This window comes from Snuella lapsa (assembly GCF_039539345.1).
GTDB lineage: Bacteria > Bacteroidota > Bacteroidia > Flavobacteriales > Flavobacteriaceae > Snuella > Snuella lapsa.
In genome coordinates, this window is the sequence record NZ_BAABCY010000034.1 from 43,863 (window position 1) to 101,533 (window position 57,671).

The window sequence follows — 57,671 nt, forward strand, 5'->3', positions numbered from 1 at the left end:
TATTCACATTTATATATAACATGACTAAGTTTCTTATATTTGCTCATAGTACAAATATAGGCATAGCCTTCAGAACATGACCACCAGCAAAGCAGGTGGTTTTATAAGATGAAATAAATGAGATTCGTATAATACTAACTTCTCTTCTTCTTAGACCTAAACTTAGCCTTGTTTTTTCGTTGATTGAAAGGAATGGCATCATCAAAGGTGTGTTTGGGTGTACCTGGTTTGTTCTTTCGCCAAGAATCGTTTTCTTGCAATAACACGCTTAACAAATCCTGTCGCCCCAACTTATCTAAAGTTTTCTTTATCCAAGCTTTATTTTCGTCCTTGTACCAAAAGAAGAAACGGTGCTGCTCATCCTTCTCTTTTCTGGTTTTAGGTGTTCGTACCTTTTTAAGGGTATAGGGATGGTAACCACTATAATAAATCACCGTAGCCACGGTCATAGGTGTTGGCGTAAAGCCCTGGACTTGTTCCAATTGAAAACCCATATCTTTGGTTTCGGCCGCAAGGTTGGCCATATCCTCAGCCTCACAAGCTGGGTGGTTTGAAATAAAGTAAGGAATAAGCTGAAGTTTTAACTTATGCTTTACATTGATCTTATCGAATCGCTCCTTAAACTTATGAAAATAGGAGAAGGATGGTTTGCGCATCAATTTCAATACTGGATCACTGGTATGCTCTGGGGCTACCTTAAGGCGTCCAGACACATGCTTCGTCATCACTTCTTCGGTGTAGTCGTCCAACTCCTTCGGATCGGCATTTTTATTAAACTCAGGCACCAACATATCATGACGAATACCACTACCTATAAAAGACTTTTTAACTTTAGGGTGATTATCTACAGCTTGATACAATTGGGTTAATGGTTTATGGGAAGTATCTAAATTACTGCAAATTACTGGCGAAATACATGAAGGAGCCACACACTTATCACAAATAGATTGTATTTTACCCTTCATTTTGTACATATTCGCACTAGGCCCTCCAATATCAGATAAGTAGCCTTTAAAATCAGGCATATTGGCTACCGTATCAACTTCTTTTAAAATAGATTCCTGACTACGGGAAGCGATAAACTTTCCTTGATGTGCCGAAATGGTACAAAAACTACAACCTCCAAAACATCCGCGATGGATATTAATGGAAAACTTGATCATTTCGAACGCAGGTATTGGTCCACGCTTATTGTATTTAGGATGTGGCAACCGCGTATAAGGCAAATCGAAAGAGGCATCGATTTCCTCTTCGGTCATGGTTGGAAACGGCGGGTTAATCATCAAGGTCTTATCGCCTACTTTTTGAAAAATACGTCGCGCGGCTAATTTATTAGATTCTTGTTCTATTATCTTAAAGTTGGAAGCAAAAGCTTTCTTGTCCTTTAAGCAAGTTTCATGCGACACAATTTCGACATCTTCCCAATTTTTATTTTTAGGAATACTTTCATCCTTACTTAATAGTACTGCCGTTTGCTTTATTGTATTAATGCTATTAAACGGTACGCCCTTTTGTAACAGGCGCACTACTTCCCGTAAAGGCTGTTCTCCCATACCGTATACCAACATATCGGCCTTAGAGCTTTCCAAAATGGTTGGCATCAATTTATCACTCCAATAGTCGTAGTGTGTTACTCTTCGTAAGGAAGCCTCAATTCCACCTATTAAGACGGGAACGTCGGGCCATTTTTCTTTTAATATATTCGAATAAACCGTAGTTGCATAATCTGGACGAAAACCAATATCGCCATTTGGTGTATAAGCATCTTTATCACGTCGCTTTTTATTGGCGTTGTAATTGCTAATCATAGGATCCATACAACCACCTGTAACACCAAAAAATAATTTTGGTCGCCCTAACTTAACAAAATCCTGTAGATTATCATTTACATTAGGCTGTGGCACAATAGCCACCCGCAAACCATAACTTTCTAAAATACGCCCAATAACAGCTGCTCCAAACGATGGATGGTCTACGTAAGCATCGCCACTAAACAAAATAACGTCCAGTTCTTCCCAGCCGCGTATTTTAACCTCTTTGTTTGTGGTAGGCAACCAATCTGAAAGTTTTAATTCTTGCATAGCGGTGCAAAAATAGTCAAAAAATAAGTTCTTATAATCTTAATTTACAAAAGGTTTACGATTCCCCATAGAAATTAAACTACTAATTATCAGATAATTTACACAAAAAAAGAAAGCCTTTTACAGAAGACAGCCTTAAATTTATGAAACTGATAGAATCGAATACCAAACCATTTATTTCTTTAAATCTATCTCCTTTAAATTTTCTATACGGTTCCTTTCCAGAAAGTCATCAATGGTTTCGAAGTGCTCAATAACACGTTGATCTTTAAACTCAAAAACCTTTTTGGAAAGTCCTCGTAAAAAGTCACGATCATGTGATACTAAAATAAGTGTACCATCAAAATCCAACAGCGCTTCTTTTAAAACATCCTTCGATTTTAAATCCAAATGATTGGTAGGCTCATCCAGAACTAAAACATTTACTGGTTCTAATAATAATTTAACCATAGCCAACCTGGTTTTTTCGCCTCCGGAAAGCACACCTACCTTTTTATCTATATCATCTCCCTTAAACATAAAGCGTCCAAGGATATTTTTTATTTGTGTACGTATATCGCCTTTGGCAACTTCATCTACCGTTTGAAAAACAGTTAAATTCTCATCTAATAAAGCTGCTTGATTTTGCGCAAAATAGCCTATTTGGGCATTGTGCCCCAAACTACATTGTCCTTCTACATCAATCTCACCCAAGATAGCTTTAATCATAGTCGATTTTCCTTCGCCATTTCTCCCTACAAAGCATACTTTCTCACCTCTTGCGATAGACATACTGGCATTTTTAAACACTACGTGATCGCCATAAGACTTGGAAACATCCTTAACTGTAACCGGATAATCTCCTGAACGCATAGCTGGAGGAAAACGCAGTTTTAAAGCCGAATAATCGATTTCGTCAACCTCAATAATTTCTAATTTTTCCAGCATACGCTCTCGCGAAGCCACTTGGTTGGTTTTAGAATAGGTGCCTTTAAAGCGCTCAATAAATGCCATGTTATCAGCAATAAACTTTTGCTGTTCCTGATACGCTTTTAGTTGATGTGCACGTCGCTCTTCTCGTAATTGTAAATAATGTGAGTAATTGGCTTTGTAGTCATAAATGCGTCCCATAGTAACTTCGATGGTCCTATTGGTTATGTTATCGATAAATGCCTTATCGTGTGATATTACCATAACAGCATTGGCTTTATTGACTAAAAAATCCTCTAACCAAATAACCGATTCAATGTCAATATGGTTGGTAGGCTCATCTAACAAAATCAAGTCGGGCTTTTGGAGTAATATCTTTGCCAACTCAATTCGCATACGCCAACCACCACTAAACTCCTTGGTTTGTCTGGTGAAATCGGATTGTTTAAAACCAAGTCCCTTTAAGGCTTTTTCAACTTCGGCATCGTAATTTACGTCTTCCAAAGCATAATACTTCTCTCCTAAATCGGACACCTTTTCTATGATACGCATATACTCATCCGATTCATAATCGGTTCTTGTCTCCAATGCTTTATTAAGACGTTCCATTTCATCTCGCATTTCGAACACATGACTAAAAGCCTTGGAGGCTTCATCAAATACTGTGGTATTATCTTCAGTTAATAAGTGCTGTGGCAAATAGGCTATTACAGCATCTTTAGGGCTTCTTACATTACCTCTGGTAGCCTTTTGCACGCCTGCTATAATTTTCATCATGGTCGATTTACCTGCACCATTCTTACCCATTAGGGCAATTTTATCGTTTGCATTAATTGTAAAGGATACGTCACTAAACAAGATCTGTCCACTAAACTCAACTGCCAAGGCATCAACTGAAATCATACGAAACTTTTTTTGAGCCGCAAAACTAATAAAAGAGCAGCTTAGCACATCATTATTACTAAAAATAAATCACATAAATGGTATCACACCAATTCTACTGTAACGTGGCCCCTAAAGGAATTGGATTATTTTTTTCGGATTATTTTAAGGCTAGCTATTAAAACTACTAGGATAAACCCTGCTAAACTATACCAGATAACTTTATTAGAATTGGGTATAGACGGTTCTTCTTTTGCTATTGGGTTTTCTTTAATCCGTTCCAAAGAATTTAAATAAGGTGTTTGCGAAATATCGTCAATAAGCCTTAAATCTATTGACATAATTTGACTCATTTCTGATTTCACAATGGGGTTTTCAACATCAAATCCTAATGCATTTGCTACATTTTGCCTGTTTTCGGCAGACCATCTTAAAGGCAATATGGTGCCAAGCAACCATTTTCTATCCAGTCCGCATTCGCAATCGGCCCCTACGATAGACAACTGTTTAAAGACACTTTTACGTGTAACTACACTATCGATTAATGGTTGCCCCATCATTCTCCCCCTTCCAAAAACAGAAATAACTTTGGCTGAACGGTCATTTTTGGGAATCCCCATACTCCACAACAAGAGCTGTTCTTTTAAGCGATCTTTCGAGGACAGTTCGTATATTTTAATAGGCAAATCTACCTTTTTGGCCATGGCTGGCATGACTTGTTTTATATCAGAAACAGCTTTATTTACTTCACCGCGAACCCTGCTATTTTCATTAGCATTATCTCCTTGAAGTAACAGTACTACAGCGTAACTATCAACAAGATCTTTAGAAAGTTTTCTTTGCAAATCAGAATTGATAACGCCTTCAAGAGTTTCCCAAACAGCCTCCTTACTAAAGTCATCTTCCAAAGTAATGAGTTTTGTTTTTTCAAGTGGTGAAACCAGCATTAACATTGGACGGTCACTTAACAACTTATGGTCTTTTAGATAACGTACCCGCTTATCTTCTGGATTTGCTGAAACATCAACGACATGAAATGCAATGTTGGTATCAAGAAAAGTAGCATAGCCCAACTGCTTAAAGGTTTTAACAACCTCGCCATCAAATCCTTTAGGGACAAACATGTAAAGCTGAAACTGATACTCGCCTAAATCGGAATACCCTATTTCGCGAACGGTATAGCGACAGGCTTCTATTTGCTGTACCGAAAACAAGCTTAGAACAATAAAAGTAAGTTGCAGTATTTGCTTTTTTATCTTTAAAACGGGCTTCATATCAATTTCTTTTTAGAGGGGCAAATACGTTACCGACATTTGTAAAGGATAGTTACAAGAACAGCCAGAGCTTGCTTCGGGAATCATAACCAAACCTCCAGCTGGTATAATATTAATCCAACATCCCGTTCTTGTGGTAGAATTTATTCTGCTGGCCTGATCGGTACTACTAACATCGACCAACGAGGGGTTAGACCCCCTAAAAAACAACTGACCGGACGATCCAGAAATATTACCACAACTATGACCTTTTCGGTTAAGTTTCCAATCTTTCACTTGCTCGCCTGTAAACAAATTATAAGCAAAAGGCTCTACATATATTTTGTCTTCCATTATTAATGCTCTATGCAGTTGTTCACCATGCGACCCATTAACCCAATCGGCATGTTTTTGTTCTTGCTTCCATACCAAATCGCCAGATTCGGCCTTAAACACATAGGTGCCATACCACAAACCGCCATCTTTATTTCCAGACCCCGAAAGCACCAACAAACCTTTATCATAGCTTCCGTACAGCACATGATCCAACAAATTGAAATCAAAAGCTTTTTCCCATAGTTTTTTTCCTGTTTTAGTATCAAGAGCGACTATAAACGGTTTTTCTTTTTTAAACGTATTAAAATCTATAAGTCCATCTTCATCCTGCATTGCAACCAAACTTCTACTTTCAACGAAAAACATTTTCTCCTCGCCTATAGTAATGGTAGGATTTAATACCATACCATCTTTGTAAGTCCAATGCAACTTACCATTCTCACTATTCATACTAAAAAGATAATCACTGCAAACCAGATTACTATACTCTCCCCAGTCAAACCTACTATACTCGTTATAGGTGGCCTTCGTTTTTCTGGCACTGCCAAACAATTGATCGTCCACGACGGCCAAATACCCCCAATCCCTATCAACGTTAAATAACTGGGGCACTTTAAAAGGCGCCATTTCTTCCCCTGTTAATGGTTCAAAAACATTGCAGGTATTGTCCGCAACCGCATAAAAATAAGAGTTGCCAACTGCCAGACTTCCTGCATCCCGTGAAATTTTAATTCGTCTAAAATTCGCTATATCTTTATTCCAAAGCAAAGTGCCGTTATAGGCATCGGACGCAATAACGCCGTTATCTTTGGGAATAAACAAAATACCATTTTTATATAGCGGCGAAACAGCTCTATGATGGCGGTCTGTCATTTCTCTTGGCCCGGGTTGTCCAAACCATTGTGGTGTAATCTTTTCATTCACCTTTTTATCTCCCGATGAAACCGTATTAGCCGGGTTACCGTACAGATGTGTCCATTCTCCTGAATTCGGTAGCCTTGGCCTTGTCACTACAAGTGATTCGTCATCATATGTCCACTTACAATCTATAAAACGCTCCTTGTTTATCAGATCGTGATATTCGGCTTCTTTAAAATGATTATTGGTAAGTATGACTTTACCTCCATTAGGTTGCAAAACTTCAAAGAGCGTAGCTTCATTTACTACAATCGTCCCTTTTTCCACTAACCTATCGTCTGTTACGAGGTTTGCAAAGTACTTCGTAAACTCTAAATCTTCTAGGTCGCCTTCAAAGAGTGTAATCCTTTTACCATAAAGCCCACAGGCATCTAAAGCCTTTCTCGCTTTTTTCACCTTGTCTGGATCGGACTCTACTCCAATTATTTGAAAATTAGACTTTAAAGCCAACTCATAAGCTAATCTTCCTTCATTAAAATTCGTTATTAAGCAGAAACCAGCCCTTCGGTTTGTTCGTTCCAAGATAACATCGGCGGCTCGCTCAAACATTTCCCTTTTAGAATTCTCTGCATAATATGATGTGTTAACCTCTTGCCTTATTTTCTTCTTTTTCGATATTTTATCCGAAGAAAAGCAATAAATAGTTCCTTTATCGGTACTCACAAACAGGCTTTCGTTGGCAATAGACATGCCATATGGGTGACCATCAATTTGTTCGGTCCAGATTAAAGCACCATTAATAACATTATAAGCTGAAACCTTACCAACTTCTCCTATTATAATCGCATTCTGGGATTTCACCATCGAGATTGGTTTATTAATAGGTGTTTGCCAGTTAAATTCTTTATTGATTAAGGAGTCAAGTTGCGATTTGGCATTTGTTAAGTTTGTCAGTTCGGTCGACACCTCTTTTTTAGCCAATTTCTTTTCCCTTATCAACGCCGTCAACTCATTTATTTTTAAAGACAAAGCCTTTCTCTTTTTTGTAATGTCATTATAAACACTATCTACAATAGAGGTTAATTGAAAATCGGCTGCTACAAAATACTGTTCCTTATCTATTATAACTTTATGACCTTTAAATGCGGCACTTAAAAAATCATCTGATTTAATCTCACTATTATGGTCAACACCATGCACAATTTTATCTTTTGCCAACGAAAGATAATCCCCTCCTTTTCCTTTAAGCTTTTTTACCAATTCACCGTTGTCTTGTTTCAAAACAAACGGTTGTGTTCTACTATTTGGAATAAAGATTTCGTCATCAGACATCACCGGATATCCTTGTGGTGCAAGCCCTTCTTGTTTACGCTCCCAAATAATATGCCCCGTAGAGGCGTTAATAGCCGATACATAAACATCTTGTTCTGGCAAAAGTCCTTCAGTTGCATATAAGGTATCTCCCTTTATCAAAACACCAGTTCTACACGGAGATGCGCCTACTACCTTACCATTTCCTATAACTTTTAAATGGCTCTTTCCTGGCTTGTATTTCCAAATCAATGTCCCTGAATAGGCATCCAAACAATAAACAAACCCATCATCCGAACTAAAAAACAATCGACCTTTATTAATGGTGGGTGCTGTTCGATTTGGCCCATTTGTAAAAAAGGACCATTTTCTCTCACCTGTATTAATATCATGACAATAGACCTGATGTGTAGCTGAACTTGAAAAGTAAATCAGCCCATTTGCGGCTGTTGTATGGTATGCCCTATCGTAGGTGACCAAAGCCTCCAATTTTCTTACCTTATTATAGTAGTCCTGTTTAGCCGGTGCAGGCCAAGCGGCTTGTGGCGCCTCATTTACAATCTGCCAATTCATAGTTAAAGGAAAATGCAGAGCTACAGGACTAATACCACTGTTCTGATTGTCATGTTGGTAACTCACCCAATCATATTCCGTTTCGTCGTAACTATAGGTATTGCCACATGCTACTAAAAGCAAAAACATGAAACAACAAGTTAATCGTAACATTATTTGATATTTATATGTTCTTTGCTAAATTAAAAACAAAAAATAAATTGACCAATCATTCAATTTATTTTTTACGTAAAAATTTAAATAAAGAATTTCTTGAAACTAACTATCCTTGAGACTAGACCAAGAGGAATTCTTCTCGAATAAAACTAGTTAATCTTAATTACTAAAAAAATAATTAGGCATGAGATACTCATGCCAACTTTAGTATCAATCTGTTCTACTTATAAAAAGAGCTTTATCTAGCAAAGCATAGGGCGCATTGAAGAAAATCATTTTAAGTTAGAAATGGTATAGATCTGGATGATCCATTTACCCCTAATGAACCCGCTGATATTTAGATGCATAAAACAGATTTAAAATAACTTAACCCACTATTTGGTAATCAAATATTTAATCGTAAATTTGCAAACTCTTTTTGAGAGAGGAATGTTTAATAAATAAAAAATTATTAGTGTGGACACATTAAGCTACAAAACGATTTCAGCAAACAAAGCCACTGTAAATAAAGAGTGGGTTTTGGTTGATGCTGAAGGTCAGACTTTGGGTCGTTTAGCTTCTAAAGTTGCAAAACTATTAAGAGGTAAACACAAGCCTAGCTTCACCCCACATGTTGATTGCGGAGACAATGTTATTGTTATCAATGCAGAGAAAATCAACTTAACTGGAAACAAGTGGAACGATAAAACATACATTCGTCACACAGGCTATCCAGGTGGTCAAAGAAGTTTAACTGCTACTGAATTGTTTGGAAAAGATCCAGCAAGAATAGTAGAGAAATCAGTAAAAGGAATGCTTCCTAAAAACAAATTAGGAGCGAATTTATTCCGCAATTTAACAGTTGTTGTTGGTTCAGAACATGCACATGCTGCACAAAAACCAAAAACAATTAACTTAAACGAATTCAAATAATGGAAGTAATTCACAAAATTGGCCGTAGAAAGACGGCTGTTGCTCGTGTATATGTTGCCCCAGGAAAGGGAGACATTACGGTTAACAAAAAAGACGTAGCTGATTATTTTACCACTGCTACTTTACAGTACAAGGTAAAACAACCTTTGGCTATGACTAACAATGATAGCAACTTTGATATTACCGTTAATGTATATGGAGGTGGTATCACTGGACAAGCAGAAGCTGTTCGCTTAGCAATTTCTCGTGCTTTATGCGAGGTTGATGCAGAAAACAGATCCATCTTAAAACCAGAAGGTTTATTAACGAGAGATCCAAGAATGGTTGAGCGTAAGAAATTCGGTCAGAAGAAAGCTCGTAAGAAATTCCAGTTCTCTAAACGTTAATATCCCGAACAGGATTAAGCTTCTTTTATTAGATATCTTAATCAAGTTCAAAAAAAGAAAATTAAACAACGCTGAAACAGATTCAGCATTACAAAACGAGTTATTGTTGTCCCTGTTATAAAAACAGGATTTAGTTTAGCATCTAAATGACCAAGGCGATTAAAAAAGACCACTTGATCATTGCTAATTCAACAGAACGTAAACTATTAAAAAATGGCAGTAGAAGTAAAAGAATTACTCGAAGCAGGTGTACATTTCGGTCACCTTACACGTAAATGGGATCCAAACATGGCTCCTTACGTTTATATGGAGCGTAACGGCATCCATATTATCAACTTATACAAAACTGCGGCTAAAATTGAAGAAGCAAGTGCTGCTTTAAGCAAAATTGCTAACTCTGGTCGTAAAATATTATTCGTTGCAACAAAAAAGCAAGCTAAAGATATCGTTGCTGAAAAAGCTAGCGCTATTAACATGCCTTACATCACAGAAAGATGGCCAGGTGGTATGTTAACCAACTTTGTTACTATCAGAAAAGCTGTTAAAAAAATGGCTTCTATAGATAGAATGAAGAAAGATGGTACTTTTAACACATTATCTAAAAAAGAGCGTTTACAAGTTGATCGTTTAAGAGCTAAGTTAGAGAAAAACTTAGGCTCTATTAGCGATATGACACGTTTACCAGGTGCTTTATTTGTTGTAGATATTAAGCGTGAGCACATCGCGATTAAAGAAGCTCAAAAATTAAACATTCCTATTTTTGCTATGGTAGATACCAACTCGGACCCACGTCAAGTTGACTATGTAATTCCAGCAAATGATGACGCTTCTAAATCGATAGATAAAATCTTATCTCACGTAACAGATGCTATTGCAAATGGTTTAGCTGAACGCAAAGCTGAAAAAGATGCTGAAGCTGCTCCAAAAGAAAGCGCAAAGGCTAAAAAAGCAGCTCCTGCTAAAAAAGTTGCAGCTGAAGAGGAAGAATAATTAATAATTACACAATACAAATAAGTCGTTTAATTATTTTTTTTGTTAAAATATTTGAACGGCTTTTTTAAATTTTAAAATAGTATGGAATCTACGGTAAAAATTACAGCAGCAGAAGTAAACAAATTAAGACAAGCTACTGGTGCAGGAATGATGGATTGTAAAAAAGCTTTAGTTGAAGCTGGTGGTGATTTTGATAAAGCTATTGAAGTTTTACGTAAAAAAGGACAAAAAGTAGCAGAAAAAAGAGCTGACAGAGAGTCTAGCGAAGGTGCTGCTGTTGCTAAAGTTAATGCAGACCAAACTAAAGGTGTTGCTATTGTTTTAGGGTGTGAGACTGACTTTGTTGGTAAAAATGAAAATTTCTTGAAACTAGCAAACCAATTAGGTGAGTTAGCATTAAACTTCGATTCTAAAGACGCATTCTTGGCATCTGATTTTGACGGCATGACCGTGGCTGATAAATTAGTTGAGCAAACTGGTGTTATTGGAGAGAAATTAGACATCAACGCTTTTGAAGTTATAGAAGCTCCTTACGTTGGTTCTTACGTTCATATTAATAAAATTGCTGCTTTAGTTGGACTATCTGCTAAAGTAGACAACGCAGAAACTTTAGTTAAAGATGCAGCTATGCAAGTTGCTTCTATGGGTGCTACAACATTATCTTATAAGGATTTTGATCCAGCATACATAGCATCTGAAACTGAAGCTAGAATCGCTGTTATCGAAAAAGACAACGAAGAATTGGCTCGTTTAGGAAAAACACTTAAAAATGTACCTAAATACATTTCAATGGCTCAATTAACTCCTGAAGTTTTAGCGCAAGCTGAAGAAGATGCTAAGTCCGAATTAAAAGCTGAAGGTAAACCTGAGCAAATTTGGGACAGAATTCTTCCTGGAAAAATGGAGCGATTTATTTCTGACAATACAACTTTAGATCAAGAACAGTGTTTATTGGATCAAAAGTTCATTAAAGATGAAAAGAAAACAGTTGCTGAATATGTAAAAACCTATGGTGATGTTGAAATCTCAGGTTTTAAACGTGCTTCAGTAGGATAATATATCCAGAACAGTTTAGAGAATATTAAAAAAGGCCACTACGCTTCATAGATGTAGTGGCTTTTTGTTATGAAACTATTCTGTTTAGTGCCTTAGCCTACTATTAATTTTAATCATCCATAATTTTGCTAAACTCCACTTCTCTAATCCACAAAAAAATTATGTAGTTTTGCACAACTTTTATTCCGATCCAAATCGGACATCATTATTTATAATAAATTCAATGAAATACAAACGCATACTTCTTAAACTATCTGGTGAAGCCTTAATGGGAGATCGCCAATACGGTATTGATCCCGAACGCTTATCGGAATACGCAGCAGACATAAAGACAATTACAGATAAAGGTGTTGAAGTAGCCATCGTAATTGGTGGCGGCAATATTTTTAGAGGTGTTGCTGGAGCTAGTGAAGGTATGGATCGTGTTCAAGGCGACCATATGGGGATGTTGGCCACCGTTATTAATGGCCTAGCTTTACAAAGTGCACTGGAGAATACAGGTATTCCTACCCGATTGCAATCCGCTATTAAAATAAACGAAGTTGCCGAACCCTTTATTCGTCGAAGAGCAATGCGCCACTTGGAAAAAGGACGTGTTGTGATTTTTGGAGGCGGAACCGGGAATCCGTATTTTACAACCGATTCTGCGGCAGTTTTAAGAGCCATAGAAATTGAAGCCGATGTTATTTTAAAGGGAACTCGTGTAGACGGTATTTACAATGCCGACCCCGAAAAAGATGCCAAAGCAACAAAGTTTAACACTATTTCTTTCGACGATGTGCTTCGCAAAGGATTAAAGGTAATGGATACAACAGCTTTTACTTTAAGTCAGGAAAACGAATTACCAATTATTGTCTTCGACATGAACAAAAAAGGCAACTTATTTAAGGTTGTATCGGGAGAAAACATTGGAACGGAAGTAAACATATAACTTGGCTCGATTTTTGAAATAAAGGCTAAATAATTATAAAAAATAATTTCTTCGTGTTTTGTTTTTTATAATAAATTTGTGAGATCAACAATTAATTAACTAGCTAATAACAAAGTTAATACCCATGAACGACGACATAGATTTTATCTTAGATACGACAAAAGAGGCAATGGACAAAGCCATTAAACATTTGGAAAAGCAATTAACAAACATAAGAGCTGGAAAAGCCAGCCCTGCTATGCTTGGAAGTGTAATGGTAGATTATTACGGTTCACAAACACCATTAAATCAAGTTGCCAATGTTAATACCCCGGACGGTAGAACCATAACCGTTCAGCCTTGGGAGAAAAGTATGCTTCAAGAAATTGAACGTGGTATTATGTATGCCAATCTAGGGTTTAACCCTATGAACAATGGGGAATCCATTATAATTAATGTACCACCATTAACTGAAGAACGTCGCCGCGAATTGGCAAAACAAGCTAAAGCTGAAGCTGAAGAAGCAAAGATTGGAATTAGAAATGCCAGAAAGGAAGCCAATAACGACATCAAGAAGTTAGAAGATGTTTCTGAAGACCTAAAAAGCAATGCTGAAATTGACGTACAACAAATGACCGACAAATACGTTAAAAAAGTTGACGACATTTTCACCACCAAGGAAAACGAAATTATGACTGTATAACTTGGGAAGCGACTTAAATGTCGCTTTTTTTGTAACCTAACCTGTTGCTTTAGCGCGAATGTTTAAACCTATTTATCTTCTTTTTTTTTGTTTATTTTCTGTATTAGCGCACACGCAAACAGCTTCTAACACGGCTTTTGAAACGCAACAGGACTCCATAAAAAAAAGCCTTTTTATAAAGCAATTGGGGAATGGGTTTTTACCAACTAAATACTTTAATTTTGATTTAAGGTACCTTGTAAAATTCAATCAGCATGAAGGGTTTAGAACAGGGTTAGGAGGTGTAACAAACAATGCTTTTTCTAAAAAATACCGTTTAAATGGTTATTTGGTTTACGGTTTTGCCGACCAACGCTTTAAATACAGTATAGGAGGAGGTTTTAGGATTGCCCATAAAACAAATACTTGGCTGAATCTATCTTATACTGATGACTTACAAGAGACCGGTAGTACAAAATTTCTAACAGATAAGCGTTTTTTCCAATTTTTTGAACCACGTTTATTAAATATCGATCTGTTTCATAAACATATTACTCAAGCTATTTCCTTAGAACACAGGCTATTCTCCAAATTATTAACAGAAACGCAATTCGCGGTAAGCGCTATTGAGCCGACTTACAACTATAGTTTCTATATAAATGACAAAATCCATAACGTATATGACCTAAGTGCTTTAAAAATAGCTTTTCAATGGAGTCCATTTAGTAATTTTGAATACTCCGAAAAAGGGTTGAAAGAAACCAAAAAAGGATTCCCAAAATTCACTTTACAGTACACTAAAAATTTTAAAGATGTATTTAAAAGTGATTTTGCCTTTTCTAAAGTAGATTTCAGGACCATTTATCAAACCGGGACAAAAGACAATATTGCGTCTGAGGTTATTTTGGTTTCTGGCATTGCCAATGGCAACACTCCCTTAACACACCTGTACCATGCTTATCCCAACAACATAAACAAACAACAAATACTCCAACGCTTTTCGGTTGCTGGATTAAATAGTTTTGAGACCATGTTCTTTAACGAATTCTTTTCAGATAAGTTTACTACTATTCAATTTAAACAATACCTAAAGCCTTTTGAAATTACAGAACGCTATAAACCTCAACTTGTTTTAATAACACGCTATGCCATTGGAACTATGAAAAACATTGACAGGCACTTAAACATGAGTTTTGACACATTAGATCATGGCTATACCGAATCTGGTTTTGAAATCAACAAGCTATTGTTTGGTTTCGGTTTAAGTTTCACCTATCGCTACGGAGCCTATCACTTAGCTCAAGTAGAAGATAATGTGGCTCTTAAATTCACATTTAACGTAACTTTATAAAGTATTTCAGGCGAGTAATACATTGGATTTTTCTACCTTTGCCAATCTTTTATCAAAAGTATGTTCAAACTTTTTACAAAAAATTTTTGGGATGTTACCGCTAGGTTAATTCTGCGCAATAAAATAACGATCCTTATTGGCATTATATTACTTACCGTATTTTTTAGTCGCCAATGGGACAACATGCGTTTTACGTATACCGAGGCCAATTTACTCCCTGATGACCATGAGGTAAATATAACCTATAACAACTTTTTAAAAACTTTTGGAGAAGAAGGCAATCTTATTGTTTTAGGTGTAAAAGACAGTACTTTATTTACAGTTGCCAAATTAAACGCCTGGAACAAACTATCGGAAGACTTTAAGCAGTATAAGAATGAAGTAGAATCGGTAGTATCTATAAAAGATCTTCAAAAGCTTATTAAGGACAATGTTAACGAGAAATTTAAACTGGAACCTTTTATAAAGGATACTATAGCTTCTATTGAACAAATAGATGTGCTTCAAGACGAATTATTCAAGAAATATCCGTTTTATGATAATTTTCTGTTCAATAAAGACACAAAAACCATTCGAACAGCCATTTATTTAAAAAAAGACATTGTAAACACGCCTACTAGAAAAGATTTTATTGTTAATGTTTTACTTCCAAGAATTAACAAGTTCCAAGAGGAAAATAATCTCGACGTAAGGGTTTCGGGAATGCCTTACATTCGTACTTTAAATTCACAAAATATAATTGATGAAATTAGTGAATTTGTGGTAGCTGCCCTATTAGTTACCTCACTCATTTTCTTTTTCTTTTTCAGATCGTTTAGAGCAACCTTTATCTCATTAATTGTTGTTTGTATTGGAGTTATGTGGACTCTAGGAATATTAGGGCTTTTAAATTACGAAATTACTGTTTTAACAGCGCTTATTCCTCCCCTAATTATTGTAATAGGCATTCCAAATTGTATCTTTTTAATTAACAAGTACCAACACGAGGTTAAACTGCATGGCAACAAAGTAAAATCCCTACAGCGTGTCATTACAAAAATTGGTAATGCGACCCTAATGACCAATGTTACGACTGCATCGGGCTTTGCTACTTTTATACTTACAGAAAGCAAACTTTTAAAGGAATTTGGCGTCGTTGCTTCGCTAAGTATTTTGGCAATCTTCATTTTATGCCTACTCATCATTCCTATTATCTATACCTTTTTACCCTACCCTAAAGACCGCCATTTAGAGCATTTAAACAAACGGTGGATTGGTGGTTTTGTAAACTGGATGGAGCATATGGTAAGGAAAAAACGTATAACCATTTATGCGTCTTCGGTTATTTTACTTATAGTAAGCATGATTGGCATTTACCAGATAAAAATTTCGGGAAGCCTTATAGAAGACATGCCGAAAAAAACAGAATTCTTTAAAGACATTCGCTTTTTTGAAGAAGAGTTTAACGGTATCATGCCTTTGGAAATTATGATTGACACCAAACGTAAAAAAGGTGTTATGAAATTATCCACATTAAGGAGCATGGACGCTTTAGAAGATCTTATCATTGAAACACCCGAATTATCGAAACCTATTTCAGTAGTTAGTTTGGTTAAATATTCTAAGCAGGCTTACTACAATGGCAACCCTAAATTCTATCAACTACCAACATCGCAAGAAAACAGCTTTATTCTATCGTATGCTAAAAACTCAACCTCCAATGTGGGGTTGTTGAATAATTTTGTAGACAGCACCGGGCAATATGCTAGAATTACTACGTTTATGAAAGATATTGGCACCGATAAAATGGAACGTATCGAAGAGAATCTACAAAATAAAATCAACAAGGTTTTTCCAAAGGAGCGATACGATGTAACCATGACGGGTAAAGCTTTGGTCTTCCAAAAAGGCACTAATTACTTAGTTAAGAATTTAGCTATTTCCTTATCGCTTGCTATTTTTTTAATCTCCATTTTTATGGCATACATGTTTAGATCTGGAAGGATGATTATTGTATCCCTTATACCTAACCTTTTACCGCTTTTGGTAACAGCTGGCCTTATGGGCTATTTAGGGGTACCCATTAAGCCTTCAACCATTTTGGTTTTTAGTATTGCCTTTGGTATTTCCGTGGATGATACCATCCATTTTTTAGCAAAATACAGACAAGAACTGCAAGCAAATCATTGGAAAATAAAAACATCAGTCTATGGAGCCTTACGAGAAACAGGGGTAAGTATGTTCTACACGTCAATTGTACTGTTCTTTGGTTTTTCAGTATTTACCATTTCCAATTTTGGAGGTACAGTCGCATTGGGTGCGCTAGTATCTATCACCCTCTTGTTTGCCATGCTTTCCAACTTACTGGTACTGCCTTCATTGCTTTTATCTTTAGAACGCAGTATTGCCAACAAGCAAGTTTTAAAAGAGCCTTCCATTAATATTATACCAGAAGGCGATGACGAAAACACAAACTCATAACAATAAAAAATTATCTTTGTTATAAATATTTAGTATATGAAAACAAGCACTGTTTCGGAACTTTTATCACAAGAAAATGTTTTAACAGAAGTAGATATTAAAGGTTGGGTAAGAACGTTTAGAGCGAATCGTTTTATAGCTTTAAACGACGGCTCTACGATAAACAATATCCAATGTGTTATTGATTTTGAAAAGTTTGACGATACAATTTTGAAACGCATAGCAACAGGTGCAGCTATACATGTTACAGGAGAATTGGTCGAAAGCCAAGGTAAAGGGCAATCTGTAGAAATACAAGTCGAGTCTTTAGAGGTTTTAGGGGATTCAGATCCTGAAACCTATCCTATTCAACCTAAAAAACATTCCTTTGAGTTTTTAAGGGAAAATGCACACTTACGTACCAGAACAAATACATTTAGTGCCGTTATGCGTTTGCGTTCTGCTTTATCGTTCGCCATACACAAATATTTTAACGATAATGGGTTTTACTATATGCACACACCCATTATTACCGGTAGTGATGCTGAAGGGGCTGGTGAAATGTTTCGTGTAACCGCATTAGATGCCAAAAATCCGCCACTAAATGATGATGGCAAAGTAGATTATAGCCAAGATTTTTTTGGTAAAGAAACCAATCTTACCGTTTCTGGTCAGTTAGAAGCCGAGACCTATGCCATGTCTTTAGGAAAAGTTTATACGTTTGGCCCAACTTTTAGAGCAGAAAATTCAAATACCTCACGTCATTTGGCAGAGTTTTGGATGATTGAACCAGAAGTAGCCTTTATGGATCTTGCGGGAAATATGGATTTGGCAGAAGACTTTATGAAATTTGTACTAAAGTACGTTTTAGAACATAACAAAGAAGATCTAAACTTTCTGGACAAAAGGCTACAAGATGAAGATAAGTCAAAACCACAAGCAGAACGTAGTAACATGACACTTATTGAAAAGCTCAATTTTGTTACAGATAATCATTTTAAACGCGTTAGTTATACCGAAGCCATAGATATTTTAAGAAACTCTAAACCAAACAAGAAAAAGAAATTCAAATATCCTATAAACGAATGGGGTACGGATTTACAAAGTGAGCACGAACGTTATCTGGTAGAAAAACACTTTAAATGCCCTGTAATATTATTTGATTACCCAGCTAATATTAAAGCCTTTTATATGCGTTTGAATGACGATGGAAAAACCGTTCGAGCTATGGATATTTTATTTCCAGGCATAGGTGAAATGGTTGGTGGATCGCAACGCGAAGAGCGCTTAGACGTTTTAAAAGAAAAAATGGCGGCCTTAAATATTCCAGAAGAGGAACTTTGGTGGTATTTAGACCTACGTAAATATGGTTCTGCCGTACATTCGGGTTTTGGCCTCGGTTTCGAACGCCTTGTTATGTTCGTTACTGGAATGAGCAACATTAGAGATGTTATTCCGTTTCCAAGAACACCACAGAGCGCAGAGTTTTAAGACAAAAAGAAGTCGTATTGCACAAAGAGATAAAAGAAATTTTATACTTTTATCTCAAACCAAATTATAGCATGCTTAAGCAACAGTTACAATTTAAATTATCGCAGAAATTGTCCCCGCAACAAATTCAATTGATGAAATTGATACAGTTGCCAACACTTGCTTTTGAACAACGCTTAAAGCAAGAATTAGAGGAAAATCCAGCACTCGAACGGGGCAAGGAAAACCTCGATAATGAATTTGACCCAGATTTAGACAATTCTACAGATGATTTTAATGACAATGAATCTATTAGCGCTGAAGATATTAATGTTGATGAATATTTAAGTGACGACGAAATACCAGACTACCGGACACAGGCAAATAATTACAGTAGTGATGATGAAGAAAAGACTATGCCCTATGCTGCCGGAACATCATTTACACAGTACCTAATAAACCAGCTAAACACCTACAGACTTTCAGACGAAGAACGTGATATTGCAGAATTTCTAGTGGGCAGTGTTGACGAAAGCGGCTATATTCGTCGCTCGCTATCCGATATAATGGACGATCTGGCTTTCACCCAGAATGTGTATACTACTGAAGAGACGATTAAAAAAGTCCTAAAGATTGTACATCAATTAGATCCTGCTGGTGTAGGAGCTAGAAACTTACAAGAATGCTTAAGTATTCAGCTGCACAGAAAAGAAAAAACAGCCGACAATGCCCTAGCCATTAAAATTATTGACACGGCTTTTGAACAGTTTACCAAAAAGCACTACAAAAAGCTAATACAAAAGTTTGACATAAGTGAGATTCAATTACGGGATGCCATATCTGAAATTGAGCATCTAAATCCTAAACCAGGTGGTTCGTATTCGGGCAATAATAGGATCGTTGAGCACATCGTTCCCGATTTTGCTATTAAAATTGTAGATGGTGAACTGGAGTTAACATTAAATGGTCGCAATGCGCCCGAGTTACATGTATCCAGATCTTATAACGACATGCTTAAAGGCTATAAGGACACGAAAGAGAAATCGAAGTCCCAAAAAGATGCCATTATATTCATAAAACAAAAACTAGATGCTGCTAAATGGTTTATTGAAGCAATAAAACAACGACAACAAACCCTATTTATAACCATGAGTGCCATTATGCACTATCAACGTGATTATTTTTTAACCGGTGATGAGCGCATGCTAAAACCAATGATTCTCAAAGACATTGCCGATGAGATTGCCATGGATGTTTCTACTGTATCGCGGGTTGCCAACAGTAAATATGTAGACACGCCTTATGGCACCAAACTTATAAAAGAATTCTTTTCTGAGTCTATGAAAAATGACCAGGGAGAAGATGTCTCTACAAGAGAAATCAAAAAGATTCTGGAAACGGTTATTGAGGAAGAAAACAAGAAAAAACCCTTAACCGATGAAACATTGGCCAGTATTTTAAAAGAAAAAGGTTATCCCATAGCCAGAAGAACTGTTGCAAAATATCGCGAACAATTAGACATTCCTGTAGCACGATTGCGCAAAAAGATATAAATGGACCGTATCTTAAAAAGTATATCGTTTATTTTCCATCCTATCTTGATGCCTTTGTTTGGCGTTGTATTTTATTTTGCGAAGTCGCCCCGTCATATAGCCATACAAGCTATTCAAGCAAAATTAGTTGTGCTTTTCATCCTTACCGTCATATTGCCCATTGTCATTTATTTCCTTTTAAAAACTTTAGGAAAGGTTAAATCCATATACCTTAGATCAACCAATGAGCGCATAATCCCTTTGCTTATTAACTGTTTTATTCTTCTATTAATACTACAGCGTATCTTAACCCCCAAGCAGGTTATAGAACTCTACTATTTTTTTGTCGGCATCTTAATCTCAACGCTTTCATGTCTTATCCTTGCAATCTTTAAGTTTAAAGCGAGTATCCATATGATTGCGGTTTCTGGCCTGTTCATGTTTTTTATAGCCTTAAGTATTCACTTTAGCATTAATATAAATGGCACTTTAGCCTTAATGTCCATTATTACTGGAGCTGTAGCAACATCAAGACTTCACGTAAAGGCACACAGTTATTTAGAACTTATTCTAGGTTGTTTTATCGGTATGTTTCCTCAGCTCATTTTAGTGAACTACTGGTTATAAAACATAAAACATCAAACCGACCTTAATGGCATTCATGTCTATGGTTCTACCATCCAGCATAGCATCTTTGGAAAAAATAGGGTTTAAAGCATAATATGCATATAAATTCCAAGTATTATAGCCCATGCACAAGGTTATACCGTACTGCAGCCTATTGAAATCCTTGAGCCCCTTATACTTTAAATGTTCTGGATCCCCATTAAACTTAACAGTATTCGCTAACAAATACCCTAGTTTAAACCCCGTATAAATACGCCAGAATTTATATTCAACAGGAGTGGAAGTACGCCACCTAAACTCAACAGGAAGCTCTAACAAATGGCTCGAGAACTTATTCTTGGAATAGTTGTCCTCTGCTTCCAAAATACTATAGGAAATAGCACCAAGATCATCTTTCGTGATCTTCAAATTTTGATTAAATGAATTTGCAGAATACCCAAGCCCTATACCAATTGATACATCCCTGTTTTTATTAATTGGCATATCTTTAATAAACCCAAAGTGCAAACCTATTGAAAAACCACTTTGGGAAAGATCTGAAGGCTTTTCTCCAAGTAAATTATAGGTTACTCCTGCGTAGAACTGATCTTCTTTATAAAGAGAGTCTACTACTTTTATATCAAGCTCCTGGGGATATATCGCTTGAAAACTTGCAACAGAGAAAAATAAAAAATATATGAGTTTCTTCACTATCAAACTACTTTAAAATACTAACTCTTAATATACAATCAACATTATAAAGATAGTAACAGCAAAGGTACTATTATATTGTTGGCACTAACAAAAATTAAAAGGCGTTTTGATAAATCAAAACGCCTTTATAATATAAAATTAAGAGTTTAACTTATTGATTAAGTACACTACCTTTTTTGGTTGTATAGTTAATTTTAAGAGCATTTACTTTACGCAGCTCTTGTTTAATATCCATAATCAACCCCATATTGGATTTACTATCTACTTTCAATGCAGTAGTTAAAAATGGTACCAATTCTTCACGCTTAGAATCTCTTTCAGCTGCAATAAAGGCCGCTATATCACTTACATTAGCAAATTTATCATTTAGCTGAATTCTAGCTTCAGTTCCATACTGCTTGTAATTGGCACTTGGTTTCCCTGCATAAATATACATGACCAAGTCTTTTTTGTCAAGTTTTTCAACTTGATCGGCAAAAGGCAAGTTATTCTCAATCATCAAGGTATTTTGCCTCATAACTGTGGCTACCATGAAGAAGAACAATAACATAAATACAATATCAGGTAACGATGCTGTACTTACTGCAGGAACTTCGCCGCTTTTTTTCTTTTTAAATTTAGACATAATAGTATGTATTAAACTTTTATTACTGTACTTCTGAAAGCTTCATAGGATAGTCCAGTTTTATCTGATCTATCTGCTCCTTCAACTTATCTTTATTTCCTGGCCAGTTAACATCCTTATAATTTTCTTGCATTTCAATAAAAGATTTGCCGTGTACACTTTGGGCTCTTCTATTTCTAAGTTCATTATAAGCAGCTACCAATTCATTTTGAACCGATATATAAGTCTCATAAGATGTTTCTCTTTCGTTTTTTAAAGATATAATAGCCTTGTCTGGATTATCTGATGATTTCTCGTCCTTTTTCCCGTTACAATAACTACAGGATCCATCACCGCCATTATCCAAAAATTCAATAGCGGCTTTCCTTAAGTCCTTAAGTTCCGTTAACTCCTCTTCAACCATCAACTGATTCCTACCATTTATCAATACAGTAAAGATATTTTTCTGCTTAATAATAGGCGGCTCCGTATTGTCCTCTATAGGAGGCAACTTACGGTTAATTCCCGAGTCTGTTTCAATGGTTGTTGTTACAAGGAAAAATATTAATAATAAGAAGGCAATGTCGGCCATAGAGCCTGCATTAACTTCCGGTGCTGCTCGTTTTGCCATAATTATTTAAATATTTTTTTAACACCAGAAAATGCCATTGATGCAATTGCCAAAAATGCAAGTACATAGAATGTATATAATCCGGCTCCTACCTTTTTAGAAGTAGCTTCTGTGATATCCTGCCCTTTATCTGTAAAAGGCTTTAAATCTAGGTCTGCTCCAGAAGACATTGCATACGACACAAATACGATAGCCAAAAATATTCCTACCGTAACTAAGGTCTTTTTAATGTTTCCGGTGAACAATCCTTTTAAAACATATATTAGTACTAATACCAAAACTAAAGCTAGTACAGCATATGTTACAAATAATATGTTATCGATCATACTTTCTGACCCCGATGACATAATCATTAGCACAAATATTGCACCAATAATACCCAGAGCATAAGCTATAATCTTTATTATTTTATATAAATTCATAATTCTTTATTATTAGATTATTACTGCTTTTGTCTGATCAACAAATCCATTAACGTAATAGAAGCGTCTTCCATTTCATTAACGATACTATCGATTTTAGCAATAATATAATTGTAAAAAATTTGAAGTATAATCGCAACAATCAAACCAAATACTGTTGTTAAAAGTGCTACTTTAATACCTCCTGCTACAAGTGATGGCTGCATATCACCAGCTGCTTCAATTTTATCGAATGCTTGAATCATACCTATTACTGTTCCCATGAACCCAAGCATTGGTGCCAATGCGATAAATAAAGAAATCCAAGATACGTTTTTCTCTAATTGTCCCATTTGTACCCCACCATAAGCTACAACAGCTTTTTCTACAGCGTCCAGACCTTCATCTGTTCTATCTAATCCTTGGTAGTAAATAGAAGCGATAGGACCTTTTGTATTTCTACATACTTCTTTAGCCGATTCCACGCCACCAGAAGCTAAAGCTTCCTCAACTTCTTTAGTTAATTTTTTTGTGTTTGTCGTTGAAAGGTTTAAAAAGATAATTCTCTCTATAGCTATTGCTAATCCTAGAATTAAACATAATAATACAATCCCCATAAACTCAGGACCTCCTTCAATAAATCGCTTTTTTAATTCTTGGTGAAATCCAAGCTCCTCAGCAGGCTCTGCTGCATCATCTTGTGTTGTACTTACAACTGCAGTTGTAGTTGCCGCAGTAGTTGTGCTTGCATTAGCATTAACAGTTCCGAATGCCATAACACCAGTAATGGCAAGGATAGAAAATAATCTTTTCATGTTCTAGATCTTAATTTTATTAGTTTAAAGTGTTAAAGATATAAAAAAAATGCAACTAAAAATAAAATAACAGCAGAGAGGAAGGGATTCGAACCCTCGATACGCTTTTGACGTATACACACTTTCCAGGCGTGCGCCTTCGACCACTCGGCCACCTCTCTGTATTTTTAATCCATTTTTATTACGGGGGCTCAAATAACAAAAAAAAGTTCAAACGTTAAAATTTTAACGGTTAATTTTGATACATTTTTCACTGTATTTCGCTTCCTGTATGGTTTTGAACACTTTGCAGACATTAATTTGGGCTTTAAGATTGGCTCTGTAATTCTTTTTGAACAAGAAGCAGCATATAGTCTTTGACAATAATTAGAAAATCATGATGTATTTGTAAACAAAACACAACTGGTTTCTAATAAAAATTACGAAGATATTACGACTTATAAACAGAAATTTATACGGCATCTTTTAAACAAACATTCCAAAACACACTTTATTACAGACCTTTTAGTTCTATTTTCTAAGGCACAGGCATTGCTTCGCCATGCAATACAATTGGATTGGAAGTATCTGGATTTATTACAACTTTAATCTTATATGTTTCACCCTTATCGAAAGAAGCTTTACTCTTTAAATAAACATCTGTTTTCTCAAAGGGCAATAATTCGGGAACCGTTCCTTTAATAATATCAATGTCTTTGCCTCCCTTTGAACATACAATCATTATCTTAGCCTTTTTTGAAGGCACTTGTCCAAAATTCTGAACTTCAACCGTTAGACCTGCACCTTTTAATGAAGGTTTTATCTTTGGTAATCTGGCCGATAATATAGGCGTTACATAATCTACTCCCGGTAAACGTGTATATGCAAATAAAAGGTCTCCTTTACTGGATTTTCCTATTATTTTTCCTGCAAAATTAGACTCTGTAAGTCCATGACTTTTCCCATCAAATGTAATAATGAGATCCTCTCCCATCTTTTCTGTTTTAATGACCTTTGCTCCTTTTCCAAAATTCACTGCTTCGGTGGCTCCAAATCTTAAGGATGCAACATCGATATCAGTATGCGGATTAAAATCGGGCTCCGCTGCTATTTTAACCTGTACTGCTTTAGTTTTGGCACTAATCTTTTTCTTATTGAGCACAGTTGCCAAACGTCCTACAGTTAATGGTATAACAATATGTTTTGAGCTATGGTTGTCATTTTCAAGATCATGCCATTTAATAGTATCAATCACCGCGAAATGCGCCTGTGTTGCCCTTCCGTATTTATCCTGAAGCACTTTAATACGTTCATATTTAAACCAATCGACCTTAGTGCCATCTTCATATTTAGATATCCCAGGCATATATGCTTCTCCTGGATCAACTTTCCATGTAACCCCATCTTTGGATCTTAAACTGTAGGCTATACGACCTAACCAGTCATTTACGATCATATGGTACTGAACATTGGTTTTCCACACTAATGGATCTTCAAATTCCCCCTCAACTGGCGGATACACACGCTTTTCGGTAACTTGATTATAAGGAGACACTCCCGTTTTGCTAAACCAAATACCGCCACCGCGACACACCATTAAATACGAACCGTCTTCTCTCTGGGCAAAACTTAAGTTACTTAATCCTTCAATAATTTTCCTATCGCGTTTGTTAAACTCAAACTTGTTATATTTCCAAGGGCCATAGATAGCATCAGAAAGATAATAGCCTCCTATAACATATACAACATACCTACCGTCTTTTAACCTATATACTTCTGGGTTATGCCCTTTGCCTACAGTTTCTGCAATCTTGTAAGGTCCAAATGAATTTTCGGAAACAGCATGGAATACAGTAGACTTACTCCAATACATATGCCCCTTGGGAGCATTTTCTGGCCATCCACAAACAAAAAGGTGGTATTTGTTGTCGTCTCCCAATACAGCATTTCCTCCCCAATATGAGTTTATATTATCTTCAATTCCATTATCTACATACCGAGGAATAACATTTTTGGCGCCCCAAGTATCTGTTGTTAATTGCCCTTGTACTGGCATAGGCAGAAACCTATCCATAAAACGCCCGCCATGCACCAAACTATCCCATTCTACAGGGCGTTCGCGTTCTTTTATTTGGGCTTGTACTTGCCCTATTAACAATACACATATAACGAAATGAATAAAAAACTTTTTTGATCTCATTTATTTAACTCTAATTATGTTTATTCTTTATACTGGCTTTTCTATCTATTGATTTCAAACCACCTTTTAACTTTTAAACAATCTCCAGTTACGGTATAGTAAAATTTTCCCTCTGGAGTCATTTCCGTCAGGGGAATTGTAAAAATTCGCGTGTCCCCATCTAAGTCCCCCTCAACATGAAACCCAGGTGCTATACATTCGATATTGTTAAGACTTGTTTTTTGTTTATCCTTTTGCCAAGGCGCAAAAAGAGATACGGTAATTTTAACCTCTTGTCCTTGTTCTATATGCTGATTAATTATAGGTAAGGCAGGGCAATTGGGTAACGGAAACAAAACTGCCGAAACGGCCGACTTCAACGCTACGTATGTACCTTTATCGTTATGCTGGATGGATACTTCGTTCATTTCCAATGTTTCCACATTAAACTCGTAGGCTACTTTAACATTTTCTGGCAATTCCGGGAGCCTTACAAGCACTTTATCTTCTTTAAGAGGTGTAGCATCTACATGGCCTCCTGTTAAGACCCAATAAGCTTCCGATTTCCATAAATGTCCCATCCACTTTGAGTCATTTTCTGCAACAGGATCCCATTCGGTAACATCGCCATAGGTAACAGCATTGGCAAATGTGGGGTGCAACTCATGCCATCTTAAATCAATAACAAAATCTTCATTATAATCATCGGGTTTTTCGGTGCCTACTTTAGACCAAGCCCAATTGCGTCTTTGGTTTTCCGTTTTGCTCATTATGGCTCCCGTAATGGCCGCCTCAGGGGCACTGGCATGGTATGATAGTGGTAAATAGTTTGGCATGGCTACTTTCATGGCATCAATTTCACTACCAGAGCAATCCATTATTAAGGCTCCATTGGTACTTTCATGGAAATAATCCATGTAAAATTCTGTAGAAATAAAAAAATCAGGATTTATTTTATCGGTAGCTTCCCTAATCCTCTTCAAACAATCTCGCATCCACTTGTTAGCATTAAAAGGGCTCTCATGTGCATGGACTTCATTATAGCAGGGTCGAAATGGGAATCCAAATTCATCCAATCGAATCTCATCCACACCTGCTTTGGCCAGCATGGTACACACCCTAATTAAATTATCCTGCCAAGGCTTGTATCCCGGGCAATTAAATGCACCATAAATCTCATCTCCTTGTCTGTAATCCAGAACAGGTTTGCCATTTCTATTTTTAATAGCAAACTTTTCCCAATCCCCTTCAAACATTGGGCTGGTTTTACGGGCTCCATAAGCGGCTACATACATAGCTACTCTTCTTCCATATTTATGGCAAGTCTCAACACCTTTTTTAAAAGCCTCTAAGCCTCCTAGATCTGACCTAAAATCTATAAATCCAGATGACATCCACGGTCCGTAGGTTTCTGGCCAACGATTAACGCCTTCGTTCCACATGGCTATCTCCATACAGTCGTTAATATCATTGCCAAATATTGGCTTACTGAACAAACCATGTAGTTGTTCAAAAGAGGTAAATACATTCTCTTGGCCTGTCTCCATATTTTTAGCTACTGCCTTTTTATCTGGAAACCAAGTGCTCGAACGGGTCGTCACTTCTTCTTTATACCAATTGGGGACTTTTCGTGTTTCAATATTGCCAGAAAACCAAGCATGATAAGCTTTTGCAGCTGTTCTCCAATTTCCATTGTAAGCTAATATTTTAGCTGAAGGCCAGATTTGGGCTTTGCCAGCATCTATTCGTTTTTTATCAAAATAGAAAGATGCCATCCCGCCTTCTGGAAATGTAGACATCACTTTATTACTAAAGTCCTTATCCTGAACTATAAAAGCGAAGCCTTGCTTTTTAACCGGCTCATAAACCGTTTGCCATTGCATCGACACATCCTTTCCATAAATCCCCCCAATAGGGCGCTCCCATGCTTTAACCCCAGGGTATCCTCTATCCCACATGTTAACAGTTAAATTAGTGTTTTTGTCACTACCCAAACAAATACCGGTAAAGTATGGAAATGCTGTATAAACTGAAACAGGTTTACTTCCTACATTTTTTACTGCTAGATGCGTATCGAATGTTCCCGAAGCATTGTGAAGTTCTACTTTTAACGTAACCTGAAGCTGCGTATTTTCATGTATATAGACAATCTCAAGTGTTTTTAGGTCTTTGCCTTCTTTAACACTATAACTATTAATACTACATGAATGAGGATCAATTAAAATACCTCCATAAGCGTTATCCTGTGCACCTGCTCGCAGATAAGGCATTGACGTTGTATTGGCAAAAAGCCTGAAAATATTTCCTCCTTTTTCATTTTTTATATAATTGTCTTGTGTAGACTTATTACAGATCGAGTCTATTTGTCCTGTCTTCTTCTTAAAAGTAACCTTAACAAAGGCATTTTGAAGCCCAATATGGGTTTCACTATCTATTGTTCTTGTTTCCTCATTGGAGCTACTTGAGCAAGACAAGATGATGTTGCTTATTATAAGCAAACAACCAATCGTCATTCCTGAAATAAAACACTTATGCTTCATCCGCAATTATATTTATCTTTTGATTTGCCTGTGTTTGAATAGTAATTATGCCGTTTTCTTGTGTATAGGTTGCATCAAGAATAAAGTTTCGATCTCCAAATGGGTTCTTTAATTTCAAAACACCTCCTTTTTCTGCGAGTATTGAAACTTGAACAATCTCTCCTGCTTCTTTTTTGGCCGAAACAAGGAAAGCGCCTTCTGTTCGTAAGGTATCAAAACTTACGTCTGCCCAATCATCTGGGATTGCTGGAAATACATGGATGATTCCCGTATGACTTTGGATAAGCATCTCCTGGACGGCTGCTGCAAATGCAAAATTCCCTTCTAAAGTAAATGGACGGTACTTAAACTTAGAATATCCTCTGTTATGCTGCTCACCATTTACGTGAAAGGAATTGGGCAAGCAAAAGTTTTCAGCAAATATTCTTAGGGTTTTAGCGGCTGCTTTCCCATCAAAAGCGCGCGCTTGCAAATTAGCTAGCCAACTAAAGGAGTAACCTGTAAAATAATCGGAACCAACATTTACAAGATGACCTATTGTATTATCTATTATCTTTTTATGAGCTTCATCTTTAGAATAATCAATTAGACCGTAAGGATGAAACGCCATTAAATGTGAAAAATGACGGTGGGACTCTTCATAAGGGTGGTCTGGAGCAAACATCAAACCCTCTGACTCATCGATAGCAAAGTATGGCCACTCCTGTAATACCTTTTCCCATTTTTTAGCATCCTCTTCTTTACCCAATTCCAGAGCCAGTTCGGCTGCTTTTTCATAAGTCCAACGTATGGCTGCCAAATCGAAATTTGTTGTTTCCTCAAACCAAGCTTCCTTGGAATTATCATGAATTTCTGGACTGGCACTAATGGGTAACTTCCTTAACCCTGTTTCACTTTTCACAGAAATATCTTCAAAAAACTGAGCTACTTCTCTTATCCATGGATAAGCTTTATTCTCTAAAAACGACCTATCCATAGTATAACGCCAATGCAGATAGAAATGTTGACTCAACCAACCAGAAACTGTTGGGCCAAATGCATACTGGATCCACCCTCCCATAGGCTCTCCGGTTAATGTTGTAACACCGGGAACAGCCAAACCATCCGATTCAAAATAGTCCTTTGTATACTTTTTAAAAGTACTTTTGTACTTCAATAGCCACTCTAAGTAGCCTTTTTCCAAATCAAGATGGTTACCAGAATATGCTGGCCAGTAACTTAATTGGGTATTTAAATCGTGATGGTAATCCCCTTTCCAAGGCGGCAATTTACCGTTATCGGCAGTCCAAACGGCCTGAAGCGATATAGGAGGTGCTCCATCACGGGCTGCAGATCCAAATTTATACTGCTCAAGGTACCATTGTTTTTCCAGTACCTTATCCGGAACATTAATGGCTGATTTTGACCAAAAGTTTTTCCACCAATTCTTATGTGTACTTAAATTCTTATTAAAACCTCGCTGCAATGCTTCATTAACCAAAATCCTGGAATCTTTCGTTTCTTTCCAATCGGGAAACCTTGTACTAATACTCCAACATCCTTCTAAAACATCTCCTTTTTGTTCCCAGGCAACATTAACATCGTAAATGAAACCGCCCCAACCTTTCTGGGTATAGGTAATGCTATGTTCATTTTCTTCTACATTCCCTTTTTCATAACCCAAGCGACGCAAGTCCTGTCCCGTAACAGGCGATTCTTCTTTACTTTCACCAGAAACATTATAAGCAGGTGGTATCAATAATGGCTTAAATCCTTCTGGGACTCCTTTAAAACTAAACCAGCCAATGTGTTCTGACGCATGTACAAATGCCCTAAATTTGGCTCCATTCTTCCAGTCAATACTACAGATGGCATCGGCTATAGACAAACGCGTTGAGTCAACCGCACCTAAGACTTCAATATTGAATTCTAGACCAGCTCCAGGTATTTTTGAAGGTGCTGGTGATCTGTCGTAAGGAACATCAAACTTTTTTTGCACCTCTTTATAAGTGTCATTCTTCCATTGTTCATAAACCCATGAAAATTTGTAATCTGGGGTATTTAGGTTTTCCATAGGACGCAAATCCCATAAGTTTACATTATCTAGAGACATCCTTAAACGCTCTTCTTTTTCCCATACAAGAGCCCCTATAACACCATTCCCCAAAGGAATGCCTTCGTCCCAACTTTTAGCTAAGGTTGTTGATACCAAATCGTGTTCACTAAAAGTTATTTGGATATCCTTATTCGGTTTGGAGCATGCTATAAATAAACTAACCGCTAGTACAACTAAACTTTTTCCCATTTATCTTATTTTCAATTGTTTATATTACACAATACTATTATTCGCTTCATTGTAATTATTATACAGAGCATTAGTCTCCAATCGCATCATCATTCAAAATACACCGTACCCTTCAAAGTAATGACTAATCGTCTTTACCCCCTACAACTATTCTTGCAAAGAGATCTACTGTATTTGCTTTAAGCAGCAATTTTTACATACAACCTAAGACCCTACCTTTAACTTTTTCAAATTGTTCAAACGTTGGAACAAAAATATAAAAATAAGTATAAAAACTTATATCTCTTAAACATTATATACAGATACTATAAGTCTAATTTAACAATCTCTAAGACGTGATTGAAAAATATTAAGGGCTTTGCTTATCTGACAAAGCCCAAGTAGTTCTACTTAGAACTTATTCTATATTAAACAACTTAACCTCTGTTAAAGTTGGACAAGCTAGAGCACTTTTAATATTGACCCTTATCCTATTACTCTTAACAGTATTAAAACGAACTATTTTCTTATATCCTACGGTTGATGCGTTTGCTATTTCCTTCCAACTATCTCCATCAGTTATTTCAATTGAAAAACCGCTGATACGTTGTCCTAAACGGATGTACTCCTGAAGCATGATGCAATTAAATGTTTGCTCTCCTTTTAATTCAAAATCAATAGTTGCTGTTGTTGTTGCATCTTCTGTTGCCCAATAGGTTTCATTTGAACCATCTAAAAGGTTATTTGCACTAAAATCACTTCCTCTGTTATTACTTGAACGCACCTTAGCTCCTTGTAGCAAATTATTGGCAAAGGCTCTATCCAAATATTTTTTAAATTCCATTAGACGCAAAGAATCAATCGAATGTATTTGCCCTCTACGATCTGGTGGCACATTTAAATTTAGAGACGCACCATTACCTACCGAGTGAAAGTATATATCCAATAAATCATTTAAATTCTTTACTTTTTCGTCTTCATGGGTATGATAAAACCATCCTGGTCGTATAGAAACATCTACCTCTGCAGGCATCCAATATTCTCCGTTCATCGTCCCAGTTTCTCCGATCCAATATTGAGTAGTTCCAGCTGATGCTTTTGAAAACCCTTTATTGGGCAATGGTGTATAAGTAGCCCAACAAGAATCCTTGGCATGACCATGTTCGTTACCAACCCAACGACTATCTGGCCCTGCATCACTAAACATTATCGCATTAGATTGTAAAGATCTTACAATATCAATATTTTTATCCCAACCATAATAACTGGTTCTATCGATCTTACGTGTCTCATTAGCACCGCCATAATAACCATCACCTCCATTGGCTCCATCAAACCAAACTTCAAAAACATCGCCATAATTTGTGAGCAGTTCTTTTAACTGGTTGCGGTAGTATTCAATATACTTTTCATTACCATATTCAGAATGGTTACGATCCCAAGGAGAAAGGTACACCCCAAATTTTATCCCATATTTTTCACAAGCCTCAGAAATTTCACGAACCACATCGCCTTTACCGTTTTTCCAAGGTGAGTTTTTCACAGAATGCTCAGTATAGGCAGAAGGCCATAAACAAAACCCATCATGGTGTTTAGCGGTAATTATAGCTCCCTTAAACCCTGCTTTTGCCAAAGTACCTATAACCTGATCTGCGTTAAAATCGCTTGGATTAAAAATTTCGGGGCTTTCATCTCCAAAGCCCCATTCCAGATCGGTAAACGTATTTGTTGTAAAGTGTAGAAAAGCGTAGGTTTCCAATTCATGCCAAGCTAATTGTCTTTCAGAAGGCAAAGCCCCATAGGGCTTTGGTTGAGTTCCTTTTTTTTCACATCCAAAAAAAAGCACTATTACTACCATTAATAAATTAATGTATCTATTTCCCATAATATTTTAGGTTTTGTTAAAATGAAAGTTTAATGTTTTGCCCGACTTACTCTTCTTTTATTAACAAGTACAAGCTTAAACTTTTGACAACTCTTCAAAATAACACTATAAGAAGCTAATAATCTACACTTAAAATTGCGTGAAATGATACTGTTTTTGCCTTAAGTAAAATAGCTTAATAGTCTATTGAGGGTTCTTATCTCTTGAGTTTAACTAAGTCGTGGTTAATTTTTATTCCAAAAAGTAAAAACAACATACTATGAGTCTTTTTCCTAATTCTTTTTCTTATTATGGAATATGCTTTTGTAATGTGTGCTTCGACGGTTTTTAATGAAATATTTAAATACTCAGCTATTTCAATATTGGTCAAACCTTCTTTTTTACTTAAAAGAAATGTTTGTTTACATTTAGAGGGCAAACCCTCTATTTCTTTGTTAATTAAAATCATTTTCTTTTCAAAGAGATCCTGATTAAACTCATTGACTTCCTCGGTTATAGCTTCTACGTAAACTTTTTCTAGAACCGAGATAGACTGATTCCTATGGTACTGGTTTATAAACTCATTATAAACCGATTTGTACAGAAACCCCTTAATAGAAAAATCAGTCTTAAGATTAGCCCTAAACTCCCAAGTCCTTAAAAACACATTTTGTATAATATCCTGTGTCATAGCCTGGTCATTTGTCAAACTCAGAGCATAAACAAATAATTTTTTGTGATAGGTATGTATTAAAAATGAATAAGCATTTTCCCGTCCACTTTTTAGGTCTTCTACCAATTCAGCATTGTCCTGATAAATTTTATACATAAACTTATTTTAAGTAAATAAATGCTAAACTTTATGTAAAAATGCCAAAAAAATAACAATACACAAAAAAAATAAAAAAAAGTTAGGGTTTTAAGAATTCGCTTTGTAATAATATAAAAGAAGAAAGCACAAAGCCTAATGATTCCCCAAGAAATTGAAGATCTAATTGTTAAATATATAAACAAATCGGCCAATGCAAAAGATTTGGACAAACTCATTGAGTGGATTAAAACTGACAATAACAAAGCGCAATTTAAAGATTTTGCTAAAGATCATTACGCAATAATATTCAGTATGCAGGATCCAGACACTAAACACATAAAAGAACTTCTTTTCAACGAAATCAGAAAAGATAAATCGAAAACTTTTAAAAACAAGTTGCGGTCTGTATTCAAATATGCTGCTGTGGCACTCGTCTTTTTAAGTATTGGTTATTTTTATAAGCAAGGTGTATTCTCAAGCACGCCTAATAACATTCCTGATCCGACAAACAAAATCACATTACAGCTTGAAGATGGCACTATAAAAACAATTGACGAAAGTGAGTCTGCTAAAATTTTTAGTGCTAACGGAAACATGGTAGGCATACAAAAAGGTAAACAGTTGGCCTATGCCAATGACTCCAATGTTGAAAAACTAACCTACAACACCCTTACGGTTCCATATGGCCGACGCTTCAATGTTATACTATCCGATGGTACACATATTTATTTGAATGCCGGTTCCTCATTAAGATACCCTGTGAGATTCATAAAAGGATCCAATCGCGAGATCTTCTTAGACGGTGAAGCCTACTTTAACGTAACAAAAGATTCTAAACACCCTTTCATTGTTAACTCCAATGAATTAAACATTAGGGTTCTCGGAACACAATTTAATGTTTCTTCTTACCCGGAAGATGACAACGTCAATACTGTGCTGGTTGAAGGTTCGGTGAGCTTGTATAACAAGGATGAAGTATACTCCGCTCCTACGTCATCCTTATTGGAACCCGGACATATAGCGGCCTGGAATAAAAGCAATAAGGAATTACGTATTAGTGAAACAAATATCGCACAACATACTGCCTGGATTGAAGGAAGATTAATTCTAAACGAGATTAGATTTAACGATATCTTGAAAAAACTAGAGCGCCAATACGACGTCACTTTTGTTAATAACTACCAGGCGCTCGAAGACCGATATTTTACCGCCAGATTTGATATTGAAGATATCTTTCAAGTCATGAAAAGTCTGAGTGAAGCCGCTTCTTTCGCCTACAAAATAGAGGAAAAAGAAATAATTATTAACCCTTAAACAAATTATTATATGATTAAAAACTGACTTAAATTTAAAGATCAAAACAATTAATCATTTTATGCTTGTAAAACACTAATCATGTGCTTTGCTATATAACCACAAAAAAATCGGAAAATGGTGCAACATCTTCCGATTTCATAAAATGATTTAAAAAATGTCTAATCACTTAATTAAATCGAAACAAAAGTATGAAAAAATTCATTAAAGGGATTGGTATACCCAATAACAAGGCGATCCCTAATTTCAATTTGAAAATGAAACTAACCTCTCTGTTACTAGTACTTTCGTTATTTCAAATTTATGCCAACGATTCATTCAGTCAGAATACCAAGGTGTCATTAGATTTGGATAATGTAACTCTTTTGAATGTTTTAAATGAAATTGAACAAAAAACCGACTACAAATTCTTATACGAGAAGAATGTCTTTTACCCTAATAAAGTTGTAAGTTTATCCGTTAAGAAAAGGAAGCTTTCCAACGTACTGGATAAATTATTTCAAGATTTTAATGTTTCCTTTGTTTATCTGGACAAACAAATAATAATTAAGCCGAACCGTTTAGGTGGTTCCTCTAACACCAATGACAGCTCCTCTAATTATCAACAAATTGAAGTAAGTGGAAACATAACTGACGCTAATGGTGTTCCTTTACCTGGCGCTAATATCATTGTAAAAGGAACCGCTAATGGCACATCATCTGATTTCGATGGCAATTACTCTATCCAGGTGTCCAATGCCAATGCTGTTTTACTGTTCTCTTTTGTAGGCTATAATACCCAAGAAGTACCATTGAATGGCAAAACTGTTATTAATGTGGTTCTGGAACAAAGTCAGGAAGCACTTAATGAAGTTGTCATTACTACAGCATTAGGCATAAAAAGACAAAGTAAAGAATTAGGGTATGCAGCTCAAAACATAAAGGCTGAAGAGGTCACAATAGCAGCCCCTGTAGATGTTGCTCAAGGCCTACAAGGAAAAATAGCAGGATTAAACATAGCGACTTCAAATGGTATAGGAAATGCCTCTTCTCGAATAGTTATTAGAGGCAATAATAGCTTATTTGGCAGAAACCAACCTTTAATCGTCGTTGATGGTGCCATAGTGGAAAATACAGAACTAGAACAAGGTAATGTAGGAAATAATCAGGACTCTTACCGAGACTGGGGTAACTATTTGAGCTATCTGGATATGAGTACTGTAGAAGACATTAATGTGTTAAAAGGCCCTAGTGCGGCAGCACTCTATGGAGCTCGAGGAGCCAATGGCGTTATTTTGATTACGTCTAAAAAAGGTTCTAAAAGAGAAGGTGTTGGGATACGATACAATGTCTCTAGTGTTATTTCAGATGTATATCGATTTACAGAAGTTCAAAACGAATTTGGCGGTGGTTTTAGAGCAGGTTTATTTACAGCAAACCCACAATTACCCAAAACGGCTTCAGGAGAAAACTTCCCGGCCATTTTATATCCACAAGCCTGGAGTGGCAACCCTTACCCTGGAGCTTCGGGTATAGATTCATTTCACGGCACAGTCCCTGGGGGATACAACACCTGGGATATTTTTAGCTGGTTTGGAGCAGGTTCTTCATGGGGACCAAGACTGGATGGTACTCAGGCCCTTTGGTGGGATGGAGAAACAAGATCTTATTCTCCACAACCTAACAATAGAGAATATATGTTTAAGCAAGGCCTGGAAACTACACATAATTTATCATTTTCATCAGCCAGCGACTTTGGCAGCATAAGAGTTGGGTATGTTCATAAAGAAGGTGATGCTATTGTAGAGAACACTAATTACAAGAGTAATAGTTTCTCACTAGGATCTCATGTCAATATTTCTGAGGTATTAAGTGCCGATATCAATGCAGCCTATAACCAAAACTTTAGATTAAACACACCAGAAATTGGCAATAACAATTCCTGGACCAAATTCAATATTTATGGTATGTCCAGAGAATATAAAGGCCTAGAAAAGGACTTATATTACGGTGAAGATTTATACGATGGCTATAGGGTGAATTTTGGAGGAGCCTATCCACATGCCGAGTATAGTAGAGATTTATTCTGGGACCTTTATGAAAACAATGACCGTTTATGGCGGGATCAGTTCTTATCTACAATAAAAGTAAATGCTGAAATTACACCTTGGTTAAATGCTTTTGTAAGAACATCTGCAGACTTGTTAGGAACAAGATTTGAAGAAGCCAACAACACACTAAATTCCAATGGATTGAATGGCGGCTCTTTTAGAAAAACAGTAAGTAAGTCTAGAACTTACAATACAGATATCATGGCCACCCTTCATAAAGATGATTTTTTAACTGATGGATTTAATGCCAGCCTTACTTTAGGATACAATAACTACTCAACCAATTCATCAGGCGTTAAAGGGGAAAATTTAGGACCTTTTAAAGTACCTAATGTATATTCGTTATCTAATTGGACCAATAGAAATGATACTAGAATAAGTGAGACGAGATATGATATTAAATCATTTTCTTATTTAGGGTTTTTAAATCTTTCTTACAAAGACTATTTATTTCTAGAAGTAACAGGAAGACAAGATTATACGTCTACCTTACCAAAAAATAATAATTCTACGTTTTACCCATCAGCGAGTACCTCTTTCGTGTTTACAGAAGCTCTGGATCTAGGGAACTTTGAAAACACTCTAAACTATGGAGCTTTACGGTTTGCTTTGGGAAAAAGTGCTAATGCTGCAGACCCTTACCAATTGGACAACACCTACACTACCAGTTCATATGGAAATATTACTACTATTTCAAGACCTGATGTGATCCCGCCTCAAGAATTAACATTCCAAACATCGGTTTCAAAAGAATTAGGCTTGGCTTTAGGACTTCTAAACAATAGAATTAACCTAGACGTAACCTATTACGATATAAAATCTGAAAATCAAATTATTACATCGGCTATTTCCTTAGCTTCTGGGGCAGGTAAAGTAACTATTAACTCAGGAGAACTTACCAATAAGGGATTTGAATTTATAGTTAATGCTAAGATCATTAAAGATGATAATTTCTCTTGGGACTTTTCATTCAACGGATCTAAAAACACCAACAAAGTGGTAGCATTAGGAGAAGGTGTGGAAGAGCAACAAATCGCAACCGTTTTTGGTAGTTTGGGAGCATTTATGAAAGCTTCAGTAGGAGAGAATTATGGAACCATTTATGGAACCGATTTTGAATTGGATGACCAAGGCAGAAGACAGGTAACCAATATCTACAATCAAGATGGAAGTGGCGAGGTTGTTGGTACCCAGTATGTAGTATCCAATGAAGTTCAAAAAATAGGAAATGCTGCTCCAAAATTAACTGGAGGTTTTGGAAATGTATTTAGATACAAAAACTTTAGATTGAGTGCTTTAATGGACTTTAAATTAGGGGGGGATATTTATTCTGTAGACCATGCCGTAGCTATGGGAAGTGGATTGGCACCAGAAACAGCAGCTGCAAGACAAGATGGCGCTGGTTTACCCTACACTTATCCTGATGGCACTACTGCCAATATAGGTATGATTATGGAAGGGTTTAATGTGGACGATAATCGAGATAACGATCGTGTAGTACACCCTGTTTATTACTACGGTATTACATATGCAGGATGGTCTCACTTAAACAGGCCTAGAAGTTTATCGGTTTTTGAAAACTCTTGGATAAAACTAAGAGAACTGTCACTTACTTATAATGTCCCCCAGGATATTTTAAACAAAACTAAAATATTCCAAAACATGTCTGTTTCCTTAGTCGGAAGAAACCTTTTCTACTTGTATACCACATTGCCGCAGAAGTTGAATCCTGAAGGAATAAATGGAACTGGCAACGGACAAGGCTTACAGTGGTCTGCTTTCCCAAGCATAAGATCGGTAGGTTTTAATGTTAAGGTAGGGTTTTAATAACTAAAAAAAAGAACAATGAAGATAAATAATATAAGAACAATATATAGAGGGGCTTGCACCATGCTCCTGATGCTAGGTTTGTTATCCATACATTCTTGTGATGATGATTTTGGAGACATTAACAAAAATTACGAAGCTAATATATATGAAGCTAATGTTCCTGGATTGTTTGCAGGTTTATTAAGATCCTTGCAAAAAGAAGGAGCCCATTATAGAATTCCAGTAGCTTGGTTATACCAATGGAATCAGCAAGCAGCAATGTACTCGGCATCTGGTTATCGTTTAGACGATAATACAACCCAACCATGGCAAAACTATTATAAAAATTTAGCCAATTCTTATGACATTGAACATTTAATTGCTGAGGAAGAAGATGCTTCATCAATGACAAACATTTTAGCTATGACCAAAGTGGTGATGGCCTACAAAACACTTGCTAACACTTTGCTTTATGGCGATATGCCATATACAGAAGCTGGTAAAGGTTTCTTTGACACTTCGGCTTTCAGACCGACTTATGATGACCAGCAATCTATCATGCACGCTGCCATTGAAGATTTAACCTGGGCCATGGACAATTTGTCCACAAGTGGAACGCAGGTTTCAATAGGAGCATCTGATGTTCTTTTTGGTAATGACGTTAGTCAGTGGATAAAATTTACAAACTCATTACGCTTAAGATATGCTATGGTTATGGTTGAAAAAGATGCTTCATTTGCGGAACCAATTATAGCTGATGCCCTAACAAAACCATTATTAGCTGCCAATGAAAATGTATGGCTAGATCCTGGGGTAACTACTGTATTAAATAATAGAGAAGGTTTTTTTAGAGGTAACTCCTATATGCGAATGGGGTCTACTATGTTTAATGCTATGTCCAGCACGAATGCTGTAGATGGCTCTGGTATTTATGATTTAAGATGCCCTATTCTTTTTGAGCCAAATGAAGACGATGAATGGGTACCTTATCCTCAAGTTCCGGATAATACTACCCCAACAGTAACAGGAAACCCACATGTTGGAGCAAGACTGACGGATTGGAATTCAAACAGATCAAACTTTGCAACATTCAACGTGTACTATGTACAAGATCACACTATACCTCAGTTTATCTTAACTGGTTCACAAGTAAGCTTCCTAAAAGCTGAAATATATAATAGAGGCTTGGCAGGTGTTGCTGCTAACCCCGCTATGGCACAGACCTTTTATGAAGAAGGCATTACAGCATCTGTAAACTTTTGGTATAACCATGCTTTTAATTCAATTTGGTCAGTCAATAAGCCAGCAGCGGCAGCACCAACAGCAACTGAGTTAAACGACATGCTAACCCATCCCGAAGTGGCTTATAGTGCAGATGCAGCAACAGCTTTAAGTCAAATCTATAAGCAAAGCTGGATTGCAATGATACACCAACCATTTGAAGCTTGGAATTTACAAAGAAGGACTAATAATGCAACACCTAATGTATCATTACCGTCTACTAGTTTAGTAACTGATTTTAACAGATTAACCTATCCTCCTTCCGAAAGAGAAACGAATCGCACCAATTGGACTGCGATCACAGGAGGTACGGACTCAGAAAAAATCAAAATATGGATCCAGCCCTAAACAGAGGCATAATAATCATTTGATACAATAAAAAAGGTAGCTTAAGCTACCTTTTTTATTGTAATTTGTTTCCATCTATCAAAAACTTTATTTTATAGTTTAGACATCTCCCCTCTTAGCGAAGTTTCATAAATGGCTTTAAACTCTTTTTGAGAAACAGGTAATCCTAACATATACATTAATTTACTAATTGCCGCTTCGGTGGTGATATCCTTTCCCGAAATAACGCCGATGTTCTTCAACTGATTACTCGTTTCATAATGTCCCATAATAACACTACCTCCAGAGCACTGGGTAATATTGATAATATAAATCCCTTTGGATATGGTCTCTTCAAGCAAATTAACAAACCAAGATTCGGTAGTACTATTACCCGCTCCATAAGTTTCCAGAATTACGGCTTTTAAATTGGGTGTTACGATAATGTTTTTCATGAGCGCTTCTGAAATACCTGGAAACAACTTAATGAGTGCTACGTTATTATCCATTCTTTTATGAACCAATAAACGTTTCTTTGTATCATGCTTAAACAAATAGTCTTTATTTAGTTTTAAATGTACTCCAGAAGTTGCCAATTCGGGATAATTTAATGATGCAAAAGCCTCAAAATGTTCTGCATTTATTTTAGTTGTTCTATTTGCTCTATATAATTTATATTCAAAATACAAGCACACCTCTTGTATTACTGGATTATTATCTTTTTGCAATGAAGCAACTTGAATGGAGGTTATTAAATTCTCTTTTGCATCGGTACGCAAATCACCAATGGGTAATTGCGATCCAGTAAACACAACTGGCTTCGCTAAATTCTCTAACATAAAACTCAAAGCAGAGGCAGTATAACTCATTGTATCACTACCATGCAGCACCACAAAACCATCAAATGCTTCATAATTCTTTTCAATCAATTCAGCTATTTGCACCCAATAATCTGGATTCATATTACTAGAATCTATTGGTTCTTTAAAGGAAACCGTATCGATATTGCAGTCTAATAAATTCAGTTCAGGAATACGTTCTAACAAGCTTTTAAAATCAAAAGCTCGAAGCACGCCTGTTTTAAAATCTTTAACCATACCAATGGTCCCTCCGGTATAAATAAGCAATATATTAGGTTTGGATTGGCTCATAGCTTAAATTTTAAATACGGCTTTGGAATTTTCAGTGGTTATTTTGGCTATTTCTTCTACTGAAACGCCATATATTTCAGCTAATTTATGCAGCACATTTTTTACATAAGCACTTTCATTTCGTTTTCCCCTATATGGCACAGGCGCCAAATAGGGCGCATCGGTTTCTAAAACAATATGCTTCAGGTCAATTTGGTTTAAAAACTGGTCGATCTTACCATTCTTGAAGGTAGCCACACCACCAATACCCAGCTTCATATTATAGCTCATAGCCCTATGCGCTTGCTCTAAACTCCCCGTAAAACAATGAAAAATCCCAAAAAGATCATCACTTTTTTCGGCATCTAAAACGTCAAATATTTCATCAAAGGCATCGCGACAATGAATAACAATTGGTAGTTTATACTGCTTTGCCAACTTTATTTGGTGCTTAAAAGCTATTTGTTGTATCCCTAATGTAGACTTATCCCAATACAAATCAATACCAATCTCACCTACAGCATAAAAAGTTCGTGTGGAAAGTAAATCTTCTACATGAGCCAGCTCTTCCTTATAATTATCTTTTACATGGGTAGGATGCAATCCTGCCATTAAAAAAACATGCTCGGGGTAATCTTGTTCCAATTGCAACATTGCTTCGGTATAAGTGGAGTCGATAGCTGGAACGAAAAATCGAGAAACTCCAGCTTCAATTGCGCGCACCATCATTTCGGCTCGATCCTCATCAAAAGCCTCACTGTATAAATGCGTATGTGTATCGGTAATAATCATGGGGTAAAAATATAAAAGTCATCTGTTTAAACAGATGACTTTTATATTTTTATTAGGTTTCTTAACTAATCTAACTTACTTAAAAGCTTTTGAGCACGCTCAAAATCTTCGGCTTCCTCGGGCAACGTCTTTAAAACAGCCTTACAGGCTTTATAATCTTTTTGTTTTAACTTACTTAAAGCTAAGTACCAAATAGCCTTATTCTTAAATACCGAATTGCCTTTAGTTATACCATCTAGTTCAGTATCTGCTTTATCAAATTCATTCAACTCAATATTGGCAATAGCTCTATAAAGCTTCAATTCGGCATTTTCGGTATCTAAAGCGATAAGTTTATTTAAAGCCTTACTCGCTTTATTAAAATCTTTTGTATTAAATGCTATTTCGGCTGTTTTAATCAATTCGGAATCATCGCCTCTAACAGTTAAGCTAACATTACCATAATTGGCATAGTCGCTATAAACTGGAGTTGATTGATTAAACATAAAAACCCCAATTAGCAACACAATACTAGCAGCTACAGCATACTGCCAAGGCCTTAAGGCAAAAACCGTTTTCTGCTTTTTATATTTACTAAAATGTGTATTCGATATATTTTCCAGATTACTTTTAAAAGCCTCTGATGGCGTTTCATTTTCTAAGGTATGTGCTAAAAAAGCAGACAGTTCTTTATAGGTGTTGAATGCCTTGTTGAATTCGGCATCAGCTTTTAACCTAGTTTCAAAATTTATGCGTGCTTCTTGCGACAACTCATTAGTGAGGTAAGCTTCAAATGCTGTATAATCTTGCTCTTCCATGACAGTTACGAATTAAGTTGGTTAAATTTTGGCGAGCCCTGAACTAATGCTGTTAGCTTCCCTATACATAAAGATTTCTTTTTCCTAGCATAAGCATAACTTACGCCTAAACTTGCAGCAACTTCTTCCATTGATTTTATTTTAAAAGTTGCTCTTAACAAATCCTTACAGGCTGCTCCCAATTTTTGAAACATTTCGGCAAATAAAGCTTCTTTTTCGCCAAACAATACTGTTTCAAATACTAACTCCTGAACGTCGTCACCTTTAGATAAAACTTCCTCATTAATTGTTACCTCCTTATTTGCGTTTTTTTTCAATTCATTTAGCCATTTACGTTTACAAAGCAGAAAAAAATAAGCGTCAAACGGACAAGTAAGCGTTAACTTTTTCTGACTAGCTTGATTGTAAATAGTTATTAAAGTGTCTTGAACAACATCTTGTGCTTCATCTACACTTCCACTATTCTGCTTAATATAATTAACCACCTTGGGTACAAACTTATCGTAAATAGCCTGAATAATAAATGAGTTGTTTTCCAACAAGCCATTGATGTATTTCTGGTCTTCGTGTACTTTTTTTTCGCTCATTAACACCTTGTCTTTGCTACTAAAGTAAAAAAACTTTGAGACACATGGGTAACAATTTTTAAACGGTTTTGATATAAGGGTGTATAGCAAAATGCTAAACGAAAATTTAATTAATCTAAAACATTTAGAAATCATGAGAAAATCAATTTTAATTATCGCAACTGTAGCATTATCCATAGTAAACTTAAATGCTACCAATAACAAAAAGCCACTTGCTATTTCTATTGAAGCTACAACTATTACAAAAAGCCATATAGCCCAAGTATTCGAATGGGAAGTTAAAACCAATAAAGGAACATATTCTGGAACAACCTTAAGCTTACAAAAAGCAAAGCAAATGATTGCCCTATCGAGTAGTGGTGAAATTGTAAAAAACAAAAAGATTACCAGTTATTTCATTTTAAAAAATGAGCTTAACAGCACCAACAAAAGAAACTACTTCTGGGAAGTTAAAACTGCAACAGGCTTCGCAAAAGGCTATGCTTCCAATGAAGCTTATGCTAAAAAAATGATACAATTGGTAGCCTCTGGAGATGTTATTGTTTCCAAAATCATTATCAGTCAACCGCAACAATAAAAAAATTATCAAAATGGGGTAACAAAATAGTTACCCTGTTTATATAAACTTGAATAATAATTTTAAAACCCAATAATCATGAAAATCACAAAGCAATTTTATGGATATTTAAACAATTTAAATACCGCAAGCAAACAGTTAAAACACATTTTAGGTACCCTTTTGTTAACAGCCTTTATTTTTAGCAGTTGTACAAAAAATGACAGTGACGAATTAATTATTCGTCCAACCGCCGAAGACTTCAACAAACTAAAGGAAAAAGCCCTAGAAAATCTTACACAAACCTTTCAGTTTAATGCTGAAGATGGTGGCGTTACCTTAACCTCTGAAAAAGGAGTTAACATATACATTAACGGTAACTGTTTAACATTAAATGGAAATGCCGTTACTGGCACTGTAGATGTTGAATTTGTTGAGCTGTTTGAAAAAGGCAACATGCTTACTACCAACAAACCAACTATGGGCATCTTACCCAATGGCGACAAAGCCCTGTTAATTTCTGGTGGTGAATTTTATGTAAATGCCTCTCAAAACGGATCAACTTTAGAAACCACCTGCGGATTTCAAATGTCCATTCCGGCTGATTTAACTGGAGGCGTAGACAACGATATGGTACTTTGGAATGGGATAATCGATGAAGAAGGCAACCTTGCTTGGGAAGAAGACAAGCGTGATGCTGCAAATGGTCAAGATGGTGGTGTTTTTGCTGAAGGAAATCAATATTACGGCTTCTTCCAGTCATTTGGATGGTCTAACGTTGATAGGTTTTATAATGATCCTCGCCCTAAAACAACAATTCTTGTAGGGGTTCCAGAAGGATACGACAACACTAACAGTGCCGTTTACTTATCATATGATGGCGAAGAAACCGGATTGGCAAAACTAGACACTTATGACGCTGGTACAGGGCTGTTTAGTGAGCACTACGGGCAAATCCCTATAGGATTAGAATGTCATGTCATTTTTGCCACAGAAGAAGGCAATGACTGGAAATATGCCATACAAGAAGCAACTATAGAAGAGAATGGGATAATTACGTTTACCGAAGGAGAAATGGCTATCGCCACCGAATCACAACTTACTACCATTATCAATGGATTACCGTAAACATCTTTCATGACAACCTACTTTTAGTGGTTGCCCCTTGCTAACCTACTAAACCAGAAGCTCTAGAGCTTCTGGTTTGCCCTTTAGTGAAATGGGCTATAAAGTACACTAACCTCGTATATACAAATACTACCAATATTAAATATGTTGAAAAGGAAGTACTTCATAGTAATCATTTTCATTGTTGTAGCAATTACATTAATAGCCAACATCTGCACTATAATACTCAGCTATTTAGATTAGGCTTAACCCTAAAATTAATTAATACAATAGCGCTTTTTGTATATTTATGGATTACTAAACCAAAACTATTATGAAACGGCCCCTCTTTTATATATTTAGTATACTCTTTATGTGCTCTTATGCACAGCAAACAACTACAAACGACAGCCTTTTAAGAGTAGCAACCATTAAACACCAAGTTAAAAATAATGAAGTAACATTCACACCAGCAACCCCTGAATTAAATCAAATTTCAGGAGCTCCAAAAGCATTTTACACACATTACTGGGAATTTGGTGATGGGCATTTTAGTACTGAAGAACAACCAAAACACATTTACAAACAACCAGGTGAATATGAAGTAAAACTGTGGGCCACCAACAACTACGATACAGGTAAGCCTCCCACAACACGACCCAAAAAGATAGCAATTAACACAATAACTACCACATACAATGATGTAGCTACAATGGATGAAGATTTCATCTTAAAACGTAACAGAGAACCTGTTCCCAGTGAAGAAATGGTTGTCATCATGCAATATAAAAACCCTAAGGACTATATTACTAACGGTAAGCTTTATTTATTTTACAACGAACACAAATACAATGCAAACAACTTTAATTTAATAGACACCAGAACCCATCATAATGAAACACACATACCCTCTAATGCATTTACTTATACAAATAATATAGACGATGATCGCACCTATATAGCAACTTCAAATAACGAGGTGTACAAAGCAAGTACCATTTTACAGGATTCTACCGAAAAAATGAACCTCCCTCTTAGTATTGAAGAATCCAAGGCCTATTACAAAAACTGGACACTTTTAGAATTCGACAATATGCAGCCCAAGGAAGAGCGTAATATTTTCTTCAGCCTTAAAACCACTCCCGAAATGGTTAAGGACACCAGTGCAATTATTTCTGTAAGAGGCATATATGTTCCCGATGGAAATTACGACAACCACAAAGTAAAAGACATGGAAATGGAAATTGTCACCTCACACGATCCCAATAAAATGTCATCCAACGGCACTTTTATGAATTACAGGCTTGTTCGGTTTAAAACCTTAAAATATAAAATTAAGTTTCAAAATAACGGCGAAGGTCCTGCTCGAACCATTCGGTTAGAAACAGACATCCCAGAAATGCTCGACAAATCAACCTTAAAGGTTCTAGACATGTATCCTAAGTGCAAAATATGCCCCAAACAAGAAGTATCTTATAGCTGCTTAGACACTTCCTATACAGACACGCAGGCCATCTTTACCTTTAAAAATATCTATCTACCCGGTAGCGAGCAAAAAAACGTTAAGGAATACGATTCCACCAAAGGCTTTGTTAAATATAGTATTAAGTTTGCTAAAGATTTTCATAAGAAAAAGACCAAGAGTAAAACCGCCATTATTTTTGATAAAAACGATCCCATTATCACAAACTATGCTACTACCAGATTTCTTCCTGGTATTTCCATTGGAGCCAAAATGGGGTACAATTCTTTTAGCGACTTAAAAAATTCAGAAAGTTACTTCTTTGGAGCTACCTTATCACCTTATAAATCTTACAGATGGTATTGGCAAGTAGAATTAATGAACAATTTCCATAACTACGAAAGCAATACTACCGTTAGAGACGACATTGTTGATGGCGCTCAAGGATTTCAGCATTTACGACGCACAACATCTTATGTAACTTACGAAAACATTGATTGGGACACCCCTGTTTTAATGCGTTACAATGTTAATAATTACCTAGGGCTCGGAGCTGGTTTGCAAAACACTATTTCAGTAAGCGAAAAGCAAAAACAATCCGTCATGATCGAAGATTTTGAAGGCACCGATCCAAGAAACCCCATTATAAGCTCTGAAGAAACAAGTAGTAACAAAACAAATACTTTTACTAATTTAAGAACCGGTTTGTTATTTGAAGCTACCGCTGGATTTGCTAGAATAGGCCCAAGTATAGGTGCGCGCTATATCTTGAACTTTAAAGATAATTTTAATTATTGGCAATTCTACGCTATCTGGAAATTTTAAGGAAAACGTGTTTGGTTATCTATATGAATAAACTCTATGTGCTTTTGTTTTTACACACCGCTTTTGGTTTTTCACAAACCTTGGAAGAGCGTATTTATACAGTTACCGAAACGTTTATTGCAAATAAAAATGAAACGTCATTAAACACCTTAAGCTCCCAAGAGATCCTTTTTAAAAAGCAGGTAGAAACAAAGTATGAACAACTTGCTCTTGTATTTTTACAATGCAACAAAGGACATTACCTTCATGAATTGGGCTTTTTAAATAAGGCCATAACGACTTATGAAGATGCATCGAACAGGTTTAGCACTAATAAACTTAATACCCTATCAGACTTCGACATTATTGAAAGCTGCCTAAAACCTTTGGGAAATCTATATATAAAGACAGGTGATTTCACCAATGCCACCAACACCATTAAACACTATATTTTTCTTGCTACAGAAAAAAGGCAGACAAACCATCAAATTGGTGGTTCTATTAATCTTGTTAAATTATACCAAAGCATCGGTGAACACCAAATAGCCTTAAAAATAACTGAAGACGCCTTAAAATCATCCAAAGCATCACGTGCTCAAAAAGAAAACCTACAAATTGCAAAAGTTAACAGCTTAATAGCCTTAAAAGCATTTGACCAAGCATTGATTGAAAACAATAGCCCTTTTATCAATTCTAAATTCAGTAAATATAAAAACAGCTATAACATTGCTTTACAAAAAGAAAATTACCCAGGGGCATTACATCATTTCAATAAAGCAAAAGCATTTTTGAAAACGACTATTTTAACATCCAGGGAATCAGCAAAATTTTATGTAGAAGAAGCACAGCTTTACATACTACTAAACAAACCTAACAAGGCCTCAGAAAGCTTAAAAACTGCATTAAACATATTAGTTCCAGACTACAAAAAAGAAGCACTACCTCCTAAAGAACTATTATATGCAGAAAATACATTTATTGATATTTTCGACTTATATGCATCCATACAAACTAACACCGCAACAGCTTTAAACAGTTTGGACCTGAGCTTTTTTGTTTCAAAATTACTGCGCAATAACTGGACCTCGCAGGAAAGTAAAATAAAAAACCAAGTTGCTGATAGGCACAGAAGCGAAACCTGTATCGATTTACTTTTTAACGCCTATAACAACTCTAAAGAAAATACTTTTATACTTCAGGCCTTTCAATATGCCGAAAATAGTAAAGCAAGTGTACTTACAGATATCCTTATAAAAAAACAACGCTTACAACACTATCCTAAAGACAGTCTATTAATTAGGGAAATCGCTCTTTTAAAAGAACAAGAACACGTTACTAGTTTATTAATAAAAGAACAGTTAGGAACATCACAAGCCTCAAAAATAAGTGCGCTAAGCCAAAAACTAAGCAGCATATCGTTTCAACTAAAGACACTAAAACCCAAAATTTCAAAAAAATATCCCGACAACAGCAATTCATTATCCATAAACGACTTGCAACAGAAACTTAAAACAGACAAAGCTACCCTGGTCTACTATTTTTTTGGAAAAAACTCCATTTACCAATTTATCTTTTCACAAACCAATAGTAGGCTACATAAAATAGCCCTAAGCGATACTACAAGAAAAGAACTCACAGATTTTATACATCTTTTTGATAATGCTTCCATTATAAACAACAATATTAAAGATTACACACAATTAGCCCACCAAGTATACAACCTATTAAACTTTAATACCGTTAAAACCGAAAAAAATGTAGTTGTTATACCAGATGGCCTGTTAAATTTTGTTCCTTTTGAAGCCCTTTTAACCAAACATGTAAATACCACTGCCTTTTCTAAAATGCCCTATGTTGTAAAGCAACAAACCATAGTTTACAATACCAATGCCTTATTTTATTTAAATGAAAGAGTAAAAGCTAAGAACAATAAGTTATTGGGATACTTCCCTGTGTTTGAAAACAGCAACAAACAGCTAAGCTATTCTATCGATGAAGCCAAAACCATACAAAACGAAATGCCTTCCAAACTGTTTTTAAGAAAGGCTGCCACCAAAAGTAGCTTTATAGAAAATGCACAAAACTATGGCACCATTCATTTATCTACCCATGCCAGTGGCGGTGATTTTGTTTCGCCTGCAAGCATTGACTTTTATGATGACAGCCTGTATTTACATGAATTATACAGTCTTGATTTAAATAGCAATTTGGTTGTTTTAAGCGCTTGTGAAACAGGAATTGGAACGCTTTATAAAGGGGAAGGGCCAATGAACATGGCTCGCGGCTTCCAATATGCTGGTGCACAAAACCTTTTGATCTCCTTATGGCAAATAAACGATTTATCGACCTCACAAATTATGCGATCATTTTACAAGCACTACCATAATAACAAATTGGCCTACCGTGCTAACAGGATATCTAAAATTGATTATCTGGAAGACAAATCCATTAGTAATGTAAAGAAATCACCTTATTACTGGAGTGCATTTGTTTTTTATGGTTCCTTTGGCAAGCCGGCAGATTCCGACCTTTCCTTATTATTTTTTTATATAGGGATCAGTATTGTAATCATTCTAATTGCCGTACTTTTGATGCCGAAATTAAAAACTAATGACTGAAACACTACAACAATTTCTACTTGAGAAAGACTACACCAAAATAAAACTAAAGCTAACAAAGACCAACCATTTTGAAATAAAAGCTTCCATAAATGGCATCAAAGGACGTTTTATTTTAGACACCGGAGCCTCTAGTTCTTGTGTTGGCTTTGATGCTATTGATACTTTTAAGTTAAAGGTTAAAGATTCTGAAATAAAGGCTGCTGGTGCTGGTGCTATTGATATGGAAACGAAAATATCCAATAAAAATAAAGTAAAGATTGGTAAATGGCGTAGCAATAAAATCCCTTTGGTCCTGTTTAATCTAGACCATGTAAATACAGCTCTTATCAACCATAATTCAAAACCTGTAGATGGTATCATAGGAGCAGATATACTTAAAAAATCAAAAGCTATTATTGATTACGACAAGAAATACTTATACCTTAAGCTATAATACCATTTACACCTTGAAGTTACCTAACAAAAGTATGATTGACATAAAAAAAGTGCTACCATATTTATTGGCAGCACTTCTTATAAGTTAATTTAATAAAACACTATCTATCTACCTATAGCTCAAGTGCTTTTTTAACATCGTTATTCATTAAAAGCTCTATTGGGTTTTCTAAAGCTTCTTTTACAGCCACTAAGAACCCAACACTTTCCTTACCATCTATAATTCTGTGATCGTACGACAATGCAACATACATCATTGGATGAATTTCTACATTACCGTTAACAGCGATCGGGCGCTCAATAATATTGTGCATACCTAGTATTCCACTTTGTGGCGGGTTGATAATTGGTGTAGATAACATACTACCAAACACTCCTCCATTAGTAATGGTAAATGTTCCTCCGGTCATTTCATCAACAGTTATTTGTCCATCACGAGCACGTAAGGCCAAACGCTTAACTTCAGATTCCACACCTCTAAAACTTAAATTTTCAGCATTGCGAATTACTGGCACCATCAAACCTTTAGGTCCCGAAACCGCAATACTAATATCACAGAAATCGTAAGATACCATTTCTTTACCATCGATCATAGAGTTAACAGCAGGATACATTTCTAAGGCTCTCACTACTGCCAAAGTAAAGAAACTCATAAACCCTAAACCAACACCGTGCTTTGCTTTAAACGTCTCTTTATATTCGTTACGCAGCGCAAATATTATCGACATGTTAACTTCGTTAAATGTGGTTAACATCGCTGTAGTGTTTTTAGCTTCTACCAAACGCTCTGCTACCTTACGGCGCAACATAGACATTTTGCTTCTGGTAGTACCTCTATTTCCTCCGGTTGGCGTTCCCATAGAAGGCACAGCTTTAACAGCGTCTTCTTTAGTAACTCTACCATCCTTTCCAGTGCCAGAAACAGAAGCGGCATCGATTCCTTTTTCTGCTAAAATCTTTTTGGCTGCTGGGCTTGCGGCTCCAGTTGCATACGTTTTTGTTTCAGTAACGGCTGCTGGTTTAGCTACCTCCTCTTTTGGAGCAGTCTCTTCTTTTACCTCAGCAACAGTAGCACCTTCAGGTTTTTCAGCACTTGTATCGATGAGACATACTACAGCTCCAACGGCTACAGCATCGCCTTCTTCTGCTTTAAGCGTGATAACACCACTTACTTCTGCAGGCAATTCTAAAGTTGCCTTATCACTATCTACTTCCGCAATAGCTTGGTCTTTTTCTACATAATCACCATCTTCAACCAACCAAGTTGCTATTTCCACTTCTGTGATGGATTCTCCCGGTGAAGGCACTTTCATTTCTAAAATCATTCTCTATAATTTTAATTGTATTCTGAATTACTATCTATTCTATATTCTTATCTAAACGTAATCGTTTTTATCGAAAAACAGCTTCAATTACGCGTCTTTGTCTTGCTTTATCACGTGTACTGGATCCTGGAGCAGGTACCGAACTGTAAGGTCTAGACATAACTTCCAGCTTTACTAAATCCATACGCTGGGCCATATGCGTCCAAGCTCCCATATTTTTAGGTTCTTCCTGGGCCCAAATATAGTTTTCAACATTTGGATAACGATCTATAACCTTTTGAAATTTATCTAAATGCAAAGGAAACAACTGTTCAACCCTTACCAATGCAACATCATCTCTTTCTAAAGTTTCCCTTTCAGCCAATAAATCATAATAGAATTTACCTGTACAGAAAACAAGTTTCTTTACATTCTCTGGTTGTATTGTATCGTCTATAAGCTCTTGAAACGCTCCATTAGCTAACTCACTAATAGAGGAAACGGCCTTAGGATGCCTTAACAAACTTTTAGGAGTAAAAACAATTAGCGGCTTTCTAAAATCGCGTTTCATCTGACGACGCAACAAGTGGAAAAAATTAGCAGGTGTTGTACAATCTGCTACAATCATATTGTCTTCGCCACAAAGTTGCAAATAGCGTTCTATTCTTGCCGATGAATGTTCAGATCCTTGACCTTCATATCCATGTGGCAGTAAAACAACGATACCATTTTGCGACTTCCATTTATCCTCTGCTGCCGATAAATATTGGTCAAATATTATTTGAGCACCATTACTAAAATCACCAAACTGAGCTTCCCAAATGGTTAAAGTATTTGGATTTGTCAAAGCGTAACCATAGTCAAACCCCAACACGCCATATTCTGATAAAAAGGAATTAAAAATATCCATTTTACCTTTATTTTCAGTGTTGGTATTTAGTAAATTAATACGATCTTCTGATATTTCATCACGTAATATAGCATGTCTATGACTAAAAGTCCCGCGCTCTACGTCTTGGCCAGACATACGCACATTATAGCCCTCTTCTAACAAACTTCCGTAAGCCAAAGTTTCGGCCATACCCCAATCTAGGGTATCCGTTTCAAAAACCATTTTTGCACGTCCCTCTAAAATACGTTCTGCCTTACGTAAAAACTTGACGCCATCTGGCACAGTAGACACCACTTTAGAAATATGCTCCAACTTTTCCTTTGGATAAGTTGTATCTATAGTTTCTAACATCGCTTCAACGCCCTTACGACTAAAGCCTTCCCAACGCTCCTGCATAAACTCTCTTACCTTGGAAGATTCTGCTGCTTTAGACTTAGCATATTCGCGTTCGAGTGTTTCTCTGAAATCAGCTACAATTTTATCCAAATACGCTTTATCAATTGTATTTTCAGCAATTAACCTATCTGAGTATATCTTGAACGGATTTGGGTGCTTTGCAATTTGTTTGTACAATTTAGGCTGTGTAAAACGTGGCTCATCTCCTTCGTTATGTCCATATTTACGATATCCCAAAAGATCGATATACACATCTTTTTTATAACGCATTCTATATTCCAAAGCCATTTCTACGGCATGTACAACTGCTTCTGCGTCATCAGAATTAACATGTAGTACAGGAGACAAGGTTACCTTAGCCACATCGGTACAATATGTGCTTGAACGCGCATCTAAATAGTTTGTTGTAAATCCAATTTGATTGTTGACAACAATATGGATGGTACCTCCTGTTTTGTAACCGTTTAGCTGGCTCATTTGCCCAACCTCATATGTAATACCTTGACCAGCTATAGCGGCGTCACCATGTACTAATATAGGAATGATCTTGGAATCATCACCATTGTAATCGTCATCAATTTTCGCACGTGTAATACCTTCAGCAACAGGCCCTACAGTTTCTAAATGTGATGGATTGGGAACCAAGTTCATTTTTATGGATTTACCATTTTGATAGGTCTTATCTAAGGTTAATCCCAAATGGTATTTTACGTCACCATCAATATTTTCATCTTCAAAATCCTTACCATCGAATTCGCTAAAAAGCTCATTCATAGGCTTCCTGAAAATATTCACCAAAGTATTTAACCTTCCTCTGTGGGCCATTCCCAAAACACATTCCTTTACATCGTATTTTTCAACGGCATAAAACAACACGTTACTAATGGCAGGAATTAATGATTCACCACCTTCCAGGGAAAAACGTTTCTGCCCAACGTACTTGGTCTGCAAAAAGTTCTCGAAAGAGACAGCTTGGTTTAACTTTGAAAGAATATATTTTTTAATTTCTGTTGTATAATTGGGGTGATTATCGTTTTCGTTCAAGCGCTCTTGCCACCATTTAATCACTTTAGGGTTACGCAAATACATATACTCAACCCCAATAGAACTACAATAAATACGTTCTAAATGCGTAATAATTTTACGCAAGGTTTGCGCCCCAATACCCAAAATATCACCAGCATTAAAAACAGTATCCAGATCGTTTTCGGACAACCCAAAATTCTCTATTTCTAGCGATGGAGAATAAGTTCGCCTATCACGAACTGGATTTGTTTTTGTAAACAAATGTCCTCTCATTCTATAACCATCTATAAGCTGTACAACCTGAAACTCTTTTTGTACTTTTTCTGGTATTTGCGTTGAAACACCGTCAATTACTTCACCATTCACCCCATAACTTTCACTCCCAAAATCGTAACCTTGAAAAAAGGCTCGCCAACTAGGTTCTACTGCATCGGGATTTTGTAAATACTGATCGTATAAATCAGCAAAATACGCTGTGTGTGCGGCGTTTAAAAAGGAAAATTTATCCATTATTATTTTTAATACACTATTGCTTAGTCAAAATTTTTTCAAAAATACAACTTTTACCAAAATTAGATGTTTCTTTTATTATATTTATAAATTGGATATTAACGGTTTTACAAATACCATATTTAATGTTAAATTTTTAACGTTTTCTTTATAAAATGGGCATTTTTGTTCTTATAAATAAAAAGTTCACTTACTTTTTCCTTGTACTCTTTGGGTTAACCTTTTCATTACCTGCTCAACAGCATACAGGTTCATTTGTTAAGCACTTAAGGTTTGGGGGCGGCATTGGTCTTAGCTTTGGTGAAGGTTACTTTGGAGGAACATTAGCCCCTAGTGCTATTTACGAATATAACAACAATCTTGCTTTCGGAATTGGACTCAATGGCACTATTAACAACCAAAAGGACACTTATAAATCTACGATTATAGGGGGCAGCCTTATTGGCTTATGCACACCGTTTAACAGTATTCAGCTTTCATCAGAATTCGAACAACTTAAAGTTAGCAGAAAATACGAAGCACATCTAAATATACGTAATGACAGCTATTGGGTTCCTGCACTATTTTTTGGTATTGGATACAGAAACGGCAACGCTACTTTTGGAATTAGATATGATGCCCTTTATGACTCCGATAAAAGTATTTATTTAGACCCATGGACACCGTTTGTAAGGTTTTACTTTTAGCATTTAATAAATTCATTTTTCGGTTTTTACCACCTCTTTTCACCCCCCTTTAATTAAAAACACAAAAGATACAAATCATTGATTTACAAAGAACAAACACATTCTTTAAAAATTAAGACATATTTATCTTAAATATGATATTTATCATATTTTTTTGAGACATGCTGAGCTAATTTTGTAGCTATTAATATTAACACCATTATGAAAAGCACATTAAATATTTTTACGACCCTATGCATATTACTTCTAATTAGTTGTGGAGGTAAAGAAGAAAAAAAGAAAGAAGGTTTTAGCTACGAAAAAAAGACCGTAACCGAACAAAAAGCTGATCCTGTTGAAACAGTACCCGCTTCAAAAAAAGTAGACCTATCCAATAAGGGTGTGGGACCAATAAGCTCACTTACCTTGCCTTCAGGGATTGACGAAACTATGGTCGCTCATGGTGCCGATGTATTCAAAAAACTATGTACTGCCTGTCATCGCCCAGACAAGAAATTCATTGGCCCATCCCCTAAAGGTGTTTTAGAACGACGTTCACCAGAATGGGTTATGAACATGATATTAAATCCAGAAGAAATGGTTCAAAAAGATCCCTTGGCAAAGGCTTTATTAATTGAATTTAACGGTTCGCCAATGGCTAACCAAAACCTATCACAAGAAGATGCTAGAGCTGTACTGGAATATTTTAGGACATTAAAATAAATTGAGAAATATAAATGAACATAGACAAACCAATCTATATGATTATTTTTTTGTGTAATTTCTGAATATGTAAAAGTTCTAAGTTTTTTCATTTTCAGTAAAAACACCCCGTGGCAGGGTCACGGGACATTTATAGGAAAGTCATTTAGATTACGAGGCTTGCCTCGAAGCAGTTAGATATTCTATTACCGATTTAATACTATAAAAAACTTCAGACAGATGAAAACCTTAAAGCAAAGCATTCTCGTATTATTATGTCTTGCTCTCTTTATTGCATGCAAAGACAATAAAAATACCACACCCTCTACAGCCACTCAAGCTGAAACACCTTCAACCGAACGTACCGGTCAAGCTTTTATTAAAGACGACGAAAGCAAACCTACTGTTCTTAGCATAGCAATTGGCTCTAAAGACCATACGACTTTAGTCGCAGCAGTACAGGCTGCCCAACTAGAAAACGCATTGGTTAACGCAGGTCCTTTAATGGTTTTTGCCCCCACAAACGAAGCCTTTAAGGCATTACCCGAAGGCACTGTGGAAAACCTGTTAAAACCTGAAAACAAAGAGGCTTTAGCCAATATTTTAAAGTACCATGTTACTCCTGGTAATTACTCGAAAGACTTTCTTAAAAAGTTTAAAAAATTGGGACAAGCCAATAATGGTTATGTGAAAGTTGAAGTAGTTGATGGAGAGCCTATAATTGGTGGTGCAAAAATCATTGCCAGTATTTCAGCAGGAAACGGTATTGTTCATGTTATAGACAAAGTGTTACTACCTCCATCAGAATAAGAAAAAACTAAATTATAAAAACAATGAAAAACATATTAAAATCAAGCATTGCCTTACTATGTGCCACCGCTTTTTTGACTAGCTGTAACAACACAGCCAATTCAAATGCAGGAGCCTTGTCGAGTAGTGCAGCCGAAAAAGTGTACGTAGCCCCTGGCGAACACGACGAATTTTACGCTTTCATTTCAGGTGGATTTAGCGGTCAGCTATCTGTTTACGGACTACCATCTGGACGACTATTCAAAGTTATCCCTGTATTCTCACAGGATGCAGAAAAAGCCTATGGCTATAACGAAGAAACAAAACCCATGTTAAATACATCTCACGGTTTTGTGCCTTGGGATGATGCTCACCACCCAGACATTTCGCAAACCAATGGTGTTATTGATGGTCGTTGGGTGTTTATTAACGGGAACAACACACCTCGTATTGCTAAAGTAGATTTATCTGTTTTTGAAACAACCGAAATTATAGAAATTCCGAATAGCGCAGGAAACCACAGCTCTTCCTTTGTAACAGAAAACTCTGAATATGTTGTGGCTGGTACACGTTTCTCGGTTCCTATCCCACAAAAAGACATGCCTATTAAAGACTATAAAGGCAATTTTAAAGGCTCCTTAACTTTTATCTCAGTTGAGCCAGAACATGGTCATATGGATATTAAATTTCAGTTAATCATGCCCGGTTTCGATTATGACTTAGCGCACCCTGGTCGAGGGGCATCTCATGGCTGGTTCTTCTTTTCTACTTACAACTC

43 protein-coding genes and 1 tRNA gene (1 of these 44 only partly in view) are annotated in these 57,671 nt (G+C 36.1%); 23 read left to right on the forward strand and 21 right to left on the reverse strand.

Annotated features, from left to right (window positions below):
• Positions 1–134: 134 nt before the first annotated feature.
• The 4 genes from ABD792_RS06645 to ABD792_RS06660 all read right to left on the reverse strand — a co-directional run bounded on the left by ABD792_RS06645 (position 135) and on the right by ABD792_RS06660 (position 8,332).
• Positions 135–2,081: a YgiQ family radical SAM protein gene (locus tag ABD792_RS06645; protein WP_345005084.1), complete on the reverse strand. Its 1,947-nt coding sequence runs from the start codon at positions 2,079–2,081 to the stop codon at positions 135–137.
• 174 nt (positions 2,082–2,255) lie between these two features.
• The gene (locus ABD792_RS06650; protein ID WP_345005085.1) at positions 2,256–3,893 is read right to left on the reverse strand and encodes an ABC-F family ATP-binding cassette domain-containing protein; all 1,638 of its coding nucleotides are present in this window, start codon (positions 3,891–3,893) and stop codon (positions 2,256–2,258) included.
• Between the two features lie 125 nt (positions 3,894–4,018).
• Complete coding sequence (locus ABD792_RS06655) at positions 4,019–5,146, reverse strand: hypothetical protein (RefSeq protein WP_345005086.1); 1,128 nt, start codon at positions 5,144–5,146, stop codon at positions 4,019–4,021.
• A 12-nt stretch (positions 5,147–5,158) separates the two neighbouring features.
• Positions 5,159–8,332, reverse strand: coding sequence for an outer membrane protein assembly factor BamB family protein (locus ABD792_RS06660; protein ID WP_345005087.1), 3,174 nt, complete (start codon positions 8,330–8,332; stop codon positions 5,159–5,161).
• A 483-nt stretch (positions 8,333–8,815) separates the two neighbouring features.
• Between ABD792_RS06660 and rplM the strand changes: the two genes are divergently transcribed.
• The 11 genes from rplM to ABD792_RS06715 all read left to right on the forward strand — a co-directional run bounded on the left by rplM (position 8,816) and on the right by ABD792_RS06715 (position 20,717).
• Positions 8,816–9,271 (forward strand): 50S ribosomal protein L13, encoded by a 456-nt coding sequence (rplM, locus tag ABD792_RS06665; protein ID WP_345005088.1) that lies wholly within the window; start codon positions 8,816–8,818, stop codon positions 9,269–9,271.
• Positions 9,271–9,657 carry a 30S ribosomal protein S9 gene (gene rpsI / locus ABD792_RS06670; protein WP_345005089.1) on the forward strand — a complete coding sequence of 129 codons (387 nt, stop codon included), beginning with the start codon at positions 9,271–9,273 and terminating at the stop codon, positions 9,655–9,657. The genes rplM and rpsI overlap by 1 nt, the downstream gene beginning before the upstream one ends.
• 213 nt (positions 9,658–9,870) lie before the next feature.
• On the forward strand, positions 9,871–10,647 hold the full coding sequence (gene rpsB / locus ABD792_RS06675) for a 30S ribosomal protein S2 (RefSeq protein ID WP_345005090.1): 777 nt from the start codon (positions 9,871–9,873) through the stop codon (positions 10,645–10,647).
• An 84-nt stretch (positions 10,648–10,731) separates the two neighbouring features.
• Positions 10,732–11,706 (forward strand): translation elongation factor Ts, encoded by a 975-nt coding sequence (gene tsf, locus ABD792_RS06680; RefSeq protein WP_345005091.1) that lies wholly within the window; start codon positions 10,732–10,734, stop codon positions 11,704–11,706.
• A gap of 223 nt (positions 11,707–11,929) precedes the next feature.
• Complete coding sequence (gene pyrH / locus ABD792_RS06685) at positions 11,930–12,637, forward strand: UMP kinase (RefSeq protein ID WP_345005092.1); 708 nt, start codon at positions 11,930–11,932, stop codon at positions 12,635–12,637.
• 124 nt (positions 12,638–12,761) lie between these two features.
• A complete protein-coding gene (gene frr / locus ABD792_RS06690) occupies positions 12,762–13,319 on the forward strand; it encodes a ribosome recycling factor (RefSeq protein WP_345005093.1) in 558 nt (185 codons plus the stop codon).
• A 58-nt stretch (positions 13,320–13,377) separates the two neighbouring features.
• Positions 13,378–14,649 (forward strand): hypothetical protein, encoded by a 1,272-nt coding sequence (locus ABD792_RS06695; RefSeq protein ID WP_345005094.1) that lies wholly within the window; start codon positions 13,378–13,380, stop codon positions 14,647–14,649.
• Positions 14,650–14,709: 60 nt separating this feature from the next.
• Positions 14,710–17,109: an efflux RND transporter permease subunit gene (locus ABD792_RS06700; protein ID WP_345005095.1), complete on the forward strand. Its 2,400-nt coding sequence runs from the start codon at positions 14,710–14,712 to the stop codon at positions 17,107–17,109.
• A gap of 36 nt (positions 17,110–17,145) precedes the next feature.
• The gene (gene asnS / locus ABD792_RS06705; protein ID WP_345005096.1) at positions 17,146–18,579 is read left to right on the forward strand and encodes an asparagine--tRNA ligase; all 1,434 of its coding nucleotides are present in this window, start codon (positions 17,146–17,148) and stop codon (positions 18,577–18,579) included.
• Positions 18,580–18,650: 71 nt separating this feature from the next.
• Positions 18,651–20,111, forward strand: coding sequence for an RNA polymerase factor sigma-54 (gene rpoN / locus ABD792_RS06710; protein WP_345005098.1), 1,461 nt, complete (start codon positions 18,651–18,653; stop codon positions 20,109–20,111).
• Positions 20,112–20,717 carry a hypothetical protein gene (locus tag ABD792_RS06715; RefSeq protein WP_345005099.1) on the forward strand — a complete coding sequence of 202 codons (606 nt, stop codon included), beginning with the start codon at positions 20,112–20,114 and terminating at the stop codon, positions 20,715–20,717.
• Here ABD792_RS06715 and ABD792_RS06720 read toward each other — a convergent pair.
• The 11 genes from ABD792_RS06720 to ABD792_RS06770 all read right to left on the reverse strand — a co-directional run bounded on the left by ABD792_RS06720 (position 20,712) and on the right by ABD792_RS06770 (position 33,515).
• On the reverse strand, positions 20,712–21,407 hold the full coding sequence (locus ABD792_RS06720) for a porin family protein (protein WP_345005100.1): 696 nt from the start codon (positions 21,405–21,407) through the stop codon (positions 20,712–20,714). The genes ABD792_RS06715 and ABD792_RS06720 overlap by 6 nt on opposite strands.
• A 154-nt stretch (positions 21,408–21,561) precedes the next feature.
• Complete coding sequence (locus ABD792_RS06725; protein WP_345005102.1) at positions 21,562–22,035, reverse strand: ExbD/TolR family protein; 474 nt, start codon at positions 22,033–22,035, stop codon at positions 21,562–21,564.
• Between the two features lie 22 nt (positions 22,036–22,057).
• Complete coding sequence (locus ABD792_RS06730; protein ID WP_345005104.1) at positions 22,058–22,645, reverse strand: ExbD/TolR family protein; 588 nt, start codon at positions 22,643–22,645, stop codon at positions 22,058–22,060.
• 2 nt (positions 22,646–22,647) lie between these two features.
• Entirely contained in the window at positions 22,648–23,067 is a 420-nt protein-coding gene (locus tag ABD792_RS06735) for a hypothetical protein (protein WP_345005105.1), read from the reverse strand.
• A gap of 20 nt (positions 23,068–23,087) precedes the next feature.
• The gene (locus ABD792_RS06740) at positions 23,088–23,861 is read right to left on the reverse strand and encodes a MotA/TolQ/ExbB proton channel family protein (RefSeq protein WP_345005106.1); all 774 of its coding nucleotides are present in this window, start codon (positions 23,859–23,861) and stop codon (positions 23,088–23,090) included.
• A gap of 73 nt (positions 23,862–23,934) precedes the next feature.
• Positions 23,935–24,022: transfer RNA gene (locus tag ABD792_RS06745), tRNA-Ser, on the reverse strand.
• Positions 24,023–24,378: 356 nt separating this feature from the next.
• Positions 24,379–26,040 (reverse strand): glycoside hydrolase family protein, encoded by a 1,662-nt coding sequence (locus ABD792_RS06750; RefSeq protein ID WP_345005107.1) that lies wholly within the window; start codon positions 26,038–26,040, stop codon positions 24,379–24,381.
• 41 nt (positions 26,041–26,081) lie between these two features.
• Positions 26,082–28,559, reverse strand: coding sequence for a hypothetical protein (locus tag ABD792_RS06755; protein WP_345005108.1), 2,478 nt, complete (start codon positions 28,557–28,559; stop codon positions 26,082–26,084).
• On the reverse strand, positions 28,549–30,843 hold the full coding sequence (locus ABD792_RS06760; RefSeq protein ID WP_345005109.1) for a glycosyl hydrolase family 95 catalytic domain-containing protein: 2,295 nt from the start codon (positions 30,841–30,843) through the stop codon (positions 28,549–28,551). The genes ABD792_RS06755 and ABD792_RS06760 overlap by 11 nt, the downstream gene beginning before the upstream one ends.
• 397 nt (positions 30,844–31,240) lie before the next feature.
• A complete protein-coding gene (locus ABD792_RS06765) occupies positions 31,241–32,707 on the reverse strand; it encodes an alpha-L-fucosidase (protein ID WP_345005110.1) in 1,467 nt (488 codons plus the stop codon).
• A gap of 196 nt (positions 32,708–32,903) precedes the next feature.
• Positions 32,904–33,515, reverse strand: coding sequence for an RNA polymerase sigma factor (locus ABD792_RS06770; RefSeq protein ID WP_345005111.1), 612 nt, complete (start codon positions 33,513–33,515; stop codon positions 32,904–32,906).
• A gap of 138 nt (positions 33,516–33,653) precedes the next feature.
• On the opposite strand from ABD792_RS06770, the gene ABD792_RS06775 reads away from it, so the two are divergent.
• The 3 genes from ABD792_RS06775 to ABD792_RS06785 all read left to right on the forward strand — a co-directional run bounded on the left by ABD792_RS06775 (position 33,654) and on the right by ABD792_RS06785 (position 40,339).
• The gene (locus ABD792_RS06775) at positions 33,654–34,811 is read left to right on the forward strand and encodes a FecR family protein (RefSeq protein WP_345005112.1); all 1,158 of its coding nucleotides are present in this window, start codon (positions 33,654–33,656) and stop codon (positions 34,809–34,811) included.
• A gap of 191 nt (positions 34,812–35,002) precedes the next feature.
• On the forward strand, positions 35,003–38,728 hold the full coding sequence (locus ABD792_RS06780) for a SusC/RagA family TonB-linked outer membrane protein (RefSeq protein ID WP_345005113.1): 3,726 nt from the start codon (positions 35,003–35,005) through the stop codon (positions 38,726–38,728).
• 18 nt (positions 38,729–38,746) lie between these two features.
• The gene (locus ABD792_RS06785; RefSeq protein ID WP_345005114.1) at positions 38,747–40,339 is read left to right on the forward strand and encodes a SusD/RagB family nutrient-binding outer membrane lipoprotein; all 1,593 of its coding nucleotides are present in this window, start codon (positions 38,747–38,749) and stop codon (positions 40,337–40,339) included.
• A gap of 92 nt (positions 40,340–40,431) precedes the next feature.
• Here the strand turns inward: ABD792_RS06785 and ABD792_RS06790 are convergent, their stop codons facing one another.
• The 4 genes from ABD792_RS06790 to ABD792_RS06805 all read right to left on the reverse strand — a co-directional run bounded on the left by ABD792_RS06790 (position 40,432) and on the right by ABD792_RS06805 (position 43,624).
• Entirely contained in the window at positions 40,432–41,469 is a 1,038-nt protein-coding gene (locus ABD792_RS06790; protein ID WP_345005115.1) for an asparaginase, read from the reverse strand.
• Between the two features lie 3 nt (positions 41,470–41,472).
• Positions 41,473–42,240 (reverse strand): TatD family hydrolase, encoded by a 768-nt coding sequence (locus tag ABD792_RS06795; protein ID WP_345005116.1) that lies wholly within the window; start codon positions 42,238–42,240, stop codon positions 41,473–41,475.
• 65 nt (positions 42,241–42,305) lie between these two features.
• Positions 42,306–43,037: a hypothetical protein gene (locus ABD792_RS06800; RefSeq protein WP_345005117.1), complete on the reverse strand. Its 732-nt coding sequence runs from the start codon at positions 43,035–43,037 to the stop codon at positions 42,306–42,308.
• 5 nt (positions 43,038–43,042) lie between these two features.
• Positions 43,043–43,624 (reverse strand): RNA polymerase sigma factor, encoded by a 582-nt coding sequence (locus ABD792_RS06805; RefSeq protein WP_199112344.1) that lies wholly within the window; start codon positions 43,622–43,624, stop codon positions 43,043–43,045.
• A 133-nt stretch (positions 43,625–43,757) separates the two neighbouring features.
• Here ABD792_RS06805 and ABD792_RS06810 point away from each other — a divergent pair, with 133 nt between their 5' ends.
• From ABD792_RS06810 to ABD792_RS06830, 5 genes are all read left to right on the forward strand, one after another.
• Entirely contained in the window at positions 43,758–44,201 is a 444-nt protein-coding gene (locus ABD792_RS06810; protein WP_345005119.1) for a hypothetical protein, read from the forward strand.
• Positions 44,202–44,279: 78 nt separating this feature from the next.
• On the forward strand, positions 44,280–45,308 hold the full coding sequence (locus ABD792_RS06815) for a hypothetical protein (RefSeq protein ID WP_345005120.1): 1,029 nt from the start codon (positions 44,280–44,282) through the stop codon (positions 45,306–45,308).
• 313 nt (positions 45,309–45,621) lie between these two features.
• Positions 45,622–47,574: a PKD domain-containing protein gene (locus tag ABD792_RS06820; RefSeq protein WP_345005121.1), complete on the forward strand. Its 1,953-nt coding sequence runs from the start codon at positions 45,622–45,624 to the stop codon at positions 47,572–47,574.
• A gap of 23 nt (positions 47,575–47,597) precedes the next feature.
• Positions 47,598–50,171: a CHAT domain-containing protein gene (locus ABD792_RS06825; protein ID WP_345005122.1), complete on the forward strand. Its 2,574-nt coding sequence runs from the start codon at positions 47,598–47,600 to the stop codon at positions 50,169–50,171.
• Entirely contained in the window at positions 50,164–50,607 is a 444-nt protein-coding gene (locus ABD792_RS06830; RefSeq protein ID WP_345005123.1) for a retropepsin-like aspartic protease family protein, read from the forward strand. Before ABD792_RS06825 ends, ABD792_RS06830 begins: the two co-directional genes overlap by 8 nt.
• A 115-nt stretch (positions 50,608–50,722) precedes the next feature.
• On the opposite strand, the gene odhB is transcribed toward ABD792_RS06830, so the two are convergent.
• Together odhB and ABD792_RS06840 are read right to left on the reverse strand one after the other, a co-directional pair.
• Positions 50,723–51,934, reverse strand: coding sequence for a 2-oxoglutarate dehydrogenase complex dihydrolipoyllysine-residue succinyltransferase (odhB, locus tag ABD792_RS06835; RefSeq protein ID WP_345005124.1), 1,212 nt, complete (start codon positions 51,932–51,934; stop codon positions 50,723–50,725).
• 67 nt (positions 51,935–52,001) lie between these two features.
• The gene (locus ABD792_RS06840; RefSeq protein WP_345005125.1) at positions 52,002–54,737 is read right to left on the reverse strand and encodes a 2-oxoglutarate dehydrogenase E1 component; all 2,736 of its coding nucleotides are present in this window, start codon (positions 54,735–54,737) and stop codon (positions 52,002–52,004) included.
• Between the two features lie 155 nt (positions 54,738–54,892).
• Between ABD792_RS06840 and ABD792_RS06845 the strand changes: the two genes are divergently transcribed.
• The 4 genes from ABD792_RS06845 to nosZ all read left to right on the forward strand — a co-directional run.
• Complete coding sequence (locus ABD792_RS06845) at positions 54,893–55,423, forward strand: alpha-ketoglutarate decarboxylase (protein WP_345005126.1); 531 nt, start codon at positions 54,893–54,895, stop codon at positions 55,421–55,423.
• Between the two features lie 201 nt (positions 55,424–55,624).
• Positions 55,625–56,125: a c-type cytochrome gene (locus ABD792_RS06850; protein WP_345005127.1), complete on the forward strand. Its 501-nt coding sequence runs from the start codon at positions 55,625–55,627 to the stop codon at positions 56,123–56,125.
• A 219-nt stretch (positions 56,126–56,344) separates the two neighbouring features.
• Positions 56,345–56,914 (forward strand): fasciclin domain-containing protein, encoded by a 570-nt coding sequence (locus ABD792_RS06855; RefSeq protein ID WP_345005128.1) that lies wholly within the window; start codon positions 56,345–56,347, stop codon positions 56,912–56,914.
• A 23-nt stretch (positions 56,915–56,937) separates the two neighbouring features.
• On the forward strand, positions 56,938–57,671 hold the 5' end (the start) of the coding sequence (gene nosZ, locus ABD792_RS06860; protein ID WP_345005130.1) for a Sec-dependent nitrous-oxide reductase. It continues 1,231 nt past the right edge of the window; the window shows 734 of its 1,965 coding nt (coding positions 1–734); the start codon lies at positions 56,938–56,940; its stop codon lies off the right edge, out of view.

Coding starts and splice junctions, on each gene's coding strand:
- ABD792_RS06645 (WP_345005084.1), bottom strand. CDS start 2,081: ATGCAAGAATTAAAACTTTCAGATTGGTTGCCTACCACAAACAAAGAG.
- ABD792_RS06650 (WP_345005085.1), bottom strand. CDS start 3,893: ATGATTTCAGTTGATGCCTTGGCAGTTGAGTTTAGTGGACAGATCTTG.
- ABD792_RS06655 (WP_345005086.1), bottom strand. CDS start 5,146: ATGAAGCCCGTTTTAAAGATAAAAAAGCAAATACTGCAACTTACTTTT.
- ABD792_RS06660 (WP_345005087.1), bottom strand. CDS start 8,332: ATGTTTTTGCTTTTAGTAGCATGTGGCAATACCTATAGTTACGACGAA.
- rpsI (WP_345005089.1), top strand. CDS start 9,271: ATGGAAGTAATTCACAAAATTGGCCGTAGAAAGACGGCTGTTGCTCGT.
- rpsB (WP_345005090.1), top strand. CDS start 9,871: ATGGCAGTAGAAGTAAAAGAATTACTCGAAGCAGGTGTACATTTCGGT.
- tsf (WP_345005091.1), top strand. CDS start 10,732: ATGGAATCTACGGTAAAAATTACAGCAGCAGAAGTAAACAAATTAAGA.
- pyrH (WP_345005092.1), top strand. CDS start 11,930: ATGAAATACAAACGCATACTTCTTAAACTATCTGGTGAAGCCTTAATG.
- frr (WP_345005093.1), top strand. CDS start 12,762: ATGAACGACGACATAGATTTTATCTTAGATACGACAAAAGAGGCAATG.
- ABD792_RS06695 (WP_345005094.1), top strand. CDS start 13,378: ATGTTTAAACCTATTTATCTTCTTTTTTTTTGTTTATTTTCTGTATTA.
- ABD792_RS06700 (WP_345005095.1), top strand. CDS start 14,710: ATGTTCAAACTTTTTACAAAAAATTTTTGGGATGTTACCGCTAGGTTA.
- asnS (WP_345005096.1), top strand. CDS start 17,146: ATGAAAACAAGCACTGTTTCGGAACTTTTATCACAAGAAAATGTTTTA.
- rpoN (WP_345005098.1), top strand. CDS start 18,651: ATGCTTAAGCAACAGTTACAATTTAAATTATCGCAGAAATTGTCCCCG.
- ABD792_RS06715 (WP_345005099.1), top strand. CDS start 20,112: ATGGACCGTATCTTAAAAAGTATATCGTTTATTTTCCATCCTATCTTG.
- ABD792_RS06725 (WP_345005102.1), bottom strand. CDS start 22,035: ATGTCTAAATTTAAAAAGAAAAAAAGCGGCGAAGTTCCTGCAGTAAGT.
- ABD792_RS06730 (WP_345005104.1), bottom strand. CDS start 22,645: ATGGCAAAACGAGCAGCACCGGAAGTTAATGCAGGCTCTATGGCCGAC.
- ABD792_RS06735 (WP_345005105.1), bottom strand. CDS start 23,067: ATGAATTTATATAAAATAATAAAGATTATAGCTTATGCTCTGGGTATT.
- ABD792_RS06740 (WP_345005106.1), bottom strand. CDS start 23,861: ATGAAAAGATTATTTTCTATCCTTGCCATTACTGGTGTTATGGCATTC.
- ABD792_RS06750 (WP_345005107.1), bottom strand. CDS start 26,040: ATGAGATCAAAAAAGTTTTTTATTCATTTCGTTATATGTGTATTGTTA.
- ABD792_RS06755 (WP_345005108.1), bottom strand. CDS start 28,559: ATGAAGCATAAGTGTTTTATTTCAGGAATGACGATTGGTTGTTTGCTT.
- ABD792_RS06760 (WP_345005109.1), bottom strand. CDS start 30,843: ATGGGAAAAAGTTTAGTTGTACTAGCGGTTAGTTTATTTATAGCATGC.
- ABD792_RS06765 (WP_345005110.1), bottom strand. CDS start 32,707: ATGGGAAATAGATACATTAATTTATTAATGGTAGTAATAGTGCTTTTT.
- ABD792_RS06770 (WP_345005111.1), bottom strand. CDS start 33,515: ATGTATAAAATTTATCAGGACAATGCTGAATTGGTAGAAGACCTAAAA.
- ABD792_RS06775 (WP_345005112.1), top strand. CDS start 33,654: ATGATTCCCCAAGAAATTGAAGATCTAATTGTTAAATATATAAACAAA.
- ABD792_RS06780 (WP_345005113.1), top strand. CDS start 35,003: ATGAAAAAATTCATTAAAGGGATTGGTATACCCAATAACAAGGCGATC.
- ABD792_RS06785 (WP_345005114.1), top strand. CDS start 38,747: ATGAAGATAAATAATATAAGAACAATATATAGAGGGGCTTGCACCATG.
- ABD792_RS06790 (WP_345005115.1), bottom strand. CDS start 41,469: ATGAGCCAATCCAAACCTAATATATTGCTTATTTATACCGGAGGGACC.
- ABD792_RS06795 (WP_345005116.1), bottom strand. CDS start 42,240: ATGATTATTACCGATACACATACGCATTTATACAGTGAGGCTTTTGAT.
- ABD792_RS06800 (WP_345005117.1), bottom strand. CDS start 43,037: ATGGAAGAGCAAGATTATACAGCATTTGAAGCTTACCTCACTAATGAG.
- ABD792_RS06805 (WP_199112344.1), bottom strand. CDS start 43,624: ATGAGCGAAAAAAAAGTACACGAAGACCAGAAATACATCAATGGCTTG.
- ABD792_RS06810 (WP_345005119.1), top strand. CDS start 43,758: ATGAGAAAATCAATTTTAATTATCGCAACTGTAGCATTATCCATAGTA.
- ABD792_RS06815 (WP_345005120.1), top strand. CDS start 44,280: ATGAAAATCACAAAGCAATTTTATGGATATTTAAACAATTTAAATACC.
- ABD792_RS06820 (WP_345005121.1), top strand. CDS start 45,622: ATGAAACGGCCCCTCTTTTATATATTTAGTATACTCTTTATGTGCTCT.
- ABD792_RS06825 (WP_345005122.1), top strand. CDS start 47,598: ATGAATAAACTCTATGTGCTTTTGTTTTTACACACCGCTTTTGGTTTT.
- ABD792_RS06830 (WP_345005123.1), top strand. CDS start 50,164: ATGACTGAAACACTACAACAATTTCTACTTGAGAAAGACTACACCAAA.
- odhB (WP_345005124.1), bottom strand. CDS start 51,934: ATGATTTTAGAAATGAAAGTGCCTTCACCGGGAGAATCCATCACAGAA.
- ABD792_RS06840 (WP_345005125.1), bottom strand. CDS start 54,737: ATGGATAAATTTTCCTTTTTAAACGCCGCACACACAGCGTATTTTGCT.
- ABD792_RS06845 (WP_345005126.1), top strand. CDS start 54,893: ATGGGCATTTTTGTTCTTATAAATAAAAAGTTCACTTACTTTTTCCTT.
- ABD792_RS06850 (WP_345005127.1), top strand. CDS start 55,625: ATGAAAAGCACATTAAATATTTTTACGACCCTATGCATATTACTTCTA.
- ABD792_RS06855 (WP_345005128.1), top strand. CDS start 56,345: ATGAAAACCTTAAAGCAAAGCATTCTCGTATTATTATGTCTTGCTCTC.